The 57,671-nt window shown below is 41.9% G+C and carries 54 protein-coding genes, 1 tRNA gene and 1 pseudogene (2 of these 56 cut by a window edge); 27 read left to right on the top strand and 29 right to left on the bottom strand.

What is annotated here, in order from left to right; genetic code table 11:
- From ACM0OW_RS13680 to ACM0OW_RS13665, 4 genes are all read right to left on the bottom strand, one after another.
- Positions 1–59 carry the 5' end (the start) of a methyl-accepting chemotaxis protein gene (locus ACM0OW_RS13680; protein WP_414550643.1) on the bottom strand. 3,049 nt of this gene lie to the left of the window's left edge, so 59 of the gene's 3,108 nt are visible here — the first part of the coding sequence; the start codon lies at positions 57–59; its stop codon lies off the left edge, out of view.
- 16 nt (positions 60–75) lie between these two features.
- Positions 76–606 carry a chemotaxis protein CheW gene (locus ACM0OW_RS13675; RefSeq protein ID WP_414550642.1) on the bottom strand — a complete coding sequence of 177 codons (531 nt, stop codon included), beginning with the start codon at positions 604–606 and terminating at the stop codon, positions 76–78.
- Between the two features lie 7 nt (positions 607–613).
- On the bottom strand, positions 614–979 hold the full coding sequence (locus ACM0OW_RS13670) for a response regulator transcription factor (protein WP_414550641.1): 366 nt from the start codon (positions 977–979) through the stop codon (positions 614–616).
- A 172-nt stretch (positions 980–1,151) separates the two neighbouring features.
- Positions 1,152–2,375: a response regulator gene (locus ACM0OW_RS13665; RefSeq protein WP_414550640.1), complete on the bottom strand. Its 1,224-nt coding sequence runs from the start codon at positions 2,373–2,375 to the stop codon at positions 1,152–1,154.
- 402 nt (positions 2,376–2,777) lie between these two features.
- Here ACM0OW_RS13665 and hmpF point away from each other — a divergent pair, with 402 nt between their 5' ends.
- The gene (hmpF, locus tag ACM0OW_RS13660; protein WP_414550639.1) at positions 2,778–4,523 is read left to right on the top strand and encodes a pilus motility taxis protein HmpF; all 1,746 of its coding nucleotides are present in this window, start codon (positions 2,778–2,780) and stop codon (positions 4,521–4,523) included.
- A gap of 21 nt (positions 4,524–4,544) precedes the next feature.
- On the opposite strand, the gene tilS is transcribed toward hmpF, so the two are convergent.
- The 4 genes and pseudogenes from tilS to ACM0OW_RS13640 form a co-directional block, all read right to left on the bottom strand.
- Positions 4,545–5,561, bottom strand: coding sequence for a tRNA lysidine(34) synthetase TilS (tilS, locus tag ACM0OW_RS13655; RefSeq protein WP_414550638.1), 1,017 nt, complete (start codon positions 5,559–5,561; stop codon positions 4,545–4,547).
- A 43-nt stretch (positions 5,562–5,604) separates the two neighbouring features.
- Complete coding sequence (locus ACM0OW_RS13650; protein ID WP_414550637.1) at positions 5,605–5,919, bottom strand: KGK domain-containing protein; 315 nt, start codon at positions 5,917–5,919, stop codon at positions 5,605–5,607.
- A 428-nt stretch (positions 5,920–6,347) separates the two neighbouring features.
- Complete coding sequence (locus ACM0OW_RS13645; protein ID WP_414550636.1) at positions 6,348–6,908, bottom strand: antibiotic biosynthesis monooxygenase; 561 nt, start codon at positions 6,906–6,908, stop codon at positions 6,348–6,350.
- Positions 6,909–6,955: 47 nt separating this feature from the next.
- Positions 6,956–7,144: pseudogene (locus ACM0OW_RS13640) on the bottom strand (short-chain dehydrogenase); the annotation flags it as partial.
- On the opposite strand from ACM0OW_RS13640, the gene ACM0OW_RS13635 reads away from it, so the two are divergent.
- Together ACM0OW_RS13635 and ACM0OW_RS13630 are read left to right on the top strand one after the other, a co-directional pair.
- Positions 7,144–8,061 carry a LysR family transcriptional regulator gene (locus ACM0OW_RS13635; RefSeq protein ID WP_414550635.1) on the top strand — a complete coding sequence of 306 codons (918 nt, stop codon included), beginning with the start codon at positions 7,144–7,146 and terminating at the stop codon, positions 8,059–8,061. The pseudogene ACM0OW_RS13640 and the gene ACM0OW_RS13635 overlap by 1 nt on opposite strands.
- Before the next feature lie 84 nt (positions 8,062–8,145).
- On the top strand, positions 8,146–9,033 hold the full coding sequence (locus tag ACM0OW_RS13630) for a hypothetical protein (RefSeq protein WP_414550634.1): 888 nt from the start codon (positions 8,146–8,148) through the stop codon (positions 9,031–9,033).
- Between the two features lie 83 nt (positions 9,034–9,116).
- On the opposite strand, the gene ccsB is transcribed toward ACM0OW_RS13630, so the two are convergent.
- The 4 genes from ccsB to ACM0OW_RS13610 form a co-directional block, all read right to left on the bottom strand.
- Complete coding sequence (gene ccsB / locus ACM0OW_RS13625) at positions 9,117–10,175, bottom strand: c-type cytochrome biogenesis protein CcsB (RefSeq protein ID WP_414550633.1); 1,059 nt, start codon at positions 10,173–10,175, stop codon at positions 9,117–9,119.
- Positions 10,176–10,301: 126 nt separating this feature from the next.
- On the bottom strand, positions 10,302–12,059 hold the full coding sequence (locus ACM0OW_RS13620) for a DUF3352 domain-containing protein (protein WP_414550632.1): 1,758 nt from the start codon (positions 12,057–12,059) through the stop codon (positions 10,302–10,304).
- A gap of 320 nt (positions 12,060–12,379) precedes the next feature.
- Positions 12,380–13,018, bottom strand: coding sequence for a chorismate lyase (locus ACM0OW_RS13615; protein WP_414550631.1), 639 nt, complete (start codon positions 13,016–13,018; stop codon positions 12,380–12,382).
- A gap of 150 nt (positions 13,019–13,168) precedes the next feature.
- Positions 13,169–13,249: transfer RNA gene (locus tag ACM0OW_RS13610), tRNA-Leu, on the bottom strand.
- Between the two features lie 492 nt (positions 13,250–13,741).
- On the opposite strand from ACM0OW_RS13610, the gene accC reads away from it, so the two are divergent.
- Positions 13,742–15,085 carry an acetyl-CoA carboxylase biotin carboxylase subunit gene (gene accC / locus ACM0OW_RS13605; RefSeq protein WP_414550630.1) on the top strand — a complete coding sequence of 448 codons (1,344 nt, stop codon included), beginning with the start codon at positions 13,742–13,744 and terminating at the stop codon, positions 15,083–15,085.
- A 91-nt stretch (positions 15,086–15,176) separates the two neighbouring features.
- Here accC and ACM0OW_RS13600 read toward each other — a convergent pair whose 3' ends face one another.
- On the bottom strand, positions 15,177–15,470 hold the full coding sequence (locus tag ACM0OW_RS13600) for a YggT family protein (RefSeq protein ID WP_414550629.1): 294 nt from the start codon (positions 15,468–15,470) through the stop codon (positions 15,177–15,179).
- A 206-nt stretch (positions 15,471–15,676) separates the two neighbouring features.
- Between ACM0OW_RS13600 and psbX the strand changes: the two genes are divergently transcribed.
- The 4 genes from psbX (at position 15,677) to ACM0OW_RS13580 (ending at position 18,350) form a co-directional block, all read left to right on the top strand.
- Positions 15,677–15,796 (top strand): photosystem II reaction center X protein, encoded by a 120-nt coding sequence (gene psbX, locus ACM0OW_RS13595; RefSeq protein ID WP_006194277.1) that lies wholly within the window; start codon positions 15,677–15,679, stop codon positions 15,794–15,796.
- A 292-nt stretch (positions 15,797–16,088) separates the two neighbouring features.
- Positions 16,089–16,997 (top strand): Ycf66 family protein, encoded by a 909-nt coding sequence (locus tag ACM0OW_RS13590; protein WP_414550628.1) that lies wholly within the window; start codon positions 16,089–16,091, stop codon positions 16,995–16,997.
- 47 nt (positions 16,998–17,044) lie between these two features.
- Positions 17,045–17,596 carry a TolB family protein gene (locus tag ACM0OW_RS13585; RefSeq protein WP_414550627.1) on the top strand — a complete coding sequence of 184 codons (552 nt, stop codon included), beginning with the start codon at positions 17,045–17,047 and terminating at the stop codon, positions 17,594–17,596.
- Between the two features lie 223 nt (positions 17,597–17,819).
- Positions 17,820–18,350 carry a TolB family protein gene (locus ACM0OW_RS13580; protein WP_414550626.1) on the top strand — a complete coding sequence of 177 codons (531 nt, stop codon included), beginning with the start codon at positions 17,820–17,822 and terminating at the stop codon, positions 18,348–18,350.
- An 88-nt stretch (positions 18,351–18,438) separates the two neighbouring features.
- Here the strand turns inward: ACM0OW_RS13580 and ACM0OW_RS13575 are convergent, their stop codons facing one another.
- Positions 18,439–19,437 (bottom strand): succinate dehydrogenase/fumarate reductase iron-sulfur subunit, encoded by a 999-nt coding sequence (locus ACM0OW_RS13575; RefSeq protein WP_414550625.1) that lies wholly within the window; start codon positions 19,435–19,437, stop codon positions 18,439–18,441.
- A gap of 1,393 nt (positions 19,438–20,830) precedes the next feature.
- Here ACM0OW_RS13575 and ACM0OW_RS13570 point away from each other — a divergent pair.
- Positions 20,831–21,262 (top strand): AbrB family transcriptional regulator, encoded by a 432-nt coding sequence (locus ACM0OW_RS13570; RefSeq protein ID WP_414550624.1) that lies wholly within the window; start codon positions 20,831–20,833, stop codon positions 21,260–21,262.
- A gap of 183 nt (positions 21,263–21,445) precedes the next feature.
- Complete coding sequence (locus tag ACM0OW_RS13565) at positions 21,446–22,282, top strand: lysostaphin resistance A-like protein (protein WP_414550660.1); 837 nt, start codon at positions 21,446–21,448, stop codon at positions 22,280–22,282.
- Between the two features lie 98 nt (positions 22,283–22,380).
- Here the strand turns inward: ACM0OW_RS13565 and ACM0OW_RS13560 are convergent, their stop codons facing one another.
- Together ACM0OW_RS13560 and ACM0OW_RS13555 are read right to left on the bottom strand one after the other, a co-directional pair.
- Positions 22,381–23,334, bottom strand: coding sequence for a heme o synthase (locus ACM0OW_RS13560; RefSeq protein WP_414550623.1), 954 nt, complete (start codon positions 23,332–23,334; stop codon positions 22,381–22,383).
- 506 nt (positions 23,335–23,840) lie between these two features.
- Entirely contained in the window at positions 23,841–24,824 is a 984-nt protein-coding gene (locus ACM0OW_RS13555; RefSeq protein ID WP_414550622.1) for a COX15/CtaA family protein, read from the bottom strand.
- A 415-nt stretch (positions 24,825–25,239) separates the two neighbouring features.
- Here ACM0OW_RS13555 and ACM0OW_RS13550 point away from each other — a divergent pair, with 415 nt between their 5' ends.
- The 6 genes from ACM0OW_RS13550 to ACM0OW_RS13525 all read left to right on the top strand — a co-directional run bounded on the left by ACM0OW_RS13550 (position 25,240) and on the right by ACM0OW_RS13525 (position 32,286).
- Positions 25,240–26,334, top strand: coding sequence for a cytochrome c oxidase subunit II (locus tag ACM0OW_RS13550; protein WP_414550621.1), 1,095 nt, complete (start codon positions 25,240–25,242; stop codon positions 26,332–26,334).
- Between the two features lie 169 nt (positions 26,335–26,503).
- On the top strand, positions 26,504–28,198 hold the full coding sequence (gene ctaD / locus ACM0OW_RS13545; RefSeq protein ID WP_414550620.1) for a cytochrome c oxidase subunit I: 1,695 nt from the start codon (positions 26,504–26,506) through the stop codon (positions 28,196–28,198).
- A 228-nt stretch (positions 28,199–28,426) separates the two neighbouring features.
- Positions 28,427–29,047 carry a cytochrome c oxidase subunit 3 gene (locus ACM0OW_RS13540; protein WP_414550619.1) on the top strand — a complete coding sequence of 207 codons (621 nt, stop codon included), beginning with the start codon at positions 28,427–28,429 and terminating at the stop codon, positions 29,045–29,047.
- Positions 29,048–29,410: 363 nt separating this feature from the next.
- Positions 29,411–29,932: a DUF4168 domain-containing protein gene (locus ACM0OW_RS13535; protein WP_414550618.1), complete on the top strand. Its 522-nt coding sequence runs from the start codon at positions 29,411–29,413 to the stop codon at positions 29,930–29,932.
- A 291-nt stretch (positions 29,933–30,223) separates the two neighbouring features.
- Entirely contained in the window at positions 30,224–31,147 is a 924-nt protein-coding gene (locus ACM0OW_RS13530) for a hypothetical protein (RefSeq protein WP_414550617.1), read from the top strand.
- A 35-nt stretch (positions 31,148–31,182) separates the two neighbouring features.
- Positions 31,183–32,286 carry a tetratricopeptide repeat protein gene (locus ACM0OW_RS13525; protein WP_414550616.1) on the top strand — a complete coding sequence of 368 codons (1,104 nt, stop codon included), beginning with the start codon at positions 31,183–31,185 and terminating at the stop codon, positions 32,284–32,286.
- Positions 32,287–32,455: 169 nt separating this feature from the next.
- Here ACM0OW_RS13525 and ACM0OW_RS13520 read toward each other — a convergent pair whose 3' ends face one another.
- The 4 genes from ACM0OW_RS13520 to ACM0OW_RS13505 all read right to left on the bottom strand — a co-directional run bounded on the left by ACM0OW_RS13520 (position 32,456) and on the right by ACM0OW_RS13505 (position 35,150).
- Positions 32,456–33,028 (bottom strand): REP-associated tyrosine transposase, encoded by a 573-nt coding sequence (locus ACM0OW_RS13520; protein ID WP_414550615.1) that lies wholly within the window; start codon positions 33,026–33,028, stop codon positions 32,456–32,458.
- A 118-nt stretch (positions 33,029–33,146) separates the two neighbouring features.
- A complete protein-coding gene (locus tag ACM0OW_RS13515) occupies positions 33,147–34,157 on the bottom strand; it encodes a WD40 repeat domain-containing protein (RefSeq protein WP_414550659.1) in 1,011 nt (336 codons plus the stop codon).
- Between the two features lie 192 nt (positions 34,158–34,349).
- Entirely contained in the window at positions 34,350–34,643 is a 294-nt protein-coding gene (locus ACM0OW_RS13510) for a hypothetical protein (protein WP_414550658.1), read from the bottom strand.
- A 336-nt stretch (positions 34,644–34,979) separates the two neighbouring features.
- On the bottom strand, positions 34,980–35,150 hold the full coding sequence (locus ACM0OW_RS13505) for a hypothetical protein (protein WP_414550614.1): 171 nt from the start codon (positions 35,148–35,150) through the stop codon (positions 34,980–34,982).
- Positions 35,151–35,565: 415 nt separating this feature from the next.
- On the opposite strand from ACM0OW_RS13505, the gene ald reads away from it, so the two are divergent.
- Positions 35,566–36,657, top strand: a complete 1,092-nt coding sequence (ald, locus tag ACM0OW_RS13500; RefSeq protein WP_414550613.1) for an alanine dehydrogenase — start codon at positions 35,566–35,568, stop codon at positions 36,655–36,657.
- A 126-nt stretch (positions 36,658–36,783) separates the two neighbouring features.
- Here ald and ACM0OW_RS13495 read toward each other — a convergent pair whose 3' ends face one another.
- Both ACM0OW_RS13495 and ACM0OW_RS13490 read right to left on the bottom strand, forming a co-directional pair.
- The gene (locus ACM0OW_RS13495) at positions 36,784–37,497 is read right to left on the bottom strand and encodes a DUF4276 family protein (RefSeq protein WP_414550612.1); all 714 of its coding nucleotides are present in this window, start codon (positions 37,495–37,497) and stop codon (positions 36,784–36,786) included.
- On the bottom strand, positions 37,491–38,804 hold the full coding sequence (locus tag ACM0OW_RS13490) for an AAA family ATPase (protein WP_414550611.1): 1,314 nt from the start codon (positions 38,802–38,804) through the stop codon (positions 37,491–37,493). The genes ACM0OW_RS13495 and ACM0OW_RS13490 overlap by 7 nt, the downstream gene beginning before the upstream one ends.
- 201 nt (positions 38,805–39,005) lie before the next feature.
- On the opposite strand from ACM0OW_RS13490, the gene ACM0OW_RS13485 reads away from it, so the two are divergent.
- The 5 genes from ACM0OW_RS13485 to ACM0OW_RS13465 all read left to right on the top strand — a co-directional run bounded on the left by ACM0OW_RS13485 (position 39,006) and on the right by ACM0OW_RS13465 (position 44,221).
- Positions 39,006–40,451 carry a cytochrome ubiquinol oxidase subunit I gene (locus tag ACM0OW_RS13485; RefSeq protein ID WP_414550610.1) on the top strand — a complete coding sequence of 482 codons (1,446 nt, stop codon included), beginning with the start codon at positions 39,006–39,008 and terminating at the stop codon, positions 40,449–40,451.
- Between the two features lie 243 nt (positions 40,452–40,694).
- Positions 40,695–41,708 (top strand): cytochrome d ubiquinol oxidase subunit II, encoded by a 1,014-nt coding sequence (locus tag ACM0OW_RS13480; RefSeq protein WP_414550609.1) that lies wholly within the window; start codon positions 40,695–40,697, stop codon positions 41,706–41,708.
- A gap of 155 nt (positions 41,709–41,863) precedes the next feature.
- Positions 41,864–42,883, top strand: coding sequence for an ABC transporter ATP-binding protein (locus ACM0OW_RS13475; RefSeq protein ID WP_414550608.1), 1,020 nt, complete (start codon positions 41,864–41,866; stop codon positions 42,881–42,883).
- Between the two features lie 46 nt (positions 42,884–42,929).
- On the top strand, positions 42,930–43,817 hold the full coding sequence (locus tag ACM0OW_RS13470) for an ABC transporter permease (RefSeq protein WP_414550607.1): 888 nt from the start codon (positions 42,930–42,932) through the stop codon (positions 43,815–43,817).
- 44 nt (positions 43,818–43,861) lie between these two features.
- A complete protein-coding gene (locus ACM0OW_RS13465; protein ID WP_414550606.1) occupies positions 43,862–44,221 on the top strand; it encodes a hypothetical protein in 360 nt (119 codons plus the stop codon).
- A gap of 210 nt (positions 44,222–44,431) precedes the next feature.
- On the opposite strand, the gene ACM0OW_RS13460 is transcribed toward ACM0OW_RS13465, so the two are convergent.
- From ACM0OW_RS13460 to ACM0OW_RS13445, 4 genes are all read right to left on the bottom strand, one after another.
- Positions 44,432–45,748: a DEAD/DEAH box helicase gene (locus ACM0OW_RS13460; RefSeq protein ID WP_414550605.1), complete on the bottom strand. Its 1,317-nt coding sequence runs from the start codon at positions 45,746–45,748 to the stop codon at positions 44,432–44,434.
- A 217-nt stretch (positions 45,749–45,965) separates the two neighbouring features.
- Positions 45,966–46,154 (bottom strand): 30S ribosomal protein S21, encoded by a 189-nt coding sequence (rpsU, locus tag ACM0OW_RS13455; protein WP_323214676.1) that lies wholly within the window; start codon positions 46,152–46,154, stop codon positions 45,966–45,968.
- A 128-nt stretch (positions 46,155–46,282) separates the two neighbouring features.
- Complete coding sequence (locus ACM0OW_RS13450) at positions 46,283–46,591, bottom strand: RNA recognition motif domain-containing protein (protein WP_414550604.1); 309 nt, start codon at positions 46,589–46,591, stop codon at positions 46,283–46,285.
- Between the two features lie 297 nt (positions 46,592–46,888).
- Complete coding sequence (locus ACM0OW_RS13445; protein ID WP_414550603.1) at positions 46,889–47,026, bottom strand: hypothetical protein; 138 nt, start codon at positions 47,024–47,026, stop codon at positions 46,889–46,891.
- A gap of 461 nt (positions 47,027–47,487) precedes the next feature.
- Between ACM0OW_RS13445 and ACM0OW_RS13440 the strand changes: the two genes are divergently transcribed.
- From ACM0OW_RS13440 to ACM0OW_RS13430, 3 genes are all read left to right on the top strand, one after another.
- On the top strand, positions 47,488–47,721 hold the full coding sequence (locus ACM0OW_RS13440) for a Nif11-like leader peptide family natural product precursor (RefSeq protein WP_414550602.1): 234 nt from the start codon (positions 47,488–47,490) through the stop codon (positions 47,719–47,721).
- A 404-nt stretch (positions 47,722–48,125) separates the two neighbouring features.
- Positions 48,126–48,566 carry a hypothetical protein gene (locus tag ACM0OW_RS13435; protein ID WP_414550601.1) on the top strand — a complete coding sequence of 147 codons (441 nt, stop codon included), beginning with the start codon at positions 48,126–48,128 and terminating at the stop codon, positions 48,564–48,566.
- A gap of 57 nt (positions 48,567–48,623) precedes the next feature.
- Positions 48,624–51,788, top strand: a complete 3,165-nt coding sequence (locus ACM0OW_RS13430; RefSeq protein WP_414550657.1) for a HEAT repeat domain-containing protein — start codon at positions 48,624–48,626, stop codon at positions 51,786–51,788.
- A 42-nt stretch (positions 51,789–51,830) separates the two neighbouring features.
- Here ACM0OW_RS13430 and ACM0OW_RS13425 read toward each other — a convergent pair whose 3' ends face one another.
- Positions 51,831–52,340: a DUF29 family protein gene (locus ACM0OW_RS13425; protein ID WP_414550600.1), complete on the bottom strand. Its 510-nt coding sequence runs from the start codon at positions 52,338–52,340 to the stop codon at positions 51,831–51,833.
- An 83-nt stretch (positions 52,341–52,423) separates the two neighbouring features.
- On the bottom strand, positions 52,424–53,056 hold the full coding sequence (locus ACM0OW_RS13420) for a Uma2 family endonuclease (protein WP_414550656.1): 633 nt from the start codon (positions 53,054–53,056) through the stop codon (positions 52,424–52,426).
- A gap of 175 nt (positions 53,057–53,231) precedes the next feature.
- On the opposite strand from ACM0OW_RS13420, the gene recQ reads away from it, so the two are divergent.
- Entirely contained in the window at positions 53,232–55,397 is a 2,166-nt protein-coding gene (recQ, locus tag ACM0OW_RS13415) for a DNA helicase RecQ (protein ID WP_414550599.1), read from the top strand.
- A gap of 175 nt (positions 55,398–55,572) precedes the next feature.
- On the opposite strand, the gene ACM0OW_RS13410 is transcribed toward recQ, so the two are convergent.
- Positions 55,573–55,746: a hypothetical protein gene (locus ACM0OW_RS13410; protein ID WP_414550598.1), complete on the bottom strand. Its 174-nt coding sequence runs from the start codon at positions 55,744–55,746 to the stop codon at positions 55,573–55,575.
- 938 nt (positions 55,747–56,684) lie between these two features.
- On the opposite strand from ACM0OW_RS13410, the gene ACM0OW_RS13405 reads away from it, so the two are divergent.
- Positions 56,685–57,671, top strand: the start of a protein-coding gene (locus ACM0OW_RS13405; RefSeq protein WP_414550597.1) for an AMP-dependent synthetase/ligase. 990 nt of this gene lie beyond the right edge of the window; the window shows 987 of its 1,977 coding nt (coding positions 1–987); its start codon is at positions 56,685–56,687; the stop codon falls past the right edge of the window.

Genomic DNA, 57,671 nt, shown 5'->3' with positions numbered 1-57,671 from the left:
GCATAAGCTGTACAAGCCTGATTATATGAATCTAGATAATCGTTTAAATTAGTTGCCATTTGCTCCCTCCCAATATCATCCTGCCCACCTCGCACTCCGCAAAATCGCCATTTGATCAAGCAGTCTTAAGCACTGTTTATTATTAGCATCTAATAACCACTCTCCACGTAAAAAAGGAGTCATAGTATCCGGTAAATTACTTGGGGGCATTAAATTCTGGATGTCCAACCAGTCCATACCACCAATTTTTTCTACCGCTAAACCCACGATTGTATCTTGCTCTTCAATCGCAATCACCGGGATTTCTGCTCTATCTGTATTTAATGCCGTGGTTTCACCCAGGAATTGCCCTAAATCAGCTACCCAAATGACTCGACCCCGTAAATTTAGAGTACCCAAAAGTAAAGGCGAAGCATTAGGAATCGGAGTGATTCTATCCGGGCTGAGTTCCATGACCTCTCGAATACCAGTGGCAGGTAGTGCAAATTCCTGCTCTGGTGGAATATAAAACCGTAAGTGTAATTCACCTTCAGGACTTTCTACTTGTAATTCTGGCCGAAACTGATCTTGGCCACTACCGCTTAAAAAGTCCGGTTTACTAACCATATTGTTTTCATCCTCGCAGCAGTTGTTTGACTGTTCCCACCAATTCGGTTGGTTGAAACGGTTTGGCTATGTAAGCATCAGCACCTTGCTTCATACCCCAGTAGCGGTCAAATTCTTCGCCTTTAGAAGAACACATCACCACGGGGACGTTTTGGGTTTTGGGGTTGGATTTCAACCGCCGACACACTTCATAGCCGTTCATCCGGGGCATCACAATATCCAATACCACTAAATCGGGAGGTGCATTTTGAATGGCCTCCAAGGCTTCTACTCCGTCGTTGGCATGGGTAACTATTAAACCGCTTGCTTTTAGGAGGTCTGTAATCATCTCCCTTTGTGCCAGACTATCTTCCACAATCAGAACTGTACTCATAAATGCCTATCTACCTCCTGATGTAGACGTTCCTTCTTGGAACATTCCCTGATCCCCCTAAAATATTTAGTGTATAAATTAATTTTATGGTTTCACTAATGTATTAGATAATAACCTGGTACTTGAGTCAGCTGATTCTGTGATAACATCTTTTACCCAAGATTTTATGGAATCAGTAAGTGTTACATTTTGTTTGTGTCCCTAAATAAGACTGTACGTTTACATATTTTTCTACGAGCATGAGTAACTCAGTATCCCCAAAGGGCTTGGTTAAGTAGTCCGTAGCTCCCACCATTGTCGCTCTGAGGCGATCTATAAATTGATCTTTACCAGTTAGCATGATAATCGGTATATTTTCAAATGCGGTAGAGTGCCGTAGCATTGCACAAATCTCGTAACCATCCAATTCCGGCATAGCAATGTCACATAGGATTAAATCTGGCTGGAGTTGAAAAAGGAGACTAATAGCCTCTAAGGGATTGGTCAAAGCGATCGCTTCATATCCTTGTGGTTTAAGGATAGACTCTACAGTTTCACAGATTGTTTTGGTATCGTCAATACATACCACGCGCACTTTCTCTTTGTCATCAAATCTTGACTTTTGTTTCTGTGTTGGAGAATGATTAGTAGTTGAATATACTAATTGTAGCCAACCTTGCTGTACGTATGGATATATTGCTTTGGCGACTGTCAAGATATCTCGGTTGAGATGGCGCGCCAGTTGACGCAGGGTTGTTTTACCATCTGCCCAATGCTTGAGCTTGTTGATTGTGGCTGGTGGCAGTGAAGATTGCAATTCAACCATATCAGCTAGAATTGGTAATTGTTCAGAAGACTGAATATGTGGATAAAGCTGTTTCCATGCCTGTATTTGCTGTGTAGTTTTATATACTAAAGGAGCTATCTCTAAACTGGTTAATTGCGGTGTCAGTGTTGCACCCTGCCGAAAAATGAAACTACCCTGGTGTAAACTAAGCAGGTCAAAGAGTGTTTCATACACCAAACTGCGAATAATATTATGGCCTACCTTGGGGTCAATGATATTCCGTTCTAATAACGCCCAGAGATACCCATACTCTGGTGCATTCTGTGAACCCAGGGAAGCAAGTTGCTGTTCATCAAGTCGCGTCTCGACGCGGTAATGACGTAAGTAATCATCAATCCGTGACAAATTCGGCTCACCTTGTTGACAGTAGATAATTTGACCGTTGAGGAAGAAGACAAACCAAAATTGTTTGTCAATGTTCCACGTATGGTGATGTCTGGCTGTCTCGTGATTTGTGAGTTTGTCGCTATTGTGAAAGCAGGCTTCCACCAAAAGTTGCCCAGTTCGCTGTCCTAACTCGATCAATTGCAGGATACTGCGAATATCGATTTCATTTAAATTTCCCTGCATTGAGCTTCAAGGTTCTCCTGATGATTCCAGTGACATTTTCTGTTAAATTTGTTCATTAACGGCTCTACTTTGTTAGCAGATGAATCTAGTATTAGTACTCAAAATATTATTTCCTTTACAACTAATACCAATCAGGGTATATATTTAGCTAAATACTGTAAACTTTTGTAATGATTTTTCTTAAACCTAGTAGTAACACGGAAGTCATCATCACTGCCATCAGTACAAAATATAAAGGCGAAATCAAATTTTTGCTATAAATATCAAGACGTTGATCTGACGTTTCTAAATAGTTTTGTATGTGTTTATTTCCTAAATTTAGTTAGAATTAAACTGAATTAGCAGTATTATCTCAGATATATTCCCCAAGACGGACATCAAGTACACAAGAGGACAAACGGTGTGCTGTATTTAGCAGAAGTACAAAAGCAGAAAGGCGGCTTACTCAGTGGTGGAGCTAAAACTGAACTGAAACTGCTAGCGTGTCAGCGAACCGACCAGAATTGGAGTACTGTGTCGGAAGACGCAATCAGTGCTGATGACGCTAGTAGATTAAATGATGGCGCACTGGTACTGGTGGAATTGAATCCAAATCGTCAAGTACAAAGGATTCAAGAAGCTGGCAGGCCATTAGTTAACATTTTGCAAACATTTTCCCGCCAGTTGGAAAAACTTAAGCTCAAGGAAGATGAAATTAACCAGTGGAAGGAGTCACTAACATTTCAGGCGCAAGAAATGAATCGCCGAGAAATGGATATGGAAGCTCGTTTGGAACATTTACAACAAATGGAGGAAGAGTTTCAACGTCTGGATTCACAGAAAGAGGAAGTTGAAACCAACCGCGAGCAAATTTCACAGTTACAAGCGGATATTGAACGGAACCGTCAGGAACTAGAGGGAGCTTGGGAACATTTGCGGGGTGAGCAACGCCGCCTAGCAGAGTCTCAAGCAGATTCTCCACAGGGTCAGGTTTTAGATCAAGAGCAAAGTCGGGTGATGAGCGAGTTACTTGATCGCTTGTCTAATAAAATTGCACCCACGGAAACTTTTAGGGAACATCTGAATCTAGCTTGGGAATTGGTCGAGAGCCAACAAGCTACTTTAAGCCCACATTGGGAACAACTAGAACAACAAAAAGCTGTAGCGACTCAACAGCAAGCAGAAATTGACCGCTTATCGCAAACTTTAAGCGATCGCCAAAACGCATGGCAACAAGCACGGAATTTTTTGGAAGAGCAAAAAGCTCAATTAAAAGTAAAAACTGCAACTCTGGCCAGTAAGCAAGATTATGTTCAAATCATTAAGGAACAGTTGCAACAACAGGATCTGTTACATCAACAAATTCGCTCTTTAGCTGCAACTTCTGGGGATGTCGTACTGAGCCAGCAAATTGATGTCGAAGCTTTGGAACGGATGTCTTTAGAAGAACTACAACAAGTAATACAAGACTTAAAGTATAAGTTGGAAATGGATTCTAGCTTTGTCCACGATCAGGAGCAAGAACTGACATATAAGCAGGAAAGCATAGAAAAACTGCAAAATCAAATCAACGCACCAGGCGACGAAGACAAAATAAATTTGGAAGCAGAACTGGCAGACGAAAAAGACCTATATCAAATGTTAAACGAAACTTTGGTAGGGCAACGCCGCAATTTACAACAACGGCAAAAGTTGATTCAGCAACATGAAAATATACTTTTGCGACGACAAGGACATCCTATTACCAATACAGAAGGGGATAACCAAATTGACTTTGCGCCAATTTTGTTACAAATGAAAACCCAACGACAACAACAGTCGCAAGAACTAGAAAAGTTAGAACATGAGATTTCCCAGATACGTGCTGCTCTGGAAATGGATCAAGGAATGATTGACAATCAAACCCAAGAGCAAGATGAACAGCACCAAGAATGTCAGGAAATAGAAACAAATTTGCTATCATTGCGAACAGCAACCGCAGAATGTTGGGGTCGTGTGCATCTTTACCAAGAGACATTACAACCGATTCAAGACTCTCTCGACGGATTACGGCATCAGCTGCAAAGAATTACCGATTCTTTGGCTCAAGTTCAGGAAACTGGTGCGCATCAAATCGAGACTATCAATGAAATGCGTCACACTCTTCAAAGTCTGAGTGCTGATTACTGAGTCCTGAGTGCTGAGGAAGAGTTAAAAGTTAAGAGTGATGCAGATCCAATCGCCTTGAACTTGAGCGATCGCACCACCAGGAAATGGATCAGTTTGTGAACGGTTTGGTGCTATAATTAATGCCGTCAATTTTTCGATGTGTTCAAAACTCGGTGCGTCAGTTAGTATCTGTTGTAATATTTGCCTCATGACGCGACGTTGTAGCGCTAAAGGTGCTTTTTGTAATACCTGACGATTTAACCTCAATCCAGCCTCGTTTACCTCAGACTCAGACGCGATCAATCGCGTCTCTACAAGTTCTGTCGCTGTTTCCCTCAATTCTTGGGCGGCTTGCTCTAAATATTCCACTTCGGCTTGCAGTAGTTCTGCTGTTTGGGCTAAGGCGGATTCTACTTTGGGGTTAAAATTTGTTTGTAAATATGGGATTAACTCTTGGCGAATGCGGTTGCGGGCATATTTGACATCTTGATTGGTGGAATCTTCCCAAATTGGAAGATTAAATTCTTGACAAAATTGCTTTGTTTGTGGTCGAGTAATTTCTAAAAGCGGACGCACTAAGAAAATATCCGCAGTTAGTGGCCTTTGCCAAGTTAATGCTTGTAACCCATCAGCACCAGTACCACGCATTAAGTTGTAAAGCAAAGTTTCAGCGCGATCGCTAGCGGTATGCCCTGTGACTATATACTGATAATTATTTACTTGAGCGATCGCACTCAAAGCTGCATACCGCCAATTACGTGCCGCCGCTTCGCTATTTAATGGCTGTGTTGCTGTTTCTAAATAAAAAGATACACCCCAACTTTGAGCTAATTTTTCCACATGATCAGCATTAGCTTCAGAATCACTACGCCAACGATGATCACAATGAGCAATACCTAAATCCCATTGCCATTTAGGTTGTAAATCTAACAGCAATTTAATTAAACACAAAGAATCTTGACCACCAGAAACAGCGACTAATAGCCTTTGCTGACGCTCAAATAAGTGGCGTGAGCGCATGGTACGATGTATTTTTGCGTGTAAGGCAGTCCATACCATTTTTGTTAATTAACCGCATACAAAACCAGATATTTTTTATTATCTATGATTGGCTTTGCATTTTTTCCAGTTGTTGATAAATTTCCTCCAAGGGAAATTCTGGCTCATCAGGACAAAATTCTAAAGAAAGTCTCACTTTTCCTTTCGTCCATCCCTCGGCACTAAATTTTAAAACTTCACAATCTAATCCTTGGCTATATAAACTTTCTTCAGTTGTCCCTTCTGCTCCCAGGTATTGTTTAATTGCTGATATCAAATCATGAACTTTAAATGTGCCTGAAACATCTAAATTATTAAAAATATCTGGTTCCACATACACAACTTCATCATGATTTAGTCGTTCAAATCCATTTTCCATATAAATCTCCTATCACTAAGTCTATAGTTTCCATAGAGATAGATGTTCAGCCCAAATAAATAATACTTTTCTTCGATAGATGCCGTTTAATTAAATGTATTAATTAATTCATTGATACAATAAATACCTGAAGATGAGCCAAACTTACCCTAATTATTTAGTGCTTACATTTTATCTATATTCCTTTAGTTTGACAATTAGCTGTTAAATTAAAATTTATAATAGAATGGAAGAGTGAGTTATTAGACACAGGCTCAATATTAAGTTCAGTCCCCAGAAATTTTAGTATCCGAATTTACTCATTTTCAATCAACTATTATGGATTTCTAATATTGCACTAGATATAAATATGAAACAATTGCTATCTAGTGCAAAAATAACTAGATATTACCTAAAAAAGCATCACATACCTGCTGCGCTCTCATTTTTTAAACACCTCGTGATTTCCCATATAGCCAAGGACTAAAGAGACGAGTTACCCAAGGCATGACAATATAAGTTAACAATCCCACCATGATTGCGGAAATAATCAATGAAATTATCACAGAAGGTAAGTTACCCAGCAAGGGTGTTAAAAGTCTATTCAGCACATTAATCAATACAGATACAGCTGCCCAAGTTAGCAATGCTGTTTTATAACGAGGTGGAGTTTTGAGTGGTTGACCAGGAAGAGAAAACCACGCTGATAATCCGTTGATTTCCTGAATATGAGGGTCAGATTGAACTAAATCTTGAGATTGAGTCAGCCAATATTCGCGATCGCGTGATGTCATCCATGCCTTCAAATTTTCATAGCCGTCAAACCGGAAGATAATCACATATTCTGGACGCACACCTGGTTGTGGGCGAATTACATTTGTGCCTAAATGGCCAGCATAACTCCCACAAACACTGGTAATATCTTTCAACCAAGTTTCATAAGCGCTTTCGCATCCTGGTTTGACAATTTGTGAAATGAAAACGGTGACAATGTGATCTTCTTGTTCCATCTCTAATTAAGCAAATGTGATTTTTAGCCTGAATTTGCCATATTCACCTACCACTGTAATTGAATAGGGCCACCAAACTTCCGCATTTCCGCAAAAAATTGTCCTTGCGCGCCACCATCTGGAAGTGTTGCCAGATAGACTGCGGTTTCGGCTCCTTCTTCTGCCGTAAACGGTGCATTTTCGCCTCCCATGTCGGTTTTCATCCAACCTGGAGAATAAGCATTAACAAGAATCGATGGGATTAATAGATTTATCTGCCATTGATCTAAACCTCCTGGTCGCCTTTGAAGCGCTGTTTGAAGAAAGAAGCGTGACAGCCGCAGCCCAAAAAATGTATCTAGGACAACCAGCTATGAATGCGTCCCTAGCAAGATTACGTATACTATTCCAAGATGAGTTATTTCTCCGTATTGGTCGAGAAATGCAGCCCACAGCCAAGGCGCTGGAAATTGCCCCTGATATCAGAACCGCCCTAGAACAAATTCGCCAGATATTGGCAGTTAGTAAAATATTTGACCCAGCTACGGCTAAAAATACTTTCAAAATTGCTAGTTCAGATTACACCAGCTACGTTGTCATGCCCAAGCTGTTGGAACTTTGCCGACGTACTGCACCAAATATTGATTTTCGATTGATTGGTTTTGCTAAAGACTGTGTGGGAGAACTATTAGAGCAAAGAGAGATTGATCTAGCCTTGGGTGTTTTCCAAAACCCGCCCAGACAAACAATACAGATGCCATTATTTCCCGAACACTTTGTAGGCATCTGTAGACGTGGACATCCCATGATTACCCAGGATGCCATCACACCGGAAACCTTCGCTAATCTGCTTCATGCTCTTTTCACTATCAGGCGAGATGAAGTTGGTGAAATCGACCAGGTGCTTGCTAAATATAATCTCCAGCGTCGAGTTGCTTTGACAACTCCTCATTTATTAGTGTTGCCAGAAATCATTTCATCCAGTGACTTGGTGAGTGCTGTTCCATCACGATTGGTAGAATCCTTTGCATATCGAGGGACATTAGAAATTTTTGAAATTCCTGTCAAAACTGAACCGTGGATGATTTCTATGCTTTGGAGCAAACTCACAGATCAGGATCAGGCAAATATTTGGTTACGACAAATGTTGAAAAGCGTTTGTGAGGGAATTTAACGTAAAAGGTGAATAAACTGAGTGAACGTTCCCTAAATCTGCTTAAATTCATGACAATGGCTCAAAAATCAAACTACGGAACCGATGATAAAACCAATTCGTATTCTTTTGCAAACTACCATTCCTAGCACTGAAGATGACTGGAGCATTTTCCGGTTCTCTTTATTACAGGATTATCTGGCATCTATTCAAGATGAAGCGGGAAATCCATTGTTTGAAGTCAAAGCACGCGATCGCTCCATCGATGCAGAGGGTAACGACCCGGTTTTGAGTACATTAGGGGAATCAAATTTTGATCAACTTTGGTTATTTGCCTTAGATACTGGGGATGGGTTAACAGAAAAAGATATTGCTGGGATTAATGCCTTTCATCAACGTGGAAGTGGAATTCTCACCACACGGGATCATCAGGATATGGGCTGTTCAATGTGTGGTTTAGTTGACATTGGCGATCTCCATTATTTCAATACCAAAAATCCCGATCCTGATAATACTCGTTGGAGTCGGGATGATCCGCATACAACTTATATTTCTTGGCCTAACTACTATTCTGGGGCTAACGGTGATTATCAAAAAATTACCCTGGTAGAACCAATTCACGAACTGTTAAAAAATCCTCATTCTCCTTCTGGAAGCATCGAATTTTTTCCCACGCATCCCCACGAGGGTGGTATTGGAGTGCATCCAGAAAAACTCAATGCGCGAGTCATTGCCCTAGGAAAAAGTTTGGCTACAGGTCGGGACTTCAATCTAGTTGTAGCACTCGACAACTATACAGACGCACAAGGTAATCTAGTAGGGCGTGTAGTAGCTAACTCCAGTTTCCATCACTTCGTAGATTACAACTGGGACATTAACAAAGGCTGTCCCACATTTGTGGATGAACCACCGGGAGATGGGATGAAAACAGAACCACGCGCCTTAGAAGACATAAAGGCTTATGTGCGTAATGTCGCTTTGTGGTTAGCTTAATAAATATGAAATTTTCTAGAAAACGGAAAGAGACGCGATTCATGCGTCTCTACAATATGGGTTGTGGACTGAACTGTATTGATTTAGAAAAACCAACCGTAAGAATGCAAACCTTTTCCTAAAAGATTTACACCTAGATAGCAAACCCAAACGACAACAAAGCCACTGGCGGCTAAAATTGCAGGGCGACGACCTTGCCAACCGCGAGTAATTCGGGCGTGGAGATAGGCGGCAAAAACTAACCAAGTAATTAAAGCCCAGGTTTCTTTGGGGTCCCAACTCCAGTAGGAACCCCAAGCTTCATTAGCCCAAACTGCACCAGCAATAATACCAATAGTGATCAGGGGAAATCCTAGTCCAATGACGCGGTAACTGATATTGTCCAGGGTTTCAGCTAGGCTAAGGCGTTGTGGAGAAAGTAGTTTTTCGGCAGTTACTACAGTAGGCAACTCAGTAGCTGTGACTAAATTTAAAACAGCAGTATTACCATTGCCATTATTATTACTTTCAAAGCGAGAAAAGCCATTATTTTCAGCCGGGGGTGTGGCTGGTTGAGTAACGAGTTCACCAGCTTTGTGTAACCGGTAGCCGTTACTGCGATAACCGCCAGTACCCACAGAACTGCCTTGGAGTTGGATATTTTGACCACGGGTGACAATTAAAAAGGCGATCGCTAATAATGATCCCACCATCAAAGCGGCATAACTTAACATCATCACACTGACGTGCATCATCAGCCAATTAGACTTGAGCGCAGGTACTAAAGGTTCTGCTGATTGCATTTCTGATGGCAAAGTGAGGGCTGCAAAAGCCGTGATCCCCATTGCTACAGGTGCGGTAACAACTCCTACTAAGCGGCTACGGCTAGTGTTCTCAGCAAACAGATGTACAGCAGTAATTCCCCAAACCAAGAAAAATAGGGATTCATAGAGATTACTGAGGGGAAAATAACCAGCTTCGATCCATCGCGCCCCTAATAAAGTAGCTATACATAAATTAGCGATCGCCATTCCCGCAGTTCCCAAAGTCCCCAGTGTCGGTAGATTGGGAAAAGCTGCTCCGCACCAATACACCAACATTGTGAGAAATAATACAGCAAACGTGGCATTGTCCAGCCAGTTCTGGAGTTCAACCAGATTCATAAAGTGTTCTCCCCAGTTGAGTCGTTAAAATAGTGATTCTGACTGTTCTGATCCTATCCGTTTACAGACTCATAACACACGGTTTTTAGACTTTCTTGTAGAGACGCGATTTATCGCGTCTCAGATTTATCGCGTCTCAGCACTCATATCTGAACTAGGAGAAATGGCTGAAGTATCATCTTTTTTCAGGACTATAAAAATGTCATAGCGAGTACTGCGATTATCGCTAACAGCAGATGTCACCCCAATTGAGCTTGTCGCATCTAGAAAAATTTGTTGATTAGGAAATAAAGTATTGAGAGTAAAGTTTTTCACAGCCACTTCCATATCCAAGAAAAATTGACCATTTGTGGGATTGGGTTCTGTGGGAACAGTTTGTTGAAATGGCGAGGTATTAGCTAGAGTCTTATCAGGTTTAGGGACAATTTTATCTGTGATGGGAGCGCCCACTACCAAAAAAGCAATATCATCATCTAACCAACCACGGCTGGCGGTTAAGGTGTTAAAAGGTGTAATCCAGTTCACAATCGGTTGACCTGCAACTGTACTCGGTTGAATCTGGAACTGATATTGGGTTTTCATCACCTCATCCAGCTTTTTCAAAGATGCTTCAGCTGACTTACGTAGGCTTTGCCCGTTAGAAGCATCCTTTGCTTGTATCATGAATAGCAAACCTGCTCGGAAATCCTGAGAATCATCATCATTTGAGCTATTGGGAATTACAGACACAGAAAACTCACCCTGCATCCAACTGAGAAAATCTTGATCTAAATCCATCTCGGTGAGTGACTTGACACCACCTCGTAACTGTTCTGGTGAGATGGGCGAGAGAGGATTCTTTTGTGATGTTAAAACGTAATCTTCCCAAAACCGTTGTAAGTTTCCGCCAGAAAGCATCATTAAGGTTTCGGCTGGTACACGGTTTTGCATTGTCCCGGCTTTGTTTTCCACTTTCAGAACACGCTGACTATTGGGATTAAGCCAAGAAATTCCCTTGAAGCGGATTCCTTCTGGCTCTAAGGTCATAGATCCTGCTAAACCTTGGTTATTTTGCAGTTGAGCTAAAACCTGAGCTGGTAAAGCCCGGTTAGGAGCAGCAGCAGCGATTCTGGCGGCTATGGGTACATTTAAATAAAACTGAGCAAAGGGGCGATAACTGGAGATTTTGCGAAAATTATCCCCAAAGCCTGCGACTGTTGCTAAGGATGCTTTACCTTGATATGCATCAATTGCTTGTTCTGTGGCTTGGGGATGGTCAGTAATCACTAAAAACCGTTCATCTAGTAAGGCGGCTGAAAGCTTTTCCCCTGATTTACCATCAGTTTGTTTAATGGTGATTCCCTGATAAGTGCGGTCGTACCATTTACCTTGTTTGAGGGTTTTGGGTTCAGACAAAATGCTTTTAGCTGCTTCTAGGTTATTAATGGGTAGTACCATGACCATCGACTGTTGAGCGCTAGCAGCATCTTTATCGTTGTCTACTGGTTTGAGTGCAGGTTGAGTTGGTGGGGATAAAATTGCTAAGGTGACTTCATCGCCTACCCAAGGGGCGATATCTTTCTCGAAGTCATAACCATTATTAGTCAGAAAGCGATCGCGCAACTGGACTAAATTTTTATTGATTTCGGCTTGGGTTTCTGTTGTTCCCAATTCTTGCAATTTTTGCCATTGTTTGGGATCTGTGGTTAAAGAAACCGTCAACAGCGCATCTTGAGGGATAATATTTACACCTACTGGCAAGCCTCTAGAAGATGTTTGCCTTTGAGTTAAAAACCAGTATGCCGCACTCCCCAGACCAATCAATAATCCAGCAGCCAATAATGTCAGTAGCAGAGAGGGTTTCTTTGTTTTATTTTTTATAACAGACACAACAGGCAAAGCCATCTCAACCAATACCTCATCCTTTGTTAAATTGAGCAGACAAGTTTTCTAGGATAGTTACTTTATGGATAAATTCCTTCAATATACATCCATGACTCCCAGCACTTTGAGAGTATAACTAACTTTAAAAACCTGCAACCGATGACGATGGTAGTTTTTGCACTCTACTGGCGTGGCAAGCTTAAAATGTTGCAAAAAATTGTAGGTTGGGTTGACGTTAGGAAACCCAACATTATTGGTTGCGTTGGGTTGCGCTGCGCTTAACCAACCTACATCTGTACTCTACTGACACGATCTTTAGCCGTTGTTGTCTTTAACTAATACTAAGTAGCTTGATCTTTTCCATTGGCGGCAGTCAAGTTTGTAGCACCCAAATACTTAGTTAAATAAGGCGAAAAAACTTCATATATTAAAGTTAAAGGCTTTCCATGATGCCAAAACAAATAATGACGACCCCAAAAAGGCCCAGACACCTCAAAACCTGACTCTAGTGCATCTGAATAGCCGTAGTAAATTCCTTGAATATCCCGATATAACTCTGTACGAATGCGAGCTAAACTAGCCCAAATTGGTAGGGAACGATTTTGCAAAAATTCATCTATATGACTAGCTTCCCACCATGAAGTGGCGTAACCTAATCGCTGTCCTGAAGCAGTACGTAACCATACCTGTCGCCGCAGTCTTGGCCCTGGTACAGCTTGAATTAAGTCGGGGGCATGATCTGAGTTCATGCCAATCAACGACATATCAATCACATCCACCTCTGTCGGTTCTCCCGTGAGTAATTGTAAATGTCTTGTAGGCGAGCCGTCACCTAAAAGTAACAATTGCCACGCTGGTGCTAACTGTGAGTGAGGCAAACTTTTTTGGATAACTTCCTCTCCACCTTGCCAAATCGGAGCGAGGCGATGCCATGCTGTTGGCAATGTTGAATTGTTTGTGCTTGTAAAAGTTGCAGTCAATGTTCTTTACAAAAGTTCACCTATCTCTATCAAAGCACAAAAATTTTGCTTTCAATAGCAAGCTCACAAGTACAGAGATAATTTTTGACCCAGAAATTGTAAAAGGACGCATCGCTGCGTCCTTTCTACTCAAAACTAAACACATAAAAATGCGGATGGCGAGACTCGAACTCGCAAGGCAAAGCCACACGCACCTCAAGCGTGCGCGTATACCAATTCCGCCACATCCGCGCTGATTGTCCAGAAATAAAGCATAGCACAAAAAAATAAAACTAGTGAGAAAATACTGAGATTTAGCAAAAATTCCTAAAAATTTAAGTGGAAGTGAAAACAAATCCTTGAAATAAGGATATATTACCCACAAAAATATAGTGGCTTTACAAGTCAGATGCAAACCATCCTCAAAAAAGCCTAATTCGGCAAACTGGCTCCAGACTAGCAAATGCAATATTGTTAATCTAGTTAAGATCCTTCACTAATAGGGTGTTGGGGGTAGGGTGTAGGGTGTAGGGAAGACGGTATCGGTCTGGAACCCATACCAATACAATCGTCTTGAGAAAACGGGGCTTGCTTGGTCAAGACACCGAAGCCTCATCCTCTTTAAACTCTGCTCAGGATGAGGCGAGAAAAACTCCTGTGATAATTTGAGATAAAGCGAAAGCATTGTGGCAAACGGGATGGGAGACAATGACTATCTAGTGGTACTAATATCAAAGCTAAAAAATGAAGTTTGACAAAATATTAATTGCCAATCGGGGAGAAATCGCCCTTCGCATTCTCCGAGCCTGTGAAGAAATGGGCATTGCGACCGTTGCGGTTCACTCCACCGTTGACCGGAATGCTCTGCACGTCCAACTTGCCGATGAAGCCGTTTGCATTGGCGAGCCTGCTAGCAGTAAAAGTTATTTAAATATTCCTAATATTATTGCTGCTGCTCTGACTCGCAACGCCAGCGCAATTCATCCTGGTTATGGATTTTTATCAGAAAATGCCCGATTTGCCGAAATCTGTGCCGACCATCATATTGCCTTTATTGGCCCCACACCTGAAGCTATCCGGCTGATGGGGGATAAATCCACAGCCAAAGAAACGATGCAAAAAGCTTTGGTTCCCACAGTACCCGGTAGTGATGGCTTGGTAGAATCCGAACAAGAAGGATTATTAATCGCCAAGGATATGGATTATCCGGTGATGATTAAAGCCACAGCTGGCGGCGGCGGCAGGGGAATGCGTTTAGTGCGTTCTGAAAGCGAATTTGTCAAACTTTTCTTAGCAGCCCAAGGTGAAGCGGGAGCAGCCTTTGGCAATTCTGGCGTTTATGTAGAAAAATTTATTGAACGTCCCCGCCATATTGAATTTCAAATTTTGGCTGATAATTACGGTAACGTGATCCATTTGGGTGAACGGGACTGCTCAATTCAGCGCCGCAATCAAAAGTTACTAGAAGAAGCTCCTAGTGCGGCACTTGACCCAGAACTACGAGAAAAAATGGGACAAGCTGCTGTGAGAGCTGCTCAATTTATTAACTTTACTGGGGCTGGCACAGTGGAGTTTCTTCTAGATAGGTCTGGTAAGTTCTACTTTATGGAAATGAACACCAGGATTCAAGTTGAGCATCCTGTGACAGAGATGGTTACAGGAATAGACTTAGTTGCTGAACAAATCCGGATTGCCCAAGGAGAAAGACTGAAGATTACTCAGGATCAAGTAGTCTTGCGGGGTCATGCTATTGAATGCCGGATTAACGCTGAAGACCCAGACCACGATTTTCGACCCGCACCGGGACGTATTAGTGGCTATCTTCCCCCTGGTGGCCCTGGTGTCCGCATTGATTCCCATGTTTATACCGATTACCAAATCCCCCCTTATTATGATTCTCTGATTGGTAAATTAATCGTTTGGGGGCCAGACCGCGCCACTGCAATTAACCGCATGAAACGCGCACTGCGAGAGTGTGCCATTACTGGACTTCCTACTACCATTGGATTTCACCAAAAGATTATGGAAAACCCCCAATTTTTACAAGGTAATGTCTACACCAATTTTGTGCAGGAAATGAAACTTTAGGAAGCTTGTACGGGCGGGTTTAGGAATATACTCATTCATGTTGAATGATATCTGTAAACCCGCCCCTACTTGTTCTCAGTCCCTCACCTCTCTAATTCAAACGACTCATCATGGTGATTAGTCCTTGCTGACCAAGGAGAATTTCCCTGATCAGGCTGAAAATGCCCACCCAAATAATGGGGGTAATATCTACCCCTCCTATTGGTTGTATTAGCTTTCGCATTGGCACTAAAAAGGGTTCAGTCGGCCAAGCTATGAGGTTAAAGGGCAAACGATTCATGTCTACTTGTGGATACCAAGTTAGAATGATGCGGAAAATAAACAAAAATATCATCAGTCCCAACACAGGGCCGAGAATCCAGACAGTCAGGTTAACACCAGTCATCAGTTTGAGCTACTATTTGTGAACTTAGAAAGAATTTAGGCGATCGCCAGCAAATTGGCAGCTTTTTTAAATATTCTTTCTTTAATTTTAACCAATTGAACCAACCACACCTTCTTGTAGAGACGCGATTCATCGCGTCTCATCACTTTTTTTGCAAGACACCATATTAGAATTATGATGAAGTGTGTAAAAAAAGGTTTAGAAATATGACCCCTTCATTAGCAAATTTTCTTTGGAGCCTACTCTGGGGTGGTTTGATTGTAGTCGTCCCCGCTACAGTTGGGCTGATTTTCATTAGCCAAAAAGATAAAATCCAGCGTTCATAATGCTTTTGAGAGTCCATTGGACTCTCATTTCTCACCGATTGTCTGTCAGCTATGTTAGTTAAAACTCATTTAAAGCAGTTTACCTAATTGCACTAAATGCAAAAAGTCCTCCCATTGAGGACAAGGTATACTTAGTTGACAGACATCGGCTTTTTTGCTGGCGGTGAATAGCTTGAGAAGCTCTCTTTACCAAAGGCTTTGCCGATTAAATATATTGTGCATATTGTGTCTGATTAGAGTAGTGATTTTAATTGTGACTCGTTAACATAGATTTGATATTTGGAAAAGAACAATGGTAAATTTTGGGCTGAACTCAGCCAGCGTTCTGGCTCAGGTCAATTTTGGGACGAACTCAGCCAGTATTCTAGGAATTTTCCTGGCTGTGTCTGGGGCAGCACTGTATTTTCTTCGCACTGTGCGTCCAGAACTGTCACGAGATCAAGATATCTTTTTTGCAGCTGTGGGCTTACTCTGCGGCTTTATTCTCATTTTCCAAGGATGGCGTTTAGACCCAATTCTGCAATTTAATCAGCTGCTTTTAGTTGGTTCAACTGTATTTTTTGCGGTTGAAAGTATTCGTTTGCGAGGTATCGCTACTCAACAAGCTAAACGTAATACTCCCATTGTGGACGACGAGCGAGAGGTCAGCAGAAACTATTCCTACAATCGCAGGGGATATGAGGCTGAGGTGGAGGATGATCTAGAACCACTACCTTATGAAGAGGAAGAACCACCTGTACGTCCTCGGATTCGGGGTAGTAGGGATACTCGTTCTTCTCGTGATGACTACTATGAGGAGCAACCCCCACGTCGTCCAGAACGCCGCAGTAGTAGGGAAAGACCAGAAACAGGAGCAAAAAGCCGTCGTCCTAGTTCTAGCCGTCCTGTGAGCCGTAATCCTGAGAGTTTTGAACAAGAAGATTGGAGTGGTTCTAGTAGACCAGTTGATGATTGGGAAAATCCAGAACCGGAAGTGAGAAAATCTTCTCGTCGTAGCACTAATAGACCACCACGCCCAGATATTCCAGACCAGGATATCCCGCCCAGAACCAGAAAGCGCCGCCCACCGGCTGACTCAAGTTCTCGGAGACCGCGTGAGGATGATGATGCTATACCAACTGAATACGTACCATATAACCCGATTGAAAAACCCAGTCAGGAGCCAGATAATTCAAATGACTTTGATGATGGTATGATTTAGCACTTTTGAGTGAGAATTAGGTCTGAAGGCGATGGAAAACAATTGAGGTGAAAAGACTTACGCCTAGATGTTGGCTCCAAAAACCAATTCATTGGAGCCTGGTTTTTAGCTTTGCTAGTTTATTGTTATCTTGTAGTTCTAACGAAATACCCATAGGGTCTATTTCTCTCAACAGCCGCTACACTGAAGAGCAACCAGCGTTAAGTGGAAATGGGCGCTTTTTAGCGTTTATATCGAATCGCAATGGTAGTCACCAATTGTTGATCTATGACTTGAATGAACAACGCTTGGTTCGTACTCCAGGTTTAAATAGACCCCAGACAATTACTGAAAGTCCGAGTTTGAGTTACACGGGGCGTTATATTGCTTATCTTACAAGTGAGCAAGGTAGACCTGTGGTGGCACTTTACGATCGCGCTACGCAAAAGTCACAAATTATTACTCCCACTTATCGCGGCTGGGTAAGAAATCCGGGAATTAGCCCAGATGGACGTTATGTTGTCTTTGAAACCGCTAGCCGTGGTCAGTGGGATATTGAAGTTTTAGACAGGGGACCGAATATTGAGTTAGATATTCCCAGTGGTGCAAGTGTCAATTAATTTTTTCCTTTTGTAGAGACGCGATTTATCGCGTCTGCTATTTACAGCGATTTTCACCTAAATGAACCACATTTTTATATCTCACGCAAAGGCGCAAAGGAAGAAAGAAATTCGGCAGACTTATGGCTACACACACCTACTTATCGCCAAGAAATGGTATTAGTTATAAGTTGTTGGTCTTATGACCATTGACTAATGACTAATGACTAATGACCATTGAGTAATGACTAATCAAACTATTTTTATATCTATATTTGTTGCGAGCTTAAGCTTATTGGGTGGCTGTGTTGGTTATCCTCGCCTAGCAAATTATCCTTTTGATCCTGGTGGTCGGAGTCTTAATAGTCCAGCTTCGGAACTAAATCCCCAAATTTCTGGAAGATATATTGTTTTTACAAGCGATCGCCGGGGTAGTCAAGATGTTTATATGTTTGATACGCTGACTCGCAGTTTGGTAGATTTACCCGGTTTAAATGCTTTAGATACCATCGCCTCTCATCCTAGTGTGGCTGAAAATGGTCGATATGTCGTTTTTGCGGCTAGTCGTCAGGGGCGATCTACTATTTTTCTCTATGACCGAGAAACCAGACAATCCAGAAATTTAACCAATAACTTACAAGCCGAGGTCCGCAACCCCACTATTAGCGCTGATGGTCGGAGGATTGCGTTTGAGTATAGTAACAATGGGCAATGGGATGTTTTAGTTTATGAACCATCTGGAGAAAGGTTAAATATAGCTCAAGATCCCCGTTAGATCTGAGAAGCACGGGCGGGTTTATGAAGAATTTCGACATAGCACAGACTAACCGCTTCAACCCGCCCTTACCTACTCCCCTACTCCCCTACTCAGCACTGTCTTGTACAGATTCGATGAGCGATCGCACTTGTTGAGTACCTTGAGACGGTTCAAAGGAAAGTGGGAATTTACCCCGAACTATCATTCGTAGACCGAGAGGTGCAAGACTGAGTAATCCTTTTAAATCTTTAAAGTAGTTACCAACGACTTGGATACCAAATTGACGTTCATCGATCCAACCACCTTCTTTGACTAAATCTACTAATACTTTGCGGTGGCGAATTGAACGACTGTCTTTAGCTTCTTTGCGTTGGAGAATTTCCTGTTTAATTTTCGTAATTTGCTCTAATGGTGCTACTTCCATTGGACAAACTGAATCACAGTAAAAACAACGAGTACAACCCCAAACTCCTTTAGTTCCTTCGTTATAACTTTCTAAGCGATTTTCAGTTTCACTATCACGAGAGTCGGCTACCATGCGAAAGGCTTTAGCCAAAGCATGAGGGCCAACAAAATCTGGATTAACTTCACGGGCATTACATTCAGAGTAGCAAGCACCACACATAATACAATTGCCAGTCTGATCCAAACGCGATCGCTCCTGTGGTGTTTGTAAAAATTCCCTTTCTGGAACCTGTCGCGCTGCTGTACTGACATAGGGCGCAACTCCATCGAGATGATTCCAGAAACTACTCATGTCTACAACCAAATCTTTAATCACGGGCATATTACCCAGAGGAGCTATTGTAATTTCCCGAATAGTGTTGGCGTTATTCTCCAAAGCAGGAACTTGTGGTAATTTAGCCAGTTCACTACCCACATTTTCCTTACAAGCTAAAGCCGAACGCCCATTGATTCGCATAGCACAACTACCACAAATGGTGTTGCGACAATTTTTGCGAAAAGCGAGTGTCCCATCGTGTTCCCACTTAATTTGATTGAGGCAATCCAGGATTGTATTGCCAGAATCTACCTCTAAAAGGTAAGTTTGTACAACAGGAGAAGAATTTTGTTGCTGCCGAATGATCTTAAATAGAACTTCCATTATCACTAACCAAAATCTTAAAATTACATCACCAGCCTCAGAAATCTTGAGTAAAGGCTGCTGGTTACACAAATTGAGCTATACTCTTGTTGCCCTGTATTCCCAGCCCAGTGTTAATAGGCTGATAATTAAAGCGCAACTGATTCTAGTTTAAGGATAACCATTAAAATTTAATTTGAATAAGTGCTACAAGTGATATTATTGTCAAGCTCCAACACCAAACTTAAATCAGGTAATGGTGGCGGGAGTGTTTAACTGACTTGTTTGGCAGTACAACCACAAGTGAGTTGATCAGGAGAAAGAACGCCGTTCATTTCCTCCAGAGTAAAGATATCCCAACTAAATACAGTAATGTTTCTCAATATATCTTGATGCTAAGAGCAATGAGAGCTATTGCTGTGAAAAATCCCTGATCTAGTCGAAAAGGGGAGTTTTTTGTGAAGGTGGAAGTGCTAAACCTGTTGATAAACATCTGCTGACAATCAAGCATTTGGAAAATATGGGAAAATTTATTCTTCCCAAAGACAGACGTATATAATGGCTGTCCGCTTTTCGTCTTGTGAGCATAAAGCAGCAGGATAATCCTCGCTGAGTTTTGTCTGTACGAAATCAAGTAAATCTGGGATTTAACTCATTTGTCAAAACTGCTCGTCTAAATTTAGATTAATTTTTATAAAAGCCATGCTGCAATACTCACTAGAGCAATAAAGCATGAGGAAAATCCTCGCCGCTTTTTGCCTCTCCAAGGTTAGATATTTAGATTAAAGTCCATCTGCAAGTTAAATTCAAAACTAAACAATTATTTTGCTATTATTAGTTCATGCTAGTATTTAATATAAAATTAGGAAATAACAAATCCAGTACCAATCGCTGCATAAGCATGGTTAATGCTGCTTTGTTAATTCGTAATGTAGAGACAAGAAAATTCACGTCTCTACAGGCAGGACAAAGGTGTATGTCCATAAGCGCCTATTCAAATACTATGCTGTCCTAGGCTGGAGAGTCAGAGTAGGGAAAACCCAACAACTCAAGGGCAATAAAGGCCAGCACTGAAAGTTGAAAGCCTACAATTTATTGGGTCTACGACTTATTTGTAGTAGAACTCAAACCCATTGTGAAGGTGGCTGAAATTTACACCGCTACAGTAGCGTCAAAAGAGAAAATCAATTGATTTCTGATGGCGAGTAATGGTTAAAAGTGCCGTAAAATCACCTAAATTAATGTTGGTGGCCACCATGACCTTTAATTCGTTGTGGATGACCATAATATAGGCGCTGATAGCTCAACCTATAAACAGGAATTTATCCCCCACTTTAGGGTCATGAGTAGTCAAATACTGGCATGAGACAACTTTGTTTATCAGTTTGGAGAGAGTAAGGAAAATTTGAGCGTAATGACTGAAACCGCAACCGCACCATTAACTGGAAAAGCATTGCTTGCTAAGGTAAAAGAACTTTCTAATTTACCCCGCCGAGAAAGAGCCAAGCAATGTGGCTATTACACCGTTACTAAGAATAATCAGGTTCGTGTTAATCTCACGGATTTTTATGATGCTTTGCTATCGGCTAGAGGTATTCCCCTTAGTCCAGAAGCACCTAAAGATGGTCGTGGAAGAGAACCGACATATCGAGTCAGCGTTCACCAAAACGGTCAAATTGTGATTGGTGCTACCTACACTAAGGCAATGAACTTAAAGCCTGGTGATGAGTTTGAAATTAGACTGGGATATAAGCATATTCACTTGATTCAACTTGGTGAAACTGATAAGAAAGCCACCTCTGAAGATATCGAATCTGAAGAATCAGATGAAGATGTAGATGAATAAGAGTAAGTTTGCTGATGGTGAAGGCTTGATAACTCATTGCTAGCACTACAGCTAACGGCTAATTCTCTTGGCTGAAATTTTGTAAGATTGTAAAAATACGATTAGACCCCTTGCAGAAGTCACAGATTCTAGTAGAGTCTTGATTAATAAGCAAGCAGTCTATCGTGTTTTTTTGTGTCTATTTTGATAAACCTAGTCAATACATTACGAACATTTATAGAAAACGCATCAGTACCTGTGGTAGTGATCACATTTTTTATTAGCTGGATAGGATGTTGGTTGCCAATAGCAGCAGTAATAGCAATTACCCTAAATTGGCAACCTACCAAACCTTTACAGCCAGAGCAAAAATTACCCTTATTAGTGCCACTTTATCTATTAGCCCCCTTGGTTCTCTGGGGATTTATTTGGCTATCTCATAAATCTTTCTCAGATTACGGCTTTGTGGGTAATGTTTCCCTGCTGGGTTCCTTAGCACTTGGTTTTGGTTTGGGAGTATTCAGCCTAGCAATTATGTTTATCTGCCAATTCTGGCTAGGCTGGTGCTATTTGGAAAAATCAAATATTAAGTTGATCCCATCCATCTTGCCAACTATTTTATTGATAGCGTTGTTAGTTGGGGGTATAGAAGAGTTAGTTTTTCGGGGTTTCTTGTTCACTGAATTAGAGCGTGATTACCCATTCTGGGTAGCTGCGGCAATTTCTAGCTTAATTTTTGCCTTGCTGCATTTAGTCTGGGAACAACGGGAAACTAAACCTCAAATCCCTGGATTGTGGCTAATGGGAATGATGTTGGTGTTGGCTAGGATGGCTGATGGTGGTAGTTTGGGTATGGCTTGGGGATTACACGCGGCGTTAGTCTGGGCGATCGCTACTGTAGATACGGCAGAACTGATTACTTATACTGGTAAAGCTGGGGAATGGTGGACTGGTAAAAACAAAAAACCCCTAGCTGGGGCGGCGGGAATTATTTGTGTGTTGGGAACTGGGTTAATTCTTTGGTTTTTGTCGGAATATTAAAACTATATTCCATCAAAATTAATGATGGTGGGTTACGCTGTCGCTAACCCACCCTACGATTTTTGGGCGATTTATGTTTGGGAATTGCACCCCACTAATTAGCTGATGAAATGCAGCTGGCTGATAATTGTACTAATCAGATTATGGGTAATCGGGAGGCTATCAATTACCATACCCAAACACAACAGCATCATGTAGGAGATGGAATAGAGAAACAACTCTCTAGCTACAGTGCGATCCTCTGGGTTGTGTAACAAACGCCAAGATTTGTGGACAAATAATCCTCCCAGACTCACAGCGATCGCTCCATAGACAAATCCACTGGCGTGCAAGGGATAAACTAGTAAGATCGTCGCACCAACTGTCACCAGTGTGTAGTACCAAATTTGCTTGACGGTTGCCATATCACCCTCAACCACAGGTAACATCGGGATGCCAACCTTGGCGTAATCATCCCGAATCATCAGCGCTAGCGCCCAGAAATGGGGAGGTGTCCATAAAAAGACTATGGCAAAAATTAACCATGCTGCCCAGCTTAAAGTCCCTGTGACAGCAGCCCAACCCACTAAAGCCGGAATTGCTCCTGCGGCTCCACCAATGACAATATTTTGAGTGCTGTGGCGTTTCAACCAGTGGGTGTAGATCAAAATATAGAAGACAATGCCGGAGAATGCTAGACAAGCAGCCAGTAAATTTGCGAATACTGCTAGTAGTGTAAAAGACATCACAGCTAGAGCGATCGCAAAAATTAAGGCATCACGAGGCTGCACTTTACCCGAAGGGATTGGACGATGACGCGTCCGTTCCATATCATAGTCAATATCCCGATCATAGATACAGTTAATTGTCTGGGCGCTAGCAGCAGCCAAAGTACCACCAGTAAGAGTTACTAGCAGCAACAATGGGTCTACTTGTCCGTGTGCAGCAATCCACATACTTCCAGCCGTAGTAATCAACAGCAACGGGATAATCCGGGGCTTTGTGAGTTGATAGTAGCTTTGGATAACTTGGAGAAGTGTTTGGTGGTGGCGAGAGACATTAGTCTCAATCATTTTGGCTCTTGTTCCTTATTTTTCAACAACTTTTATGCGGCGGCGGCTCATACTGAGTTGACATTAAAAATAGTTACTGAGACTCAAGGAAGATGAGGAAGATGAGGAGAATGGGGAAGATGAAGAAGATTTAGACTTCGGCGTGAGCGCAGTCAATAGCTTGAGTGGTGTAACCATACGCACTCTGGTCTTCCCTTGCTCCCTCATATCCCCCGACTCAGACTGACTGGTAAAAGTCGAAACTTTTTTAGGGGCGCACGCGGTTTTGGTTTTTATGGTTTTACCACTTCTAGATGTTCGGGTTTGTTACTAGATGTGATGTCAAGTTCGTTTGACCACTAAATATAGCAGGGGGCAGGGGCAGGGAGCAGGCTTAAAACTCCTTAATTACAAGGGTTTTATGGGTTTTATGATCTGTTCTTGTCCTAAGCACCTTGCCGATTGCTATAACTAATAGCTAATTGCGATTAGTCATCAGTAAGCTCAAAAAACGAACCTGAATTAAGTTAGGCATTCGATCCATTTGCTGGTGTACTGGTAACAGTTGCTGTTGAACCAACAGGAAAAGCGTTTATTTCACGGGTCATAGCCCAGTCACGCAGCGCTAGAACTGTAAAAGCGACTAAAGTACCCAACAAAACCGCCCCGACAGTCTGGTGAGAAACTGTCAAAAGCTCGACTTGAAGATGTAACCGGAAGGTGGCAATTCCCAAGACTATTTGTAACAGCAATAACCCACCAGCCAAATTTGCCAGCCGCCGCAAAGTTGGATGCAGTGCTGGTGTCCGTCGGGAGATGAATACCACTGCCAAAGTAGCCACAGTTGGCGGTACTAAGCCAAAAATATGGCTATACATCACATTACAAAGCTGAGAATCGCCAAAGCATTGGTGTAAAGCCCAACGAGACCCTACCAAAGCACCGAGTATACTTTGCAGGTAAACAAAAATCACGGCACTTAAACCCAACCAAGGTAACTTACCAACAGTACCAGTTCCTTGATAGGGTGTGAGGGCGATGCCGACAATCAGTAGGGTAGTGAAAAACAATAGCGCCGTTCCCAAATGGGCGGTAACAATATCAAACCGCAACAGTTGAGTGACGGTCAGTCCTCCCAAAATACCTTGGAAGACAATTAAAAACAGGGCAAATGTGGATGCCCAAGGTAGCCAAGTAGGTAAAACACGCCGATGCCACCAGGATAAACCAGCCAAGGCGATCGCGCTTAAACCAATTAACCCGGCATCCAATCTGTGAAACCACTCCAAAAAAACTTGAAGATTCATTTGCTTGGCTGGTACCAGTTCCCCATAGCATAATGGCCAATCTGGGCAAGCCAGCCCAGCATTCATCACACGGGTGGCACTGCCTATGGCCATCAAAATCAAGGTGGCTATGCATATTTTCCACACCAAGCGACGAATTACTTCCTTGGGCTTTCGCTGCTCAGTTGCCGCTTCATTTTGTTGTTCTAGGACAAATTCATTCATGAACAGTACCTTCCACCCGTTCTTAGTGGTAACTCTCTTAAAATTTTCAATTTTTAGTAACGACCCATCTACACCCTAACGTATGAGCCAGAGTTTAAAAGATTGGCTTGCACTTATACTTTGGATCACTCCAGCTACTTTTAGCCGGAGCTTTAGGTATTTTTTAACGAGATAGCAATTGATAATTAATCATTAACTTTGCTAATCTAAATTCTTTCTTAAATTTTTTCACAGATTTCTACTGATTTATTTTTAGTCTTGGCAGTATCGAATAAATCTCTTGTACCCAAAATTAGTAACTTAGCCCGAAAAATTAATAAAATCTTAAAACCATGAGACTCCAGATTTTATTGCCTGCACTACCTTAGTAAGTGAGTAGCATAGAGATAACGTAGTAAATTCATTTAAGTAAACCGTGAACATTCCAAGTTCCATCTGGACATTAATAATTGGTGTCGTCCTAACGCTATTAAGCCTTTGGTACGGTCAAAATCACGGTCTGTTGCCAGTAGCCGCCACAGACGAAGCCGTTCTAGTGGATGGTCTGTTTAACACAATGATGATCGTTTCCACAGGTATATTCTTACTTGTCGAAGGTATTTTGATTTACTCTGCAATTAAATATCGGCGGCGCGCAGGTGATAACGAAGACGGGCCACCAATTGAGGGCAACGTGCCTTTAGAAATCCTCTGGACGGCGATCCCAGCAATTATCGTTCTTGGTATTTCTGTTTATAGCTTTGAAGTGTACAACGACATCGGCGGCTTTGATCCTCACTCTGTTCATGAAGCCCCGATTACTCAGGAATCCATGACAATGCGGGGAACCGCTCTCGCCGCAACTTTAAGCGATACCCCTCCCAGCACAGGCCCCAACCTGAATCAAGAAAAGTCGGATCAGGCTATGGAAGACCCAGCCACCGCAGCAGTCCGCAATGCTGACCAAATTCCCCAAAAACGCAATGCTCCTGGGGTGGGTAGTGTGGCTCCCACAATTGGGGGTAGTCCCGAAAGAGCAGGTTTACCACCAGAATTACGAGTTAATATCACTGGTTTACAATATGCGTGGATTTTCACCTATCCTGATACAGGCATAACTACAGGTGAGATGCACGTTCCCGTGGGTCGGGAAGTCCAAATTAACATGACCGCCAATGATGTTATCCATGCTTTTTGGGTTCCAGAATTCCGCTTGAAGCAAGATGCTATCCCCGGTAGACAAAGCGAAATTAGATTCACCCCCAGAATAGCTGGTACTTACGACCTGATTTGTGCTGAACTTTGTGGTCCTTACCACGGAGCGATGAGAAGCCAAATAGTGGTAGAAACCCAAGAAGCTTATGACGCTTGGATGCAAGAACAATTAGTTGCTAGCAGCGAAACACTTAATCAAGCCGTTGCTGTGAATCCTGCGGATTTATCCCCAGATGAATTTCTAACTCATTACACTAAGGACATGGGGATTCAACCAGAAATGTTACATCATATGCACCAAATGAGTGTGGAGTAAAAAGTGCTGCAAGTTGAGTTAGGGTTAATCTCTGACTAACCTGTATCAAGCATGACTGACAACAGAAATTCATGGTCATTCAGTCCAGAGCAACAACTAGGGAACACCAAAAAATTAATTTCCCTAATGACTAATGACCAATGACTAATGACTAATGACTAATTAACTTATGACACAAACTCAGTTAGAAAAAACTGCCAATATCCCGCCTCATATAGAAGAACCACAAGAAAGACATTGGCTAGACTTTTTTGGTTTCAGCACCGACCATAAGGTGATTGGGATTCAATATCTAGTTACTTCCTTTATTTTCTACTGTATTGGCGGCGTGATGGCTGACTTGGTGCGAACAGAACTACGCACCCCGGAAGTAGATTTTGTTACTCCAGAAATTTATAACAGTTTATTTACACTGCACGCCACAATCATGATTTTTTTGTGGATTGTGCCAGCCGGGGCAGGATTTGCTAATTATCTGATTCCCCTGATGATTGGGGCGAGAGATATGGCATTTCCGCGCTTGAATGCTGTGGCTTTTTGGATGATCCCCCCGGCTGGTGTGTTGCTCATCGCTAGTTTAGCTCTGGGTGATGCGCCTGATGCTGGTTGGACTTCCTACCCTCCTTTGAGCTTGGTAACAGGTCAAGTGGGTGAGGGGATTTGGATTATGAGTGTCCTGCTGTTAGGTACATCGTCGATTTTGGGAGCGATTAACTTTTTAGTTACAATTCTCAAAATGCGTGTCCCTAGTATGGGTGTTCATCAAATGCCTTTGTTTTGCTGGTCGATGTTGGCAACTTCGGCGTTGGTGTTGCTATCTACACCAGTTTTAGCAGGGGCGCTGATTCTGTTGGGCTTTGACTTGTTAGCAGGAACAACATTTTTTAACCCCACTGGTGGGGGTGATCCGGTGGTTTACCAGCATATGTTCTGGTTCTATTCCCACCCGGCGGTCTATATCATGATTTTGCCGTTCTTTGGGGCAATTTCGGAAATTCTGCCAGTTCATGCCCGTAAGCCGATTTTTGGTTATAAGGCGATCGCCTATTCATCTCTAGCAATTAGTTTCTTAGGGCTAATCGTCTGGGCGCACCATATGTTTACCAGTGGTGTCCCCGGTTGGTTACGAATGTTTTTTATGATCACCACCATGATCATTGCTGTACCCACGGGAATTAAAATTTTTGGTTGGTTAGCAACTATCTGGGGTGGCAAAATCAGCCTGAATAGTCCGATGATATTTGCGATGGGCTTTTTAAGTACCTTCGTAATTGGCGGGATCAGTGGTGTAATGTTAGCCGCAGTCCCCTTTGATATTCACGTTCATGATACATATTTTGTAGTAGCACACTTGCACTACGTCCTGTTTGGTGGTAGTGTCTTAGGAATTTTTGCTGCTATTTACCACTGGTTCCCGAAAATGACCGGACGGATGATGAACGAATTTTGGGGCAAAGTTCATGCTGTGTTAACCATTGTCGGCCTGAATATGACCTTCTTACCCATGCACAAGCTAGGGTTAATGGGAATGAACCGCAGAATTGCTCAGTATGACCCTAAATTCACTTCATTGAATGAAATCTGCACCTACGGATCATATCTTTTGGCGATTTCGACATTACCCTTTATCATCAATGCTGTTTGGAGTTGGTGGTATGGCGAAAAAGCTGGTGATAATCCTTGGCGGGGACTCACCCTAGAATGGATGACTACCTCACCACCAGCCATTGAGAATTTTGATCCACTCCCGGTATTAGCTACTGGCCCTTACGACTATGGCGTAAGTAACAAAGAAGTGGATATTCAGGAGGTTTTAAATATCGAACCTGGTGAACCATACCCAACTATTGAGTCTGGCGTTTAAGAGGGAGTAGGGGGAATAAGAGGCAGGGGCGCAGGGGGCAGGGTGCAGGGGGAAAGAGGTGTCCCAGAATCCCTAATCCCTAATCCCTAATCCCTAATCCCCAGTAGGGGCGGGTTTACAAATATCATTCAATATCAACGACGATATGACTAAACCCGCCCCTACCAACCAATCTCCAGTTCCCAATCCCCAATTCCCAATTCCCATACAATACATTTTTAAAGATTCATGCAAAGTCAAATAATTGACCCAGCGAAAACTGAACTGAATCATCATGCTGCAACAGCAGATGCTCATCACGAAGCACATCCAGATCATCGTCTGTTTGGGCTAGTGGTGTTTCTCATCGCTGAAGGAATGCTTTTTCTGGGGATGTTCGGAGCTTATTTAGCTTTCCGTGCTACCTTACCTGCATGGCCTCCAGAAGGCACGCCAGAATTAGAACTATTGTTACCCGGTGTCAATACTATTAATCTGATTGCTAGCAGTTTTGTCATGCACAATGCTGATACCGCCATCAAAAAAAATGATGCCAAGGGTATGCAGATTTGGTTGACAATTACGGCGTTGATGGGTGCTACTTTCTTGGTGGGTCAGGTTTATGAATATGCTCACCTGGAATTTGGTCTGACTACCAATTTGTTTGCTAGTGCATTTTATGTTTTAACTGGCTTTCACGGTCTGCACGTGACTATCGGTGTTTTGGCCATTGTGGCTGTGTTGTGGCGATCGCGCGTTCCCGGTCATTACAGTAACGAAAAGCACTTCGGTATCGAAGCAGCAGAAATCTATTGGCACTTTGTTGACGTAATTTGGATTATTTTGTTCGGATTACTGTACATACTTTGAGTATTAATTATAAGTTATTCACTCCACGCGAATAACTCCCTAAGCTCCCATCCGGGGGCTTTTCTCATGGCTTTTAGTCTCAAGCCTACCGTGAAAGCCTTACAAACACTAAGTAAACTGACATTTCATACTTCCGAGCAAAGACCTTTCTCTGTCATGTTGCAGAAATCGGTAAAGATGTATTAAGCTATGCGGGAGCTAATGTAAATGAATTACATAAATCTATTCATACATTAGTAATACTGGGTGCTTCCTATCACGTGAACAGCTTAATCTATCTTGGAAAAAGAATCCCACAAGCTTAATGTCTTGAAACCAGTTCCTTGTGAAAGCAAGGTCAGCAATTTTACGGAGGAAGTCTGTATGTTAAAGCAACTTTTGAAAGGTAGCTCTGTTTTGGCTTTTTTGCTCGCAGGCAATCTTTCCGCTCTAGCACAAGCTCCAGAATCAAAACCCCAAACTCAAGTGTCTCAAGTCCTACAGGCACAAATGCCAGCATCTCAAGGACAAACTACTGTGAGCCAGGAAGAACTGCAACAATTTGCCAGCGTTATCCCCAGTTTGCAGGAAATTGGTCAATCATCTCAAGAGAGGTCTGCACAAGTTATTGAGCAATCAGGTCTGAGCGTAGAACGATTTCAAGAGCTTTCCGAAGCACAGTCCCCTGGAGCTACACCATCTTCACCAGCAACTCCAGAGGAACAACAGTCTTTGAATCAAATAGCCCCTGAAATCCAGTCTATCCAAGAGGAAGCATTGGCACAACAGGAGGAAGTCGTGCGGGCTGGAGGTTTAGAACCCAACCGCTTCAATGAGATATTAGTCGTCGTTCAGCAAGACCCGGCTTTGCAACAACAGTTACAGCAGCTGATGCAGAACAATTAGCGAAGTTTAGCTAAAAATTGTAGGTTGGGTTGACGTAAGGAAACCCAACATCATTGGTAGCGTTGGGTTGCGCTGGGCTTAACCCAACCTACTTGATATTTCGTTTATATACCAAGATTTTTCTGTTTTTTAGCTAAATTCTCCCAAATTAAAGAATATCATGGTGAAGTAACTATATTTACCAAGTAGCTCAAATCTCGTAATACCCAGATCCCCGACTTCTCAAAGAAGTCGGGGATCTAAACCTCGTCTAGGTTGAGCTACCTACTTAAATAGCGGTAGCTTTTAACTATGCCTCTTACCTTCACCTTTGCTCTCAGCCAAAACCAAACCTTTGAACTGCGCTGTGATTACGGTACGCGCCGTCTCGATACTAATCAGTTAGATAATCTGATTAATCTGTGTGAAGAAAGATACTATTCTCAAGAAGAGGATGATACCGCACAGTTACGAAATATCGGCTGTCAGTTGTATTCGTGGTTGGATGGTAAAGAAGGATGGTTACGCCAAGCTTTAAATGCAGAAAATCACGGCACAATATATTTAGATTTAATTCAAACCAGTGAAGCTCAAGGTTTAAACCCCCAAACTCAAAATGTGGCTTTGGGTTTAGCTCATTTGCCTTGGGAATTATTACACAACGGCACAGTATTTTTACATAAAGTTTTACCAGTCAGAGCAGTCAAGCAACAAAATAACCCAGTTATTCCCCAGCAAAATCGCCCGTTGCGGCTGTTGTTTATGGCGACTTCACCAGAACACCCAGGAATTGCACCTCTACAATTTGAGCAGGAAGAGGCGAATATTCTCAAAGCCACACAAGAACAGCCTTTGGCGTTGATTGTGGAGGAAAGCGGCTCGGTGGCTGAGTTTGGGAATTTAGTTCAGTCATATTCCGCAGATTATTTTGATGTGTTCCATTTGACTGGGCATGGTGTTATTTATACAGTTAGGCAGTTTGGGGGATATCTGCCGCCAGGTCGTAAAATTCCCGATTATACTCCCTGTTTCATTACCGAGGATGCGGAAAGTCGGTTAATTGTTACCTGTCGCTATCTCAAGGAAGATACTCTTCCACCCCATCGCTTACATTTGGAAAGGAGGAAGAATGGCAAACTACGCGCCAAGCTGCTACACGTAAAATTTATCAAACTTGGTGGGAAGAAACGAATAAGCGCTATACAGAAGAACAAGGGCGAGAAATTGTCAGGTTAGCTGTATTAGCGAAGGAAAAAGAAATCGCTGTTAGTGTGGGAAATAACATTGCAACTCATTGGGTGAATAACAGCCGATATGTGGAAGCGTGGGAAATATGCCGAGAAATTCTGCAATTGGGTGAAGATTACCGAATTTTGGGGACTATCGCTAGGGCGGAAGAGGTTTTGGGTTTTGTTCAGGAAGCGCTAAAGCATTTTCAACAAGCCTTACAACTCTGTCCAGAGGAAGATTTAAAAGAAAAAGCCGCCACGCTACACAACATGGCTCGATTAAAATCTCAACAGGGCGATATAGCTGGTGCAAGCGTTCTGTTCCAGCAATCTTTAGATATCCATGAAAGCATCAACAATTTTAGAGACAAAGCTGCGACGCTACAAGAAATAGCTCATTTAAAAATCCAACAGGGAGACATCTCTGGTGCGATCGCACTTTTCCAGCAATCTTTGGACATCTATGAAAGCATCAACGATGTCGCAGGTAAAGCCGCCACCCTCGCAAATATGGCGGGATTAAAAGCGCAACAGGGAGACATAGCCGGGGCGATCGCACTTTTCCAGCAATCTTTGGATATCAATGAAAGCATCAACGATGTCCGAGGTAAAGCCATGACACTGATGAATATGGCTTATTGGGAAGGAGAAAGGGGAAATAAAACCCAGGAGTTACAACTATACCTGCAAGCAGCCCAATTACTCGGACAAGTTCGCGCTTATATAAATTTATGCACAACATTAGGTCTTTTAAGCCTTACTGATGAAACTAAGGGTATTATCTACCTTGCTCAAGCTGTATGGCTGTGTCTACGAATTGAAGTACCTTTAACTGATACTGTAGATACCCTTCACGTTATGTACAATCGCGTAGCCCAAGGGGATGAAATGGAAGCTTTGCTGGGTGCGGTTGCTGTGTATTTCTACCAAATTCGCGGCGCAAGTCATCCCCAGTTAGAGGATTTAGAACAGCACAGTTTCCAGATTTTATTAGGTGCGGCTGCTGCTCAAGGGATTGAAAAAGAGGAAGCATTTGATACTTGGATTGTGCAGCAACGGTTGAATGAACCTGAATATTTTATACCGCAACTCAAGCAACGGTTAGAGGCGATTATTGGGGATGAGTGGCTATTTGAGCGATTTTGAGCTGTTTCTGTTCTTTAGCGAGGGTTCAGATCCCCGACTTCTCAAAGAAGTCGGGGATCTAAGGGATCTGGGAGCATGAAAGCTATTTGAGCGATTTTGAGATGTTTCTGTTCTCTGGCGAGGGTTCAGATCCCCGACTTCTCAAAGAAGTCGGGGATCTATGCTTAAGCTAATCATCTAGGAGTAGTGGCTGTAAGTCTCTGCTAATTGGTAAATTAGGATCTGCTAAAAATTGCTGATAGTCTGATTCTCCTTCAATTTGCATCTTGATATATTCTGTATTGGGTAATTTTCCTGCTCTTAATCCTGCATATTCCAAATAACTGGAAAACTCCCATTCTTCTGGTTGCTTTACTAGTCCCGCTTTGACGGGATTGAGATGAATATAACGAGAGAGATTGATCAGATAATCAGTGTGTGAAATGTGGATACTTTGAAACCTTCCCTGAAACAAGACTCCAGAACGATTAAAACGTTTATTAATTGCTTTTGTATAGGCGAGTGAGAGAGATTTCATGGCATCAGAGAGGGTTTCATCTCTGAGATATACTAAAAAATGATAATGATTGGGCATTAAACAGTAAGCAATGATTTCTACTGCTTTACTGATGAGATGTTCTCTCACTAACTTCAGAAAATAAATATAATTCTCACGTTCAAAGAAAATATTTTGCCGATTGTTCCCTCGATTGTAGACGTGATAGAAGTTTCCAGTGTACAAGGGAATTTCTCGTCGTGGCATAGGTGAGAATATGAGGTGTCGCTTTTAGTATTCCCTTAAAAAGTTCAATTTATTCAGATCCCCGACAAGACTTCAGATCCCCGACTTCTTTGAGAAGTCGGGGATCTAATCCTGTGAGCTAATCGCCGCCAGTAGGCATCGCCCAAATATTAACTTTGCCATCAAAACTACCACTGGCGAGGGTTTGACCATCTGGACTATAGGCGATCGCACTTACCCAGTCTGAAGTCCCCATCAGTGTATTTTGTAACTCTCCTGTAGTCAAATTCCACAACTTTACGCCATCTCTGCCGGCACTAGCTAAGGTTTGTCCATCGGGATTGATAGCGATCGCATTCACCCAATTATTGTGTCCTGTGAGGGTACGTACTGGCTCGTTAGAATTTTGACTCCAAATTTTAATGGTGCGATCGCGGCTGGCTGTGATGAAATTTGACCCATCTGGCGTAAAAGCTAGGGTAGTCACTGTCTGAGAATGCGCAGTAAATTCACTGATTAATTCACCAGTATTCAAGTTCCACAGCTTAATTACACCTTGATTATCGCCACTAGCTACAGTCTGACCATCAGGACTCATAGCCACTGTATGTATAGAATTATCAAAACGTACCAAAGTAGCTAGTGGTCGCTGTTGTAACAAATCCCACATCCGAATTCCGTCTAAAGCACCACTGACTAGAACTCGACTATCGGGGGATACAGCTAAAGACATAACATTACTGCTATGTCCCACGAACGAACGACTAAACTTATTATTTTTCAGATTCCAAAGATTAATTCTATTATCGCTGCTACAGCTAATTAAAGTTTGACCATCTGGTGATATTGCTAAAGACTGCACCCCGGTTTTGTGGGCTTTCTTAATCCGCCCTGACCTTTCGCCTGTGACGGGGTTCCATAATTGGATAATGCCATCATTCTCATTACCACCACCACTGACCAAAAGTTTGCTATTGGGACTAAAGGCTAAAGATTTGACGTTTCCTCTATGTCCTAAGAGGGTGTGAAGCAGTTGGGGGTTGCTAACCGTAGTATTGACTTGAGAGTTTGGTCTTAATTGCACCGCAGCATGAACAGGGCGAATATTTGACCCTTGCCAGACAGTTATCGGCAGAGCGATCGCCGCCATAAATGCCATAATCATATACGGGCGCATTACAGAATTGTCCCCAGTGCTTACCTCACGCCTCACTTTTTTGCCTCACTTTTGGTAGAATGTTTTTTCTCTTGATTCAGTACTCATGTACGGGCGGGTTTACTAGGATTTCGACGAACCACAGACTCACTGCTTAAACCCGCCCCTACGCACTCTCCCCACTTCTCATCGACGTGGCTTTTTCTTAGCAATAGTCAGAATTGGCAGAGTAGTACTAGATGATTGGGGAGGTAAGTAATGTTGTACTACAGGCTCATCTGCTAGGGGTCGCCGTTGCTGGATTCGCCATAACTTAAAAGCCAGGCTGATTCCTGCTGTCCCTAAACCAACAGCAAATAGTGACCAACTATCATTCAGTCCTCCAATCAGAGAATCTACCACGCCTACCGTCATCAACACGCTAAGTATGGGATCTCTTCTGTAGGCTGACTTTAAAAAACGAGGTAATACAGCATTCATCACGGCTTGGTTTGTCCAGATTACCTTATATGTAACTTTATCGAGAATACCTCACACATTAACTGCTATTTTGACGATATGCATCTAAATCACTGAGATATTCTACAGTTTGTCAAAAGTGTATGTAGTTATTAACCCGCTTGCAGGTGTTATTTACCAGCAAGTTGAAATAATACCAACACTTTTTTGTGTGCATCTGCATCATAGACGGCAAGTTGTGCCAGGAAGTTCGCTATTAGATATTGATACAGTCAAAACCAGCTAGTTGTTCCAGCTGGTTCAAACACTTCTAATTACTAGCTTACAACTTCAAGTTTTATGCTTGTTTTGATGGCACTATTTCAGGCCTAGCCATGATAGCACACCTTGATTACTGAAATACTCAATAACCACCGTCAATAAAAAGCCAACCATTGCAGCTCGACCGTTGAGGCGTTCAGCATACTCATTAAAGCCAAATTTGGGATCTTCTAATTTGGGGGTAACTGTTGGTTGTGATTGTGTCATTTTCCTAGAACCTCTTTTTTGGCAAACGGGATTTAAAACAGTGCGCAGTAGACAATTATCACGGTTTCAGATGGCATTGAAAACCAAACTGAAACAAACTTTTGTCAAAAGTTAGAGTGTGTGACTCCCAAGTTGATGATTGGTAACTGATGGGGCGATGGCGGTGCTTGAATGCCAGCATCTATTACAGAATCGGCTACAGCGTCCCAAAGAAACCCCTACCGATACTATCTTAACAATTTGTAATGATTTTTTATATATTGTAGAAAAACTACGGCAATAGTCAAGGGTAGGAGTTTTATCCCTTGCTAGTGGGGTTGAGAAAACTAGGTTAGTAGTTAGTTATCCTGAATACGGAAGTGCAAGCCTGATACTGGCAGGCTAAAGTTGAATAAAAAATCATTAGAGGCGGAACATGGAAATCGGCGTTCCTAGAGAGTCTAAGGATCAGGAGTTTCGGGTAGGGTTGAGTCCTTCTAGTGTGCGGGTGCTGCGGGAAAATGGTCATACCATTTTTGTGGAAACTCAAGCAGGTAATGGTGCGGGATTTACAGACGATGACTATCAAGAAGCTGGGGCGGAAATTGTCTCTAAACCTGAATTAACTTGGAATCGGGAGCTAGTTGTCAAAGTCAAAGAACCTTTAACGAGTGAGTATAAGTTTTTACAAAAAGAGCAAATTTTATTTACTTATCTGCATTTAGCGGCTGATCGGAAATTGACCGAGCATTTAATTGATTGTGGCACTTGTGCGATCGCCTACGAAACCGTAGAACAACCCGGTGCTAACAGATTACCACTGCTCAGTCCCATGAGCATTATTGCAGGTAGGCTAGCAGTACAATTTGGAGCCAGATTTCTAGAACGCCAGCAAGGTGGTAGAGGAGTTCTTTTAGGTGGTGTCCCCGGAGTCAAAGCCGGAAAAGTCGTGATCTTAGGCGGCGGCGTTGTCGGTACAGAAGCCGCTAAAATTGCCGTAGGTATGGGTGCGGCTGTGCAAATCTTAGATGTGAGCGTCGAGCGCTTATCTTACTTAGAAACCCTATTTGGTTCTAGAGTCGAATTGCTTTACAGTAACTCTGCTCATATCGAAGCCGCTATTAAACAAGCTGATTTAGTGATTGGTGCTGTTTTAATCCCAGGACGCAGAGCGCCAATATTAGTATCCCGTGAATTGGTCAAACAAATGCACCCCGGTTCAGTCATCGTAGATGTTGCAGTTGATCAAGGCGGTTGCGTAGAAACACTACACGTAACATCACACACAAATCCTGTATATGTTGAAGAAGGTGTAGTACATTATGGTGTTCCTAATATGCCAGGTGCAGTACCTTGGACAGCAACACAAGCACTAAATAACAGTACATTACCTTACGTTGTGCAGTTAGCAAATCTAGGCATTAAAGCATTAGATGTTAACCCAGCATTAGCTAAAGGCTTGAATGTCCAAAATCATCGCTTAGTACATCCGGCTGTACAAGAGGTTTTCCCAGATTTAGTAAATTAATGTTACAGGGTATTAGGTAAGTAAACATTAATAAATTAAAGCTTGTAGTAAGTGTTTTAAAAATAAAGCACTTACTACAGGAGGTAAATTTGTTTAACCTAGTAATTACAGTTTTTAACTAAAGCTTCATGAAGAACGACAAAAATCATTGAGATAGTTATAAACTTCTCGAAATAAGGGACATTTCTTTTGAACTACATCGGGGTCTATATCAGCTAATAACGCAGGTGTATGTAAACCTTTAGAAAAGCGGGTTGAACTGCTATCAAATTCATCTATAACACTAGAATCTACTAGCGCCTGTGATAATTTTTCTAGACAACAATCTCTTTCACTATCGTACTCACTAAATGACTCTGGGGTATCAAAAGGAATACTTTTTTCTGTACTCAACCACTGACACATACGCTGGTGTCTGCCTTTAAAATCAGGATGTTTCGCTACTGAATTAGACCAATCTGCGATAATCCAAGCTTCTAATTCAGGAGCAGCAAATCCCACAATTTTTTTGATATTACTAGATTCTGGTATTGTTAATATTGCTGCTAAGATTTTTTCTTTTTGCTCAATTGGATTGCGACAATCTAAATCATCAAAAATTAAAATTAAATCACAGCTATTTGGTTCATATTTTAAAGCAATAGGTAATTCACGTTTAATTTGTTCAATTAAACTTTTACCTGTTTTTCCATAACTATTCACCTTATTAGGTTTAGGCCCTGGTTTATTACGAACTGGGGTTTTTCTTTCAAATTGGTATCCAGGAAAACTTTTTTCTAAAAAAGGAATCAGTCCTCTAACTTCAGCTTCTCCACCGCCTGCAAACACCCATATTACCACGGCCATCCTCCAATACTGGGATCTCCAACACGGTATAAATCACCTAATTGCCATCCTTCTTCTAGTTTTTCACTCAGCATTTCAGGAGAAAGCGTTTTTATGGAGAAATGCATTTTATCTTCTGAATAAAAACAAAAGACATTTTCTAAACAATCTGTGAAATGATCTAAAAGGTCAGGACTATGTGTGGTAATAATTACTTGAGTTTTTGTCGCAGCTTTTTTAATCCATTCTGCTAAAACCGGCATCCATGATACGTGTAACCCTAATTCTGGTTCATCAATTACTAACAATGATGGTAAAATTGGAGAATGTAAGATAGTCGCCCAACACAACATTCTTACAGTTCCATCTGATAGCTCATCTAGATAAAATGGTTCTTTGATATCTTGAAAATATAATTCTAAAGTTAGGGATAATCTACCAGAACGTATAGGTCGAAGACGACGGCTTTTTGGTAAAATAGATTTCACTGCTATGTTAATACTTTCCTCAAAATCTATATCTTGTTGAATTAAATTTTCCAATACTAGAGCTAGATTATCTCCAGATGGGGATAAATAAATATCACTTCCTCCAATTTTTGGTTCTGTTGTTCTAATTTCATGTAAATCCATATTATTGGCATTATAAAATTGCCAATGGGAAACAAAGTCAATTACTTCTCTTCTGACTTTATAAACAGGTGTATTTTCAGGAGGATATTGACTATATTCAAGTAGCTTAGGGATAGTGGCAAGTCCTAAAGAATTGCTTGGTATATCTTCTAAAGCTTCAAAATGAGTTGTTGACCGTTGACCAGGTTCATCATAAACTGAGACAGCACCTTTGCCAAATTCTCTGTCATGGAATTTATAATAATAAAAAGGTGTCGATGAATTGGAATCATGTAAATTGACTCCATTATATAAATACTCTTCTCCTATAGAAACTTTGAGATTAGGTTTATTCACATAAAATTCTATATCAAGGATTCTGCTATCTTTAGAAGCTGTATGAATTTGGGTATTTTGAGGAAATTCAAAACAATATGCAAGTCTTACTATCGCAGGACTATCTACACTAATATCTAAAATTCTGTTACCGCCACATTGAGATATAGCATCTTCAAAACTACTTACACCCTGACTTTCATCGGGAATTGTAGTTAGGCTAGATTTTAAGAATTTTAAGCAGCTGATAAAGTTGCTTTTACCTGAATTGTTTGCACCAATCAAAATATTAAGTTTCTGGAGTTCAACTACTTGTTTTAAAGATAAATTTTTATAATTTTTAGTAATCAAAAAGCGCAGCAGAGGCTGATTCATAAAACTGGCAATAAAGTTGTAAGTCTCTAATTATAACCGACTATATTTTTTAATATTACACATTGATAGCTGATGGAAAGCAAGGAAACCCTTATTGACACAATTCGCAACCAAATTAATCTAGATGCCGCCTTTTGGTATATTCACGCCATATTTAAAACGTGTATCCTAAATAGTGTGGCTAACTAAGGGAGGAAATTCGTGGAATTTTTATCCAATTCAGTGGTGTTATCACGGATGCAGTTTGCATTCACAGCACTATTTCACATGATATGGCCTGTCCTCACCACTGGGATGGGGATTTATCTGGTCATCGTTGAAGGAGTGTGGCTAAAAACTCGTAATCCTGATTACTACCTTCATGCTCGTTTTTGGTCAAAGTTTTACGTCCTCAACTTTGGGATTGGTGTAGCAACTGGTATCCCGATGGAATTTCAATTTGGTACGAATTGGGGACCATTCTCGGAAGCTGTAGGTAACTTTTTTGGTAGTGTTATCGGTTTTGAAGCTTCTTGGGCATTTATGCTGGAAGCAGCATTTTTAGGTATTATGTTATTCGGCTGGGAACGTGTTAATCCCGCCATTCATTATCTCTCTACAATTTTGGTAGCTTTTGGCGCGAACTTATCAACTCTCTGGATTTTGACAGCAAATTCCTGGATGCAAACTCCTGCGGGTGGAGCAATGGTTGATGGTAAATTTGTTGTCAGTGATTACTTTCAGGCAATTTTAAATCCCTTCATGGTCAATAGTGTGCTGCATATGTTTTTTGCCACACTGGAAACTTCTTTATTTGTGATTGGTGGAATTAGTGCTTGGTATATTTTGAAGCAACGCCATCAAGCTTTTTTTACTCGGTCTTTAAAGATTGCTTTAGCAGCTGCGATCGCAGTCGCACCATTACAGATATATATTGGACACTTAAGCGGCGAACAAGTTTATCACTATCAACCCACCAAACTCGCAGCAATGGAAGCTCAATGGGAATCTTCCCCAGCTGGACAACCTGCTGATTGGAGTTTACTAGCTATACCCAACGAAAAAGCTCAAAAAAATGACTGGGAAATTACCATTCCCAATGCGCTGGGTTACATTCTGGAATTTAAGCAAAACCTTTCGGAACCGTTACGCGGTTTAAAAGAGTGGAAACCAGAAGATCGTCCTCACATGGTGGGTTTAATTTATTACGCCTTCCGCACCATGATCGCCATTGGCTTTTTCTTAGCCGGCTTAATGCTGTTAAGCACCCTACAATGGTTACGCGGTAAGCTTTCAGCCGAGAATATTATTCAGCAACGTTGGCTGATGCGAGCTTGGATACTAGCCGCACCATTAGGATATATAGCCATAGAATCAGGCTGGATTGTGCGTTGTGTAGGTAGACAACCCTGGACACTTTACGGACAAATCCGCACAGTTGATGCTGCTTCTAATGTACCTGCTAGCAATGTTTTAGTTTCACTCAGTAGCTTTGTCATAGTCTACAGTTTGTTATTTATTGCAGCTATATATTTCGGTAGTCGCATTATTCGTCAAGGGCCAAATCTGGAATTACCAATCCCCGGAGTAGAAATTACTAAACCAGCAATAGAAACTACCCCTGGAGAGTTTATACCCGATGAACGTCCTGTAGAAGCACAACAATAAGATTTGGGAACTGGGAATTGGGGATGTTTCGGGGGTTTACAACGCAAATATATTTTGTAGGGGCGGGTTGACAAATATGTTTTCCTATCAACCACGATATAAATAAACCCGCCCTCACTCCCAAGTTTTGTAGCTGTAAAGGTGGGTTACGACGGAAATATATTTTGAGTATTGTGCAAAGTTTTGTTGCCGTCTAACCCACCCTACTCTGTATTTTGGTAAAACATCGCAACAGGTATTTATATGGAGACGCTCCAGTATTTTCTTCCCCAAGTATGGTTTGTAATTTTGGCTCTGTTCCTCTTACTCTATGTAATGCTAGACGGATTTGATTTAGGGGTAGGGATATTATCTCTCACTTCTTCTGATGAGGAACGCCGGGGAATTTTAATGACCAGTTTGAGTAACATTTGGGATGCGAATGAAACATGGCTTGTTCTCTTAGGAGGCGGGCTTTTTGGTGCATTTCCCTTAGCTTATGGCACGATTTTCACTGCATTATATATTCCCCTACTCACAATGGTGTTTGGGTTTATTTTTCGGGGTGTGGCTTTTGAATTTCGGGAGTTATCCAACCGCAAAATTTTCTGGAATTTCGCTTTTGGGGCTGGGAGTTTTACCGCCGCACTCGGTCAAGGTTTCGCTTTGGGTGCTGTACTCAAGGGAATTAAAGTTGATGAAGCCGGACACTTTATTGGTACAACTTGGGACTGGTTGAGTATTCCTTCTGTTTTGGTGGCTTTAACGTTGATTCAAGGATATGTATTGATTGGTTCAACTTATCTGATCTGGAAAACTTCGGGAGAATTGCAAGCTACTCACTTTAAAACTGCCAAAATTGCCGCTTGGACAACTTTAATTGGTGCTATTTTCATTACCGTGACAACACCAATCATTTATGAGAATGCTAGATCCCGCTTATTTCAACAACCCCTAGTTTATATCTTTTCCCTCATTCCTATTTTGGGAGTGTTGCTAATTTGGCAACTTATGAAAAGTCTCAACAGGGGTGAAGAAAGAGCGCCGTTTGTGTGGACGATTCTTTTATTTGTACTGACTTTTCTAGGCTTAGGATTAATTGTTTTTCCTTATATTATTCCTAATCAAATCACCATTTATCAGGCTGCTGCTGATCCGAGTTCGCTGGTAATCATGATTATTTTTATCGGCTTTCTGATTCCGGTGATGTTGTTTTACAACCTTTACCAGTACATTGTGTTTCGCGGTAAGGTGACTGGTGAGCAGTATGGCGAGTAAATAAGTTGTGCGGAACCCCTCCCCTATCCCCTCTGGTACCAGCGAGGAGGAGAATAAAATCACGGAAGGTAGCCAAGCGATCGCCTGACTTCACACTACTCATCTACAATAGAAATAGAATTGTTGAGATTTGTATAGTTAGAGTTTAAGCTGTCATGGCTCCTGCCGTTTTAATTGAAAAGCTACAAAAGAGCTACGGTAAAGTAGTCGCTGTCAAAGATGTCTCCTTTGGGGTAGAACAGGGAGAAATCTTTGGTTTACTCGGTCCCAACGGGGCTGGGAAAACTACGACTCTGCGTGCTTTATGTACTCTCACTACACCGGATGCTGGCAAAATCGAAGTATCTGGTATCTCCGTTATCGATAACCCCAGAATCGCCCGACAAAAGTTGGGCTATGTGGCGCAAGAAGTCGCATTAGATCCCGTGCTGACTGGGAAAGAACTATTGCAACTGCAAGCAGCGCTTTATCATATCCCCCGTGCTGTAGCCAAACAGCGTATTGATATGGTATTGAATTTGCTCGGTTTACAGGAATACGCTAATAAAAAATCTGGAACTTACTCCGGCGGTTTACGCAAGCGTTTAGACTTGGCGGCTGGTTTACTCCACGCCCCGGATGTTTTGGTGTTGGATGAGCCTACCGTGGGACTTGACATAGATAGCCGCCTTGTGGTATGGGAGTTTCTGCGACAGCTACGCGCCTCTGGCACAACAGTACTAATTACCAGTCATTATTTAGAAGAAATTGATGCCTTAGCTGATCGCGTGGCAATTATCGACCGTGGGGTGGTAATTGCGGCTGGTACACCTTCTCAATTAAAAGATAAAGTTGGGGGCGATCGCATCACTTTGCGAATCCGCGAATTTTCCCCCATTGAAGAAGCCGAAAAAGCCAAACACCTCTTGCAAGATTTACCCTTCGTGCAAGAAGTCATTATCAATAACGCTCAAGGTAATTCCCTCAACTTAGTAGTCACACCCCAAAGTGATGCCCTAATTACCATCCAGCAATCCTTGAACACCGTCGGCTTGCCCACCTTTGGCATTGCCCAATCTCGCCCCAGCCTCGATGACGTTTACCTCGCCGCCACCGGACGCACCCTACTAGATGCAGAACTCGCAGCAGTTAGCACCCGCGATCCCAAAGCCGAGAAAAAGCAAAACATGAGGTAAACGCTTCAAAACCTGATAACTGATAACTGTCAACTGATAACTGATTATGAATGTTAGTCCTAAATCTGAAATGAATTGGCAGCAGATAGCATCGCCACAAGCAGATGTGAATGCCGCCCCTAACTTTTTCGGTGACTTAGTACAAGAGACTTTAGCTTTAACTCGTCGCTTGTTTATTCAATTACAACGCCGTCCCTCAACCTTAGTTGCGGGAATTATTCAGCCTGTAATGTGGTTGGTGCTATTTGGTGCTTTGTTCCAAAATGCCCCCAAAGGTTTGTTTGGAACTACTGGAAACTACGGTCAATTCTTAGCTGCTGGCGTAATTGTTTTTACAGCTTTTGCTGGAGCTTTGAATGCTGGTTTACCCGTAATGTTTGACCGGGAATTCGGCTTTTTAAATCGTTTGCTGGTAGCACCTCTAGCATCGCGGTTTTCCATTGTCTTCGCTTCCGCCATCTTTATTATTAGCCAAAGTTTGTTACAAGCAGCCGTAATTGTGGCAGCAGCAGCCTTTTTAGGTGCAGGGCTACCGGATGCAGCAGGTTTAGGTGCGATCGCCTTAATCGTCTTTTTACTGGCATTGGGTGTAACCGCCATTTCTCTTGGCTTGGCTTTTACCTTACCCGGTCACATCGAATTAATTGCGGTAATTTTTGTAACTAACCTGCCACTACTGTTTGCAAGTACCGCCTTGGCTCCTTTATCTTTCATGCCTCAGTGGTTGCAAATTGTCGCAACACTCAATCCTCTTAGCTTTGCCATTGAACCAATTCGCTATCTTTATCTTCACAGCGATTGGGGACTAGATAGCGTAGTGATGACAGCGCCTTGGGGTAGTGTTACCTTTGGTGGAGCGCTGCTGGTGTTGTTTGGCTTTGCCCTTGTAGCTTTATTGAGCATTCAACCCCGACTGCGGCGGACTCTGGCGTAAGATCACAACTGAATTCGTTACAGCAATTTAAGGGTTAAAACTCTATGAAAAAACCATTTTTATCAGTTACGAAAGTTTCAGTACTAACCTTGGCTGGAATTGGCTTTGCTTCCTTGTTTATGGCTCAACCCAGTGTGGCGCAATTGAACTCAGTGGATCGTGGTACAAACCAGAATAGTGATCCTTTTGCTGGCCCCAACTCAGGTGAGTTTAATATGTTTGATATGATCCATCGGGCAAATATGGGGACTCTCAACTGGAATCCTAATCAGCAAAGAGAGCAACTAGACTCAACCGCAGCAGATTTTAGAGCTAGGCAACAAAAAGCTTTTCAAGAAAAGCAACAGCAACCATCCAATACAGATTCACCATCGAGTTCACGTAAAGAAACTGAATTACGCTAATAAGCAAGTGCTGAATAGAAACCAAGTAGGGGCGGGTTTACAGATATGCTCAATTACTAATAATAATTTTAATAAACCCGCCCCGACATCAAGGCTTTCAGTAATCAAAAACGTCCTAAAGGACTTCCAAATAATAAAATCCCCAATTTGTAGGGTGGGTTAGGACGGTAGTCCGTAACCCACCATTATCCTTCAATTTAAGGTGAGTCCCTAACCTTTTTGATGTTTAGCCCCACGGCGTGATGCGGAGGGACGAGCATCGGACTTTTTGCCCCCCGTAACCGTGCGGGGTGGCGATTTTTTAGCACTAGAGCCAGCCGGACGCTTGCTATCTTGGGATCTGGGCTTGCGTCCATCGGAAACAGATTCGGGCGTGCGGGGAACGTTGCTGCTAGCCCCAGCCACTACTTCAAAAGGCAAGCGCTGTTTAATGAGTTTTTCGATATCTGCTAACAGATTGTATTCATCGGCGGATACCAGCGATATAGCTTCACCTGACGCACCAGCGCGACCAGTGCGACCAATGCGATGAACATAATCTTCTGGAACATTGGGCAGATCGAAATTAACCACATGGGGGAGTTCGCTGATGTCAAGACCTCGTGCAGCAATGTCAGTCGCCACCAATACCTGTAAACTGCCATTTTTGAACTTCGCCAAAGCGTGGGTACGCGCTGACTGGCTCTTATTACCGTGGATAGCCAGTGATTGAATTCGTTCTTCACCCAACTGCTTCACCAGACGGTCTGCACCATGCTTGGTACGAGTGAACACCAGCACTTGATACCAATTATCTTGCCGAATCAGTTGAGCCAGTAAATGGCGTTTTCTATCACGGTCTACTTTGTAGACTTTCTGTGCCACAGTCTCGGCGGTAACGTTGCGGCGTGCTACCTCGATCATCTTCGGGCGATGGAGCAGCCCAGTAGCCAGTGCCTTGATTTTATCGGAGAATGTCGCGAAAAAGAGTAAATTTTGGCGCTGTTTGGGTAGAAGTGAGAGAATTCGACGGATATCACGAATAAAACCCATATCTAACATCCGATCAGCTTCATCCAGCACCAAAATCTCAATATGTGAGAGGTTCAAAGTGCCTTGCTGCACATGGTCTAACAATCGCCCTGGGGTAGAGACCAGTATATCCACGCGCCCCTTCAACATTCGTTTTTGCGGATTAATGCTGACCCCACCAAACATCGCCATCGTGTTCAAGTTCACATACTTGCCGTAATCACGCACACTGGATTCTACCTGTGCGGCTAGTTCACGAGTGGGGGTGAGAATCAGCGCCCGAATTGCTGGATATCCATGAGGAGTGCTTTTAGGGGTGTTATTCGATAATAGATGCAGCAGAGGTAGAGTGAAGCTGGCGGTTTTTCCAGTCCCTGTTTGCGCTCCAGCTAGCAGGTCGCCACCTGACAAGACAGCCGGGATAGCCTGGATTTGGATGGGCGTGGGTTCGGTGTAACCCAGTTCGGTGACAGCACGGATAATTTCATTGGACAAGCCGAGATTGGAAAAAGACATAGAACTCCGAAGATAACATCGGCCTGTCGCCAGTGGCGGCATCAGTCTGAGGCGGACGGAAACAAGTTTGCAAGGTTGGAAGGGCAGTAGTAGCGCCAAGACTGATAGCGAATGCCGCCGTTCTGCATTCTAGCAGAGTTTCAGCTAGGACTTGACAAAAAAAACCCTCATAAAATTTATGAGGGCATTGATCAAGTTCTATTTTATTTGATACTTATCAAGTGCGGAAACGTCTCTTACCCTGCCTGTGCTTGGCAATTTCTTTACGCTTGCGTTTTTCAATAGGCGTTTCAAAATGGCGATGCTTTCTCATATCTGGAAAAATACCAGCCTTGGAAACTTCTCGCTTAAATCGGCGTAGGGCTGACTCAATGTGTTCATTGTCACCCACGATTATTTGGGTCATTATTTCTCCTGCTAATGTAACGTACTTAGTAGCTCATAATGGTATACTGTCCAGTTGACAAAAGTGCAAAAAATACACACTTTTTTTCTTCCCTGAAAATTCGCTTGTAAAATTCCAGGTTTTAAAGCTTAGTAGCGGTTACGAGAACCACCGCCACCACCGTATCCTCCCCTGCCACCAGATGAACCTCTGTCTTCTCTGGGCTTGGCTTTGTTAACTTTGAGGTCACGACCCATCCATTCAGCACCATCAAGAGCTTCAATGGCTGCTGCTTCTTCAGCTTCGGTTCCCATTTCTACAAATCCGAAACCACGTAACTGTCCTGTTTCGCGGTCTGTAGGTAGTTGAACACGTCTGACAGTGCCATATTCTGCAAAAACAGCACTCAAGGTGTCTTGGGTAACTTCATAAGAGAGGTTGCCTACGTAAATTGACATTGATTATCTCCAAAATTATCACTGTGTAGAGATTTAAATTTCGGAGAAAAGTCTGTAAATACCAAAAGGGAAAAACCTGTCAATACTAAAAACAAAGACGCTCACCGAATTAATTCTCTTAGTTTAAGATGACATATCTCGCAACTATTTAACAACTGCAAAAATTAGACTGGTTGAGTGTAATCCTTCAACCCTTCTCTACATCTGCATTTCAGGCTTAACGAAATTCTCCCAGGAATAGGCAGGGTGCAGGGTGCAGAGGAGTTCCAAAGCCCCTCGCTTCCCCTACCTTTTCAGTCATACGGTCAACGCTTGCCCTTGTTCAAGTGCTTCTTGCTCATTGGTTGATTGCTGAAATCTATTCAGCCACTTTTCAGCCTTTGAGTAGTTGTCTTTTTGGACTTGTTTTAGCGATCGCTGTAATGGAAATATCAACCTATCTAAACTTAGTCTAGTATGGTTGCTTATTTTACACCCTATCTAGACAGAGAAAAAGTAATCCCAGGGGTAAAAGCCCTAACCTCGCCAGGTTAACAGCATTGTCTAGCGGCTAAAGGACTTGACGATAGAAGGTTATTTGCCCGATGACGGATTTTAAACTAACCAGGTTTAGGGTAAAAACTCCAAAGAAATGCAATAAATATTAACCTAAATTTTTCTAGCTATTATTAATTTAACTAGTTCGTACCTGAGATGAGTAAGATATAAAAATTAATAAATTTGTGCAGCTTTTTTAAAAATTTTTATTTCTAATGGTACACGACAAATGAATAAAAATAGTGAAATGATTTAAGAACAGAGCAATGTAAATTATGGATGCAGATAAATTTATTGCTACTTTCAATTACATCGGCTCTAATTTTCAATTTGATATTTAAAACAGGAAATAGAATATTATGAGACAGCAAAAAACTGCCCAACTTTTGGAAGCTGTTAAAGAAGACCAAGCATTACAAGCAAGACTCAAAGCCACAGATAATCCAGAAGCCTTCATCGAGATTGCTAGAGAGAGTGGCTATGACTTTACAGTCGAAGAATTGGAACAAGAAATCAGTCAACTATCGGACGAAGATTTGGCAGCTATTGTCAATCCAGGCTGGGGAACTAGAAGACACATTCATCCTCGATAATTGTTGAATGATTCTCCGCACTTTTTGTGTGGAGAATCTGGTAAAGGTAGAGTTATGTTTTCCCTTGCCTGATTCTCTGGTTTAAGGATTAATTAGGTGGATCTTAAGAAGATATTTGCAAAGTATATCTTTTTATGAATATAGGAATACGGTTTAATTTATGAAAAAAAATAAGTATTGTAGTGGCGTGGCCAGCTTAAAATGATGCAAAAATTGTAGGTTGGGTTGACGTAACCAAACCAGGAAGTTTTCAGAAATCCTTTAAATAATTTTATGCTTAATTTTATTCGCTAAAAGGTTAAAATAGCTGAGAATTTGCGTGATATACTGAGTTATATTGAGAGAAATCGGCAAGCTTGTACAAAAACGAGTGATTTCTACATCAACTCATTGGAAGTGAATTTATGGAACCCTTGACGTTGACGACTTTTGCTACTGCGATCGCCACTATACTTTGGACTAAAGCACAAGAGAAAATCGGCGAAAATCTTGGTGATGCTACATGGACGCTAGGCGGCAAGTTAATAAATTTACTCCGCCAGAAGAATAAGTCACCCTTACTCACAAGTGCTGTAGAGGGGAATGAACCGCAGCGTTTAGATTATGGTGAAGCAGTGCTGGAACTTCAAAAAGCAGCAGAACAAGACCCAGAAATTGCTCAAGCTGTTGTGGAAGTAGAAGCAGCAGCAAAAGCAGAACCAAAACTCACTCAAAAAATTCAAGAAATAGAAAATACCCTCAAGTCTCAACAGCCCACCATTCAAAATCTGACGCAGCTAGCAGAAAAAATTGGGGTTGTAAATCAGGGTCAGATAAATAACCAAACTAATAACTTCACGTTTTGACTACAGCCGTCCCCTGGGGAGGATGGGACAAAGTTAACTCCCGATGACTGGCGCGAAATCTGCCGTGAAATACTGGCAGAACGGCGAAAGCTGACTACAAATCCTCTGACATCAATTGAGGGGGTATCCCTGCAAGTTGATGATGTTTACGTCCCACTGGGATTAGTTGAGCGCAAAAAACAATCTAAGCGTCAGGGTGATATTTCTCCAGAACAGGGGTCAGAACTGTACAAGGAGACAGAAATCACCAAAACATTTGAGCATAATGCTTTTCTCGAAGAAGTTCTCAAACAGAAGAATACGCCTAAAAGTCAAGGTAAGCGAATTGCGATTATTGGCGAACCAGGTGCAGGAAAAACAACACTGTTACAGCAAATTGCTGATTGGGTATATCGTGAGATTGACCAGTCGATGGTGATTTGGGTATCTTTAGCAGATTTGCGGGGGAAGAAACTAAAGCCATATTTATTCGAGACTTGGTTAACTCAGGTTGCTGAGAAAACAGGTAAAGCTAAAGCCACCGAACAACTGAAGAATGATTTTGTTGACCAGTTTAATCAAGGTCGGGTGTGGTTACTGCTAGATGGGTTAGATGAAATGTCTGTATCTGTTGGTAATCACCTCACAGAAATTAAACAGCAAATCAGTCATGGAGGTTGTATTTCTCAAGCGCGAATTGTGCTGACTTGTCGGGTGAATGTGTGGGATGGTAACACTAATGTTCTAGATGATTTTGATATCTATCGCACTCTAAATTTTTCTTATCCAGAACAAGTAGAAGCATTCATTTACAAATGGTTCACCCCTATTCCAGAAGCGGGGGTAGAAGCAGAAAAACAGTTATGTCAAGACCTCAAAGAAGCGGGGGCAGAAGCAGGAAAAAAGTTATGTCAAGACCTCAAAGAACCTGGGAAAGAACGAATACAGGATTTAGTGAAAAATCCTCTGCGGCTGACGCTGCTGTGTTTTAACTGGCAATCAGGAGAAAACAAATTACCCGATACCCAAGCAGGAATTTATGAGCAATTTGTTAACAGGTTCTATAAGTGGAAAGATTGGCAAGTAGAGGCATCAGATAAGCAGGAGGAACTCAATGACAAACTGGGAGAATTAGCAAAAAAAGCAATAGATGAAAAATCTACAGTTTTTCGGTTACAACAAGATTTTGTAAGTGAGTATTTAGGAAAAATTGATAATCAAAATTCACTACTCAATTTAGCACTAAAGTTAGGTTGGCTGAACTGTGTAGGGATAGATAGATCCAGCAACCCTGTTTATGCTTTCTTCCATGCTTCGTTTCAAGAATACTTTGCTGCCATAGTAATTGATGACTGGCATTTCTTTCTCAAACACGTTCCTCACAATCCCAGTCAAGGAATTTATCGTATCTTTGAGCCGCAATGGAAGCAAACAATATTACTTTGGCTAGGGCGAGATGAAGAAAAACTTAAACACCAAAAGCAAGAGTTTATCGATGCTTTAGTTAATTTTAAAGATGGATGTCAAAAATGTTATGAATATCGCGCCTATTTTTTAGCCGCCGCAGGAATTGCAGAATTTAGGGATTATTTCAGAGCAGATGAAATAGTAGCGCAAATTGTCAAGTGGATAATTGATAGTCAGCGTTTAATCAAAGAGGAAGCTAGTTCAGCACTGCAACAAACAGACCGCACAAAAGCGATCGCCGCCTTGGAGGAACTGCTGCAATCAACCACTATTGATGAGTACACCCGTTGGCAAGTAGCAGATAGCTTATGGGAAATCGGCACAGGCAATGAAATAGTGGCCGCTTTGGAGGAACTGTTGCAATCTTCAACTGTGGATGAGGATACCCGTAGGCAGGCAGCAATGAGCTTAGAGATAATCGACCCAGGCAATGAAATAGTCATCGCTGCTTTGGAAGAACTGCTGCAATCTTCAACTGTGGATGAGGATACCCGTAGGTATGCAGCAATGAGCTTAGGAAAAATCGGCACAGCCAATGAATTTGCGATCACCGCTTTGGTGCAAATGCTGCAATCTTCAACTGTGGATAAGGTTACCCGTATGCAGGCAGCAAAAAGCTTAGGGAAAATAGACTCAGGCAATGAATTTGCGATCGCCGCTTTGGAGAAACTGCTGCAATCTAAAACTGTGGATTACTTCACCCGTTGGCTGGCAGCAGAAAGCTTAGGGAGAATAGACTCAGGCAATGAATTTGCGAGCGCCTTCTTGGAGGAACTGCTGCAATCTACAACTGTGTCTGACTTTATTCGTAGGCAGGCAGCAGATAGCTTAGGAGAAATCGACCCAGGCAATAAATTTGCGAGCGCCGCGTTGGAGGAACTGCTGCAATCTACAACTGTGTCTGACTTTATTCGTAGGCAGGCAGCAGATAGCTTAGGAGAAATCGGCACAGGTAATAAATTGGCAATCACCGTTTTTGTGGAACTACTGCAATCAACAACTGTGGATGAGGATACCCGTAGGCTTGTAGCAGAAAGCTTAGGGAAAATCGACCCAGGTAATGAATTTGCGATCGCCGCGTTGGAGGAACTGCTGCAATCTACAACTTTGGATGAGGATACTCGTAGGCAGGCAGCAGATAGCTTAGGGAAAATCGACCCAGGCAATGAATTTGCGAGCGCCGCTTTGGAGAAACTGCTACAATCAACAACTGTGGATGAGGATACCCGTAGGCTTGTAGCAAAAAGCTTAGGGAGAATTGACACAGGCAATGAATTTGCGATCGCCGCCTTGGTGGAACTGCTGCAATCTACAACTGTGTCTGACTTTACCCGTATGCGGGTAGCAGATAGCTTAGAAAAAATCGGCACAGACAATGAATTTGCGAGCGCCACTTTGGAGGAACTGCTGCAACCAACAAATGTGTCTGACTTTACCCTTTGGCTGGTAGCAGATAGCTTAGGGAGAATCGACCCAGGCAATAAATTTGCGGTCGCCGCCTTGGTGGAACTGCTGCAATCTACAACTGTGAATGATGTCATCCATACGCGGGCAGCAGAGAGCTTAGGAGAAATTATACAGAATAATCAGGATTGTTTTGAGGTAGTCAAAACTTTAAGTAGTTATTGGAGATTGGATGATGAATTCCACAATTTAGCCTGGAAATGCGCCCAGAATATGACTTACCCCGATTTCTATCAAGCTTGGCATCAGCATAATCTTGCTACTCGTGCGATGCGAAGCTTAAAGAAAATCCTCTTCACAAAAATAATTTAAGTAATTTTGCACTGCGGTAAGTAACGACAGTTTGCCTATTCGTTATTCAAACCAATCTTGACCTCCTGGTAATTCGGCTAAATGATGGTCAATAATATCTGGTAATTCTTTAGGCTGATATTTATAAGTTAAATGCAGAAGCTTATCAGCCAAATTAATTAACATCTCTTGATTCAGTCTTTGTGTAATTTGGCTAGGTTTTAAAGTACCCTGAAATATTTCAGCACTCGCTGGTCTAATTGCCATTGATAATGCTTCTTCTAAATATTCTTGCCATTCATCAACTTTAATATAATAAGATGTTTGATTGCTTTTAATATTTAATTTGGCGATTTGAATTACTGAGTCAGAAATAGATGCAATCCATGAATTAGTTAAACGTTGTTCGATTTGATTTTTAACGAGATGAATACATAATCTGACTAAAAAAGCTTCTATTTTTCGGAGTATTGCCTGTTTACTCATCTCCTCCAAATCATCAATAATTTCCAAGGCATCATCATAACGACCTTCTAAGATACTTTGTCTTAATTCTATTAATTCTTGTGTCATATATTTGGAGAAATGGGGCAAGAAAACAAATAAAAATAGTCATTATTGAGAATAGAAGCAAAAACATCCGGCAATATTAGGATTTACATACCTTGTTCAAATTGGTCAATGGCTTGAATGTCGTCGGAAATCTGGACGCATTTTTCTAATAAAGCAATATTTAATTCTGGTAATAATTCACTGACAGTAATATGTTCATAACCATAAGTAGCTAAAAATAGAGATGGTGTTTCTTCCCGTAAATGGTAAATTTTGAGCCGATTTATTTGCCAAACCCAAATCTCAGCAACTCCCAAACGGTGGTAAATTTCTAACTTTTCAATGCTACCACTGGTGATGATTACCTCTATAGCTAAATCTGGGATATCTTTCTTTTCGCCAATGGCGTAGCATTCATCTGGTTCAACTCCTGCCTGTTTGAATTGTTTTCTAATAGTGGAACTCCCCATTGGGCTGAAGCGAATTCGCCTTGAGTAGAGATAGCGTTCTATTAAAATAGCTAAACGTTTTTTGAGATTTTCATGTCTGATAGACGGTGACACAATTTCTAAAATTCCATCTAAGTAAGTGACACGGTAATGAGAGTTATCTTCTAGTTTGGCTAATAACGCTTCATACTTTTGCCAACTGATACCACTAATGATGAATTTTTCTTCTGGGTCATCACTAGATGCAAGTTCGGAATCGTTTAAAAGTTCCTTCAGGCTGCTGACCATTGTTTTCTGTCTCCTAGTAAGGCTTTGCTGGTTTTCTGCGGTCATGCCTTTTGCTGGTTAGTTTTAATTATAATTTTAATTTCCCGGATGACTGCAACTTCTATTCACCAGGGCTTTTATAATATTGTTATTCTCGTAACGATAGACACAAAACGCCCCTGAAAGATTCATCGCCATGCTTCAGTACCCGGATCTCGAACAAGCGCTAAAATATAACTTTGGTTACGACCAATTCCGCCCCGGACAACGGCAAATTATTGAAGATGCGCTGCAAAATCGGGATTTGCTGGTGGTGATGCCGACTGGTGGGGGGAAATCTCTGTGTTTTCAATTACCAGCTTTGATTAAACCAGGCTTAACGGTAGTGGTTTCACCGTTAATCGCTTTGATGCAAGACCAAGTGGAATCGCTGCGAAATAATAATATTTCGGCGACATTTCTCAATAGCAGTCTGAATCCTCATAAGGTGCGATCGCGTGAAGAAGCCATCCGCAATGGTAAAGTGAGATTACTCTACGTCGCCCCAGAACGGCTGTTAAGTGAAAGATTTCTACCCTTTTTAGATTTAGTACATCACCAAATCGGCATTTCTACCTTCGCCATTGACGAAGCCCATTGTGTATCGGAGTGGGGACACGATTTTCGTCCAGAATACCGCCAGTTGAAATCCCTGCGAAAGCGTTACCCAGATGTTCCCACCATCGCCCTCACCGCTACAGCTACAGATCGCGTCCGTGATGATATTATTCAACAATTAGGGCTAAAGCAACCTAGTATTCACCTTGCCAGCTTTAACCGTCAAAATCTTTATTACGAAGTTCGTCCTAAATCCAAGTCTGCTTACGCCGAAATCTTAGAACTAATTCGGGAAACTGATGGTTCGACAATTATCTATTGTTTAACTCGAAAAAAAGTCGATGAACTCACATTTAAACTGCAAAATGATAAAGTTGTGGCTTTGTCTTATCATGCTGGTTTAAGTGATGAAGAACGTTCAAAAAATCAAACTCGATTTATTCGGGATGATGTCCGGGTGATAGTGGCAACAATTGCCTTTGGAATGGGTATTAATAAGCCAGATGTGCGGTTAGTTGTTCACTTTGATTTACCCCGAAATTTAGAAAGTTATTATCAAGAATCAGGTAGGGCGGGAAGAGATAGCGAACCATCCCGGTGTACGATGTTTTTTAGTTTCAGTGATATTAAAACGATTGAATGGAGTATTAACCAAAAAACTGATCCTCAAGAACAATTAATTGCTAAACAACAGCTACGTCAAGTTATAGATTATGCTGAAGGTACAGATTGTCGGCGGACAATTCAGTTAGGTTATTTTGGGGAAAGGTTTCCGGGTAATTGCGGTAACTGTGATAATTGTCGTTATCCTAAACCTGTACAAGATTGGACAATTGAAGCCATGAAGTTTTTATCTTGTGTGGCGCGTTGTCAGGAAAGGTTTGGAATGCTGCACATTATTGAGGTGTTGCGGGGATCTAAAAGTCAAAAAGTTATCCAGAATAAACACGATAAACTTTCTACCTACGGTATAGGTAAAGATAAAACTTTAGATGAATGGCGAATGTTGGGGCGTTCCCTATTACATCAAGGCTTGTTAGAACAAACCAATGATGGTTACTCGGTTTTAAAACTTAATCCTTTGAGTTGGGAAGTTATGAAGCGACAGCGCACTGTTTCTCTTGCTGTTCCCATAGCCCAAAAATTGAGTTTAGTCGGGGAGAGTGAAAAAGCTATTGAGGCAGAATTATTATTACAGAGATTGCGATCGCTCCGCAAAGAATTGGCTGATGAACAGTCTGTACCGCCCTACGTTGTCTTTCAGGATTCTACCCTGAAGTTAATGGCACAAGCACAACCCCAATCTTTAGCCGACTTTGCCAAACTTTCTGGGGTAGGTAGTCACAAATTAGCTCAGTATGGCAAAAAATTCTTGGCAGAAATCACCGCCTACCGTCAAGAAAGAGGTGAACCAGCCCAAAAAAGTTATTCTCTAGGTTCCATAGCTGAGAATAATTCGCCTAATGATAGTGAATTGGTGACATTGAGGTTGCATCAAGAAGGTTTGAGTATTCCCGAAATTGCCAACAAACGCAGTCTTAGCCCTTCGACAATTCTCAATCACTTGTCAAAGTTAATGGCGAAAAATCAGCCTGTAGATTTAAATCAGTTAGTACCGCTAGAACATCAACAAAAGATTTGGCAAGTTTTAGAAATTCTTGGTGATATTTCCCTAACTCCAGTTAAAGAACAATTGGGTGAAAATTATACTTTTGATGAGATTCGCTTAGTTAGAGAAAAATGGCGCAGAGAAAGCCGTAAGTGATGGCGAAGATTTGACCGCCTCTACTCACAAGAGAATATGAAATTGTTAATGGGCGATGAGCGCTGACAGTAAAGTTTTGTTAAAAATGGGTAAAGTTTTGGATATTTATGCTCATTCTACCAGATAGTGATCTGTTCCTCTACTAAGCGATCGCCGCCCTGGATGAGATGAGTAATTAAGCTGCATCCATAACACCAGGAATTTCGCTGCTAGACTCTGGCGATGGGATTGTAGGCGTTGATGGTGCTGTACTTTCGCCTTTGGTAGTTATTACAGATAACACTTTGGGAAAGGAAATACAGACAACAACATTGAACAGTGTCAGCAATAGACCATCCATGAGATTCATATATTATCCTCTGGTCGTCAAAAATTAGTTTTTACTACTTCTTAGTTTGACGCATAATTGAACGATGATTTATATATATAATTTTATTTATCTTCTAAATTCCATAAGTCAGATAAATATTATTGATTAATTGAATAGTATTAAGGAGTGTAGCATAAACTTAATGCTTTTATTCATCTGGCTTTAGTAATAAAATATTTTTCCCCTCCAGGCTCAGATTCCTACTTTTTTAAGAAGTCGGGGATATTTTGGTTTGTAACTTATTTACTGTCAGTTGACCTATTGCAGGTAAAATATCTGCAAAACCTTGAATGCCCTTAAAAAGCAGCACGACTGTCTAAGTTCTGTGCCGCATAGCTTTTCGATATTTAAGTGCAGGTGTTCTCTAAGAAAATCGGTACGAATTATGCAGAGATTTAGTACCTTAACAGAGTACATTAGTTGGGGGAACACTTGGAACAGAATTGAGGTCTGAACTTACAGAATTGGCTACCTGTCACCACGTAACTGGTACAGTAGGGAAAACTAGTAATTTCTATTCTGGCTTTTAGAGATGTTGAATCCTTTTTCAATGGTTGAGAAATTTGGGATTTACGAGCCAGAATTTTGGAGAGTAATTTGGGCAATGCTAAACAGGCGGCAGCATTGATGAAAGTCAGCAATAAAGCATCCATTAAATTGATAGATAATCACCCCCGTTGACAAATAGGTGGTTTGATGTTTTTTGTCGCCGAGACAACAAAACCAAGTGATTATCAAAATAATCCATTGCTTTTAGCTTATATAACTTAACTTTAACATAAATTTTTATCAATACAACCGTTAAAGTTGTGAAGTATCTTACGCAGTAAGCTATGTAGTTATTGAGCGGAAGTAATATAGCTTAATAGCAGAATCATCTGTAAAAAACCAGTTTATTACATTTATGGAGATGTGGGATGACGAAAATTCAAGCAGCGCCTGCTTATTTATCTACGATTAGCAAGCGAGAAAGCCAAGAATTACAGCGTATGGCTGATTATACCAATGTGGTTTTATTACCAGAAATTTGGCCATTGGCAGCAAAGCAATTTGGTGATATTGTCGCCCTGCACAATCCCAATAGTAACCCAGAAGTAAAAATTACCTATGCCCAGTTGGCAGACTATATTCAACGATTTGCCGCAGGGTTGCAAGCTTCGGGAGTTAAAACAGGCGATCGCATTTCTTTAATAGCCGATAATAGTCCCCGGTGGTTTATTGCCGATCAAGGCATGATGACTGCTGGTGCAGTCAATGCGGTGCGGAGTTCCCAAGCGGAACGGGAAGAACTCCTATTTATTATCGCTAATAGTGGCAGCACAACCCTCGTAGTCCAAGATTTAAACACATTAGACAAACTCGGCGACAGATTGAATGATTTACCCATTCGACTGATCATTTTAATCTCAGACGAAACGCCACCAGCAGAAAGCACCTTTAAGGTGCTGAACTTTTTCCAACTGCTAGAAATCGGTAGCAATCATACGCTGAAGCGGGTTCAGCAACCAGGTGACACCCTAGCCACGCTGATTTATACTTCTGGGACTACAGGCAAACCCAAAGGTGTAATGCTCTCCCATAACAATTTATTACACCAAGTCAAAACCCTGGGTACAGTAGTCCAACCACAGCCAGGAGACATGGTTCTCAGTATCCTGCCCTCTTGGCACAGTTTAGAACGCAGTGGCGAGTATTTCTTACTTTCTCAAGGTTGTACGCAAATTTATACTAACTTGCGTTCTGTCAAACAGGATTTGAAGAAATTTAAACCTCATTACATGATCGCAGTCCCGCGCCTCTGGGAATCAATTCATGAAGGAGTGCTAAAGCAGTTTCGCGAACAACCAGCCAACAAGCAACGCCTGATTAACTTTTTGCTGGGAATGAGTGAAACTTATATCCAA

The sequence above is a fragment of the Anabaena sp. CCY 0017 genome (genome assembly GCF_963920885.1).
In the GTDB taxonomy this organism is placed as follows: Bacteria; Cyanobacteriota; Cyanobacteriia; order Cyanobacteriales; family Nostocaceae; genus Nodularia.
This window is presented reverse-complemented; position numbering and strand designations above follow the sequence as displayed.

Excerpts from the sequence above, each read along its gene's own strand:
- ACM0OW_RS13480 (WP_414550609.1), top strand. The coding sequence starts at position 40,695 with ATGGAGACGCTCCAGTATTTTCTTCCCCAAGTATGGTTTGTAATTTTG.
- ACM0OW_RS13465 (WP_414550606.1), top strand. The coding sequence starts at position 43,862 with ATGAAAAAACCATTTTTATCAGTTACGAAAGTTTCAGTACTAACCTTG.
- ACM0OW_RS13435 (WP_414550601.1), top strand. The coding sequence starts at position 48,126 with ATGGAACCCTTGACGTTGACGACTTTTGCTACTGCGATCGCCACTATA.
- ccsB (WP_414550633.1), bottom strand. The coding sequence starts at position 10,175 with ATGAATCTGGTTGAACTCCAGAACTGGCTGGACAATGCCACGTTTGCT.
- ACM0OW_RS13675 (WP_414550642.1), bottom strand. The coding sequence starts at position 606 with ATGGTTAGTAAACCGGACTTTTTAAGCGGTAGTGGCCAAGATCAGTTT.
- tilS (WP_414550638.1), bottom strand. The coding sequence starts at position 5,561 with ATGGTATGGACTGCCTTACACGCAAAAATACATCGTACCATGCGCTCA.
- ald (WP_414550613.1), top strand. The coding sequence starts at position 35,566 with ATGGAAATCGGCGTTCCTAGAGAGTCTAAGGATCAGGAGTTTCGGGTA.
- ACM0OW_RS13630 (WP_414550634.1), top strand. The coding sequence starts at position 8,146 with ATGATAAAACCAATTCGTATTCTTTTGCAAACTACCATTCCTAGCACT.
- recQ (WP_414550599.1), top strand. The coding sequence starts at position 53,232 with ATGCTTCAGTACCCGGATCTCGAACAAGCGCTAAAATATAACTTTGGT.
- ACM0OW_RS13540 (WP_414550619.1), top strand. The coding sequence starts at position 28,427 with ATGCAAAGTCAAATAATTGACCCAGCGAAAACTGAACTGAATCATCAT.
- ACM0OW_RS13570 (WP_414550624.1), top strand. The coding sequence starts at position 20,831 with ATGACTGAAACCGCAACCGCACCATTAACTGGAAAAGCATTGCTTGCT.
- ACM0OW_RS13620 (WP_414550632.1), bottom strand. The coding sequence starts at position 12,059 with ATGGCTTTGCCTGTTGTGTCTGTTATAAAAAATAAAACAAAGAAACCC.
- ACM0OW_RS13650 (WP_414550637.1), bottom strand. The coding sequence starts at position 5,919 with ATGGAAAATGGATTTGAACGACTAAATCATGATGAAGTTGTGTATGTG.
- ACM0OW_RS13410 (WP_414550598.1), bottom strand. The coding sequence starts at position 55,746 with ATGAATCTCATGGATGGTCTATTGCTGACACTGTTCAATGTTGTTGTC.
- ACM0OW_RS13510 (WP_414550658.1), bottom strand. The coding sequence starts at position 34,643 with ATGAATGCTGTATTACCTCGTTTTTTAAAGTCAGCCTACAGAAGAGAT.
- ACM0OW_RS13580 (WP_414550626.1), top strand. The coding sequence starts at position 17,820 with ATGACTAATCAAACTATTTTTATATCTATATTTGTTGCGAGCTTAAGC.
- ACM0OW_RS13440 (WP_414550602.1), top strand. The coding sequence starts at position 47,488 with ATGAGACAGCAAAAAACTGCCCAACTTTTGGAAGCTGTTAAAGAAGAC.
- ACM0OW_RS13590 (WP_414550628.1), top strand. The coding sequence starts at position 16,089 with ATGGTAAATTTTGGGCTGAACTCAGCCAGCGTTCTGGCTCAGGTCAAT.
- accC (WP_414550630.1), top strand. The coding sequence starts at position 13,742 with ATGAAGTTTGACAAAATATTAATTGCCAATCGGGGAGAAATCGCCCTT.
- ACM0OW_RS13515 (WP_414550659.1), bottom strand. The coding sequence starts at position 34,157 with ATGGCGGCGATCGCTCTGCCGATAACTGTCTGGCAAGGGTCAAATATT.
- ACM0OW_RS13475 (WP_414550608.1), top strand. The coding sequence starts at position 41,864 with ATGGCTCCTGCCGTTTTAATTGAAAAGCTACAAAAGAGCTACGGTAAA.
- ACM0OW_RS13645 (WP_414550636.1), bottom strand. The coding sequence starts at position 6,908 with ATGGAACAAGAAGATCACATTGTCACCGTTTTCATTTCACAAATTGTC.
- ACM0OW_RS13460 (WP_414550605.1), bottom strand. The coding sequence starts at position 45,748 with ATGTCTTTTTCCAATCTCGGCTTGTCCAATGAAATTATCCGTGCTGTC.
- ACM0OW_RS13490 (WP_414550611.1), bottom strand. The coding sequence starts at position 38,804 with ATGAATCAGCCTCTGCTGCGCTTTTTGATTACTAAAAATTATAAAAAT.
- ACM0OW_RS13670 (WP_414550641.1), bottom strand. The coding sequence starts at position 979 with ATGAGTACAGTTCTGATTGTGGAAGATAGTCTGGCACAAAGGGAGATG.
- ACM0OW_RS13665 (WP_414550640.1), bottom strand. The coding sequence starts at position 2,375 with ATGCAGGGAAATTTAAATGAAATCGATATTCGCAGTATCCTGCAATTG.
- ACM0OW_RS13575 (WP_414550625.1), bottom strand. The coding sequence starts at position 19,437 with ATGGAAGTTCTATTTAAGATCATTCGGCAGCAACAAAATTCTTCTCCT.
- ACM0OW_RS13535 (WP_414550618.1), top strand. The coding sequence starts at position 29,411 with ATGTTAAAGCAACTTTTGAAAGGTAGCTCTGTTTTGGCTTTTTTGCTC.
- ACM0OW_RS13530 (WP_414550617.1), top strand. The coding sequence starts at position 30,224 with ATGCCTCTTACCTTCACCTTTGCTCTCAGCCAAAACCAAACCTTTGAA.
- ACM0OW_RS13425 (WP_414550600.1), bottom strand. The coding sequence starts at position 52,340 with ATGACACAAGAATTAATAGAATTAAGACAAAGTATCTTAGAAGGTCGT.
- ACM0OW_RS13520 (WP_414550615.1), bottom strand. The coding sequence starts at position 33,028 with ATGCCACGACGAGAAATTCCCTTGTACACTGGAAACTTCTATCACGTC.
- rpsU (WP_323214676.1), bottom strand. The coding sequence starts at position 46,154 with ATGACCCAAATAATCGTGGGTGACAATGAACACATTGAGTCAGCCCTA.
- ACM0OW_RS13505 (WP_414550614.1), bottom strand. The coding sequence starts at position 35,150 with ATGACACAATCACAACCAACAGTTACCCCCAAATTAGAAGATCCCAAA.
- ctaD (WP_414550620.1), top strand. The coding sequence starts at position 26,504 with ATGACACAAACTCAGTTAGAAAAAACTGCCAATATCCCGCCTCATATA.
- ACM0OW_RS13470 (WP_414550607.1), top strand. The coding sequence starts at position 42,930 with ATGAATGTTAGTCCTAAATCTGAAATGAATTGGCAGCAGATAGCATCG.
- psbX (WP_006194277.1), top strand. The coding sequence starts at position 15,677 with ATGACCCCTTCATTAGCAAATTTTCTTTGGAGCCTACTCTGGGGTGGT.
- ACM0OW_RS13420 (WP_414550656.1), bottom strand. The coding sequence starts at position 53,056 with ATGGTCAGCAGCCTGAAGGAACTTTTAAACGATTCCGAACTTGCATCT.
- ACM0OW_RS13560 (WP_414550623.1), bottom strand. The coding sequence starts at position 23,334 with ATGATTGAGACTAATGTCTCTCGCCACCACCAAACACTTCTCCAAGTT.
- ACM0OW_RS13600 (WP_414550629.1), bottom strand. The coding sequence starts at position 15,470 with ATGACTGGTGTTAACCTGACTGTCTGGATTCTCGGCCCTGTGTTGGGA.
- ACM0OW_RS13635 (WP_414550635.1), top strand. The coding sequence starts at position 7,144 with ATGGGATTAATAGATTTATCTGCCATTGATCTAAACCTCCTGGTCGCC.
- ACM0OW_RS13555 (WP_414550622.1), bottom strand. The coding sequence starts at position 24,824 with ATGAATGAATTTGTCCTAGAACAACAAAATGAAGCGGCAACTGAGCAG.
- ACM0OW_RS13450 (WP_414550604.1), bottom strand. The coding sequence starts at position 46,591 with ATGTCAATTTACGTAGGCAACCTCTCTTATGAAGTTACCCAAGACACC.